Origin of the sequence: Larkinella punicea (assembly GCF_003334855.1) — a bacterium.
Classification (GTDB): domain Bacteria; phylum Bacteroidota; class Bacteroidia; order Cytophagales; family Spirosomataceae; genus Larkinella; species Larkinella punicea.
In genome coordinates this window covers 173014-230684 of the sequence record NZ_QOWE01000012.1, presented here as the reverse complement: position 1 = coordinate 230684, position 57671 = coordinate 173014, and the positions used below count along the sequence as shown (strand labels likewise).

Genomic DNA, 57671 nt, shown 5'->3' with positions numbered 1-57671 from the left:
CTCCTGTTTTCGGTATGGGGAGCCTGGTACGGACAGATGAGCAAGTATCTTTTCACCCAATTGAACGCGACCGGCGATCAGGTCGGCAATGCCTACACGGCTTTTTCACTGGCGATGCTGGTGGCTCCCTTCTTTGTCGGTCTGATTGCCGACCGCTATTTTGCCGCCCAGAAAGTGCTGGGCGTTTTGAATCTGGCGGGCGCGGCCATTCTGTTTTTTCTGATTCAGGAGAAAGACGCTGATGCGTTTTTCTGGCAGATACTGGCCTACTGCCTCACGTTTGCCCCGGCCATGTCGCTGACCACGTCCATTGCCATGCAGCAGATGAAAAATCCGGAGAAGGAATTTCCGGGCATCCGGGTGTTGGGAACCGTGGCCTGGATCGTCGTTACGAATATTGTGGGATTCCTGGGAATAGGCGATCAGGTAGCCATTTTCCAGATCGCTATGTACACTGCGCTGTTTTTTGGTTTGTTTTCCTTCACACTGCCGCATACGCCCCCCAAAGCTACTGCCAGCGCGTCTATTGGCCAGATTCTGGGCGTCGATGCTTTCAAAATGCTGAAAGACCGGTCGTTTGCCATTTTCTTTCTGTCGTCGGTTCTAATCTGTATCCCGCTGTCGTTTTATTACGCGATGGCCAATCCGTCGGTGACCGATGCCTACAAGGCTGCCTTCCCGGGTGCTGATCCGAAAAGTTTTAATGTTGAGAATATCATGTCGCTGGGGCAGGCTTCCGAGTTTTTTTTCATGCTTCTGATTCCCTTGGCGTTCACTCGGCTGGGCGTTAAATACATGTTGGTGGTTGGGTTGGTGGCCTGGATTATTCGATTTCTGTTGTTTGGGTACGGCGACGCTGCTTCGGGCGAGTGGATGTTCTACATTGCCTTCGTTTTGCACGGTGTCTGCTACGATTTCTTCTTTGTAACCGGCCAGATATACACCGACAACAAAGCCGGAGAGCGCATCAAGTCCTCAGCGCAGGGTCTGATCACGCTGGCGACCTACGGAATCGGAATGGGTATCGGTTCCAAACTGGCCGGAATCGTAGCCGATCTGTATACGGTCGATGGCAAAGTAGACTGGACCTCGGTCTGGCTGGTTCCGGCGGGCATTGCTGCGGTGGTGCTGGTGTTGTTTATTCTGATGTTCAACGACCGGAAGAAAACCGTACCGGCTGAAGATGAGCTGGTAACGGGCCCGTTGTAAAGCCTCTCGTGTTAAAATTTTCAAAAGGATGCCGCTCCAACGGTGTCCTTTTTGTGTTATACAGGAAATTGACGTTGTTTGAGGTATGGAAAAGAAGAAACGGATAACGGTTTATAAAGACCTGGATGACCCTCATAGGGAACAGGTGCAGTTATATGCCCGAATGACACCGGAAGAGAGATGGGAGGAGTACATAAAGATGCGCCGGATTTATATTGAACTGGGAGGACTTCAGCCAAAAGCTGGGCAAAGAATTAGCATAAGTAGGCCATCATGGATGTAGAAAACAGTGATTTTCTCCAATTTGTAGCATCTGCCGAAAAACAGCAGTTAGAATATATGTTGGTTGGTGGGCTCGCCCTCTTGTTAAATGGGGCCGTTCGTTTTACCCAGGACGCTGATTTATGGTTACAACCAACTAATGTAAACAAGGAGAAATTATTGAATGTATTGCAGGATCTGGGCTATAGTCAAGAGGATACAGCGACGATTGGGATACTCGATTTTACAAAACCGCAAATTATAAGGATTGATCTAGGCCCAATCGACATAATGACACGCGTTCATTTTCGATTCAATTATGAAGACTGCCGAAGTCGAGCGCAGGAATTCATTACAAAGGCAGGCTATCGAATTCGTTTCATTGGTATCAATGACTTACGTGAAATAAAGATCTTGGCACGACGACCGAAAGATTTAAACGATGTGCTGATGATTGATGAAGTGATAGAGGAAAGGAAAAAACTTGACGAGAATAAGACCGATAATAGCTAGAAAATAACGATGAAGCCGCCCCCATGGATTTAGAGAAGCAATTCTATCTCATTTTCATACTACTTCTGATTAGCCCCTTTTCACAGGCTCAATTTGAGGGTAATGAATGTTTGGACAAGCATTATACGAAAAAAGAAGCGATTGAATGGATGTTAAAAACATACAGCGGGATTTACAATTTTCAGAAGACGGAAAAGATTGCCAGTATTGGGGCGGGTTCGGGCGTTCGGGAAATCATTTACTCGATGATGGCCGATAGTCTGACCATTCATCTTGAGGACATTGACCCGGTGTGCCTTCAGCCCGAAAAGCTTTCGTTGACCATCCGGCAGTTGTACCAAATCAGGGGGCAAACCTGTTCGGCGTTTTTTATTCCGGTACGGGGGAGTGAGCAGGAAACAGGATTGCCCAGCCGGTTTTTCGACAAAATCATCATCGAAAACAGCCTCCATGAGTTTACCCATTCCAATGAAATGCTGGCCAGCATTCGGGGTAATTTGAAAAAAGACGGTTATCTGTTTATTGGAGAGTTGGTCGCCCGTCGAAAAGGCCAAAAACACCAGGGATGCCGTCGACCACTATTCACGGAAGAGGCCTTGTTTCATCTATTGGATTCGAATGGTTTTCGCTTCGTTGAAAAAACGGTTTTGGATCCGAAACATCCCTACGACCGGGTTTATCGGTTTGCGTTGAAGTAGAACCCTATGTTCATTTTTCCACCAGTTTCAGCCATTCTTTGATCACGACCTGCAATGCGGCTGCTTTTGCGTCAATATCTTCCTGCGTCGTAAAAACGGCAATTCGTCGGCCGTCTTCGTATGTGCCTTCGAGTAATGTGGAGGGGTCAGGGATTTTAGCCCCGCTGGGAAAAACCAGCATGATCTTTCCTCTGTGAAGATTGAAAACCGCCAGATCCCGTTTGTATTCCTTCGGATCGAACGGTTTCATGTCGCCCTTGTAATAAAAACTCGGGTTGTTCCACTTAATTCGTTCGCCAATGTCGGGATCGGTGCTCAAAAAGAGCTGCCGGATGGATTCAACGAGCAGACCCAGTTTCGGGGCGAGTTTCTGAATATGTTCCGTTACCTGTTCCGTGCTGCTAGGCTTGTTCATGCGTCGTGTTCAATCCACCAAATGTAGGGCTATTTACCAAAGATTCAACCACCGGGAAAACGGAGGTCAATGGTGAAACCTAAACGTATTTACAACGTGTCCGGATAATTCCCCGCCACCCGGTATTGGAGATGCCGGACTTGCGACTGAAATTCGGCGAGGTGTTGAGAGAGCAAACGAACCGACGCTTTCCGGTGCAGTAGCTGCCGGAATTTCTGACACTGATCCAGCAGCAGAGGCTGGATAACCGACGAGTGGGGGGCTAATACGGTTTCGCGGGACGACGACAGGAGCGTAACTTCCTGCGCCTGCTGCCGGAGTTGTTCGGTCAGGGCCAGCAGCACGGGTTCCGATTCCCCGCTGATCACTGCCAGCCGAAGCCCGTTTACTGAAGAGTCGAGTGAGGTAATGGATTGAAGATGAAGTTGTTGAAACTCCCGGTCGATTCGGTTGGTTTGCATGGGTTCATTCGCCGGAGTGGCCAATCGGGAGAAACGCCAGGCTCCCCATCCGGCCAGACTCATGAGCAAAACTAACCAGAATGCCTGGTTGAGTCGTCGGAGCAGCAGTTCACGCAGAGATTGAGTCACGCAACGGGTTTCGGAATGTTTGCGTAAAGGTGCAACTCGAAAATGACCCCAGCGTAAAGGAAATGTGAACGGTTTGCGAAGTTTTTAGCTAAAAAAACAGTCCGGAAGATGTTGCTTCCGGACTGTTTTTTAGTTACTGAATGGCTACTGCGGTCTTTGCTTTTTTCGTTTTCTGGGCCTTGAGCTTCTTCTTTTCTTCTTTTTTCGTCACTTTGATCAGTTTGGCGGCCAGCTTCTTCGCCGATTGCTGAATCATCTTTTTGACTTTCTTCGATTGTTCACCAATTTCGGCCAGTTTTGATTCGACAGAAGTTGAAATATCGGTAGCCAGTGCCTTCTTTTGGGCCTTCATACAGTGTGTTGGTTTGATGGTATTCCTGGGAATAAAAAAATCTACAAACAAATACAAAAAAATAGCCGGAAACAAAAGCCCAATGTTAAGTTTTTGTTAAGGTTTCGGGCGGTTTTTGCCCGAAACCTCGGCGGTTTCCATCTCTATTTTTCAGAAACCGCTGAGGCTTCGACTACCTTAAAAACCGTGTTGCCGGTGAAGGTCCGACCATAGGCGTCTTTGGCACGAACTTCAACCGTGTGCTCACCAGCGGGCAGGTTACCGCCCAGTTTGGCCTTCCACAAATGCGTCGACAGAATGGGTGCTGAAGGTTTCGTTCCACCCAATGGCTGTTCGGCAGAATCATACCGGTACCGAACGCCGAGTAATCCGGGATCGGCTTCCTCGACCCGAATCATCGGTTTCCACGCACCCTGGCCGATGCGGTATTCCAACGAATCACGCTTGCTGCCCTGGAAGAAGTTGGCATACAGATCATTACGACCCACCTGACCCTTAGCAATCGCTTTCGGTGCATACAAACCAATCTTGTAGGTTTCGGGCTGTCCCGCAATCCGGTAGTCGAACGAATACTGATTGCCGTTGAAAGTCAGGAACATATAGCCTTTGGGCGTTCCATCGCGCATCGTTGAAACCGGTACGCCCAGCGCGTTGTTTTCGCCGGAATACCAATCGCCCGAGGTCGTGCCAACGTTGTATTCGTGGTGCGGATTGACCCGATCCAGCCCGGCCTCCTTGCCGTAAAAAAAGTGTTGCTGAATGTGCGTGTGGGCCGAGAGCGACAACGTGTGCGGAAAGTCTTTGAGCGCATTGAACAACCGCTGGCGGTCGGCTTTCCGAAAGGCTTCCCCCGCGCCTTCGCTGAATAGCGGAATGTGATGGCACAAAACCACCAGATGGTCTTTCGGTACGTGTTTCAAATCGTTTTCAACAAACGCCAGTTGATCGGGGCGCAAACCGCCCTGGTAGCCATTCTGGTCGCGCGGATCGGGGTAGAGAATATCATCCAGAACGATGAAATGGACTTTTCCCTGCGTAAACGCGTAGGTGTTGGGGCCATACATAGCCTCGAAACTTTCGTCCGACAAACTATCCGCTTTCACATCGTAGTTCATGTCGTGATTGCCCATCACCTGAAACCACGGCAGATCGAGTTTGCGAATGACGGTATTATAGTCACCGAATAGCGCCGGATTGTCGCCCACTAGGTCGCCCAGGCTGATCCCGAACCGGAAATTGCCGGTTTTGCCCTGCAGTTCGGAAACCACTCCCCGGTCGAAATGGGCAATCTGCTCCGTGGTGTAGGCCTGCGGATCGCCAAACACCAGAATCTGGTATTGATCCGGCTCGTCTTGTTTGGTGAGCGCAAAGTCGACGGATTTGGGCAAGGGCCCCGTGGGGGCAACGCCCGGAAATTTCAGTTGCGGAGAGCCGTTGGGTTTGTGCCGGTAAAAGAACTGGGGCAAATTCTGGGCGTTGACGGGCAGTTTGTAGCCCGTTGGCTTGATCACAAAAAGAATATGATCAAGCCCGACCGGCAGTTGATACTGACCCTTGGCATCCGTCAGCACCACCTCGCGGCCATTGGAAACCGGAACCTGCGCCAGCCCCGGTTCGGTGCGGTCTTTTTTGCCGTTCTGGTTGCGGTCTTCAAAAACAAAGCCCTGGGCGGTATGTTGGGCGTGAGCCAGCACCGAAAGCGTGAGCAAGGTGCCGGACAGCAGCCCGCGTAATGTAGGAGAGGAAAGCATGTTTGAAAAAGAAAAGAGTATACCGATTTAGTGACTCAATGTAATCATTTTGTGGTAAAAAAGCTGCCATTCCCAGCCGCAGACAGGGTCTTCGACCGCTGTCTGGGCTTTCGGTTGGAGCTTTCCGGGTTGACCGCCCGGTTTAAAGCTGCCAGAAATAGGAAATAGCCCCGCCCGTGCCAGGCCCGGAACTGTTCGCTGGCCTGGGCATCGTAGTGGGGCATAAAATCAAGCAAACGGCTCAGGTCGAAGGTGTTGGAAGCAACGCCAACCCCGGCCCGCTGACCATCCAGCGCATTGCAGGCCTGTTCGAAATGGTTGGGTTGAGGAATCATCAGGACGGGTTTTCCCAGATAAAAAGCTTCGCAAACGGCTTCAAAACCGGCGGTGGTCACCACCGCCCGGCACGCCTGCATGGCCTCCAGAAACCGTTGGCTGTGAATGGCGTGGTAGGTCAGGGTCGCGTCGATCCGCTCTTCTGCCACCGACGCTCCCGCATGAAATAAACGCATCGGCAGATCCGGGTGTTGCTGATGGGCCTTCACCAGTTGGGAAACCAGCCCCGGCTGTGTGGTGTAGGCCAGCAGAAAGTCGCCCGGTGTCGGATTGCGTTCCGTAGCTTCCCGGCGCAGCAGGGGAGGAACCACGCGCACCCGGCTGCCGGGCACGTCGGGCTGCTGATCGAAAGACAAAGCCAGCAGTTCCCGGGCACCCCAGGCCGTCAGCCGGGAGGTGAGTTTAAACAGCATTCGGTCCAGAAGCTGCCCTTTCGGAAAGGAAAACCGGGGGTGAAAAGCCAGATACTGGTGGGCCACGCAGAGCATAGGCACCGTCGGGCGGTAAAAACCGTAGGTCAGTCCACCCAGCAATTCATAAAAATTAATGACCAGATCAGGTTTCAGGGTTTCAATGGCATCCCGAATCTGACGCATGCTGCGCCGGTAGGTTCGGGCGTTTAAAATAGCCTTCAGCGCCGTTCTGGAAGGTTGCAGGGCATTGGTTCGGGTGTGGTAGACCAGTCCGGGACTGGAAAGGGGCGTGATCGGAGCCGGGAATTGCTCGCTGAAAAAAGCGGGGGTTGGGCGGTTTTGGGTAACACCCACCAGCGCACCAACCACCTCATGACCAGCGGTTTCGACCAACTGAGCAAACGAAAGAGCCTGCGTCAGGTGGCCGCGACCTTCTCCCTGTACCAGAAACAATAAGCGCATGAAAGAAATTGTACGGTTTTCGGAAGCGAAGCTACATTGGCAGGGTTACATGAATTTTACGGTCCGGTTATCAATGCGTGCGCATCCGGTGTTTTTTTACGGTTTTCTTAACACTTTCTTAACAGGCCGAAGGGGGCGATGCCGCCCGAAACCCGCTACCTTTCCGCGTTCAATCTACCTTTGTACCGCTTTTGCATCCTTCACCACCATCCTTTTCCCGCCAGGATTTCGGGGCCGATTTTGTCTGGGGAGCCGCCACAGCCGCCTATCAGATCGAAGGCGCTCACCAGACCGACGGACGCGGGCCTTCCATTTGGGACACCTTCACGCACGACAAACGCTGGGGTCGTTTGCGGGATCACGGCGATGTGGCCTGCGAGTTTTACCACCGCTACGAAACCGATCTGGCTTTATTAAAAAGTCTGGGTTTCAAGGCTTTCCGATTTTCGCTTTCGTGGTCGCGCATTATGCCCGACGGAACGGGCCGCGTCAATGAACGGGGGCTGGATTTTTACAACCGCCTGATCGACACCTGTCTGGCGATGGGCATTGAACCCTGGGTCACGCTCTACCACTGGGATTTGCCCCACGCCCTCGAAGCCAAAGGCGGCTGGACCAACCGCGCGGTGATCCGCTGGTTTTCCGAATTTGTCGATTGCTGCACCAAAGCCTTCGGCCACAAGGTCAAAAACTGGATGGTGCTGAACGAGCCGCTGGTGTTTACGGCGGGCGGTTATTTTGCCGGTATTCACGCGCCGGGTCGGCGGGGACTGTGGAATTTTCTGCCGGCGGTTCATCACGCCGTGATCTGTCAGGGCGAAGGCGGACGGATCATCCGCCGGAATGTGCCCAACGCCCGGATTGGTACCACGCTTTTCTGCGCCCCGGTCGAACCCCACACGCAGCAGGTGCGGGATGTTCGGGCAGCCGCCCGGATCGACGCGCTCGGCAACCGGCTGTTCATCGAACCCAGCCTGGGCCTGGGCTATCCGGTTCGGGAAGCGCCCTTGCTGAAACAGATCATGACCAAATACGCCAACCTCGGCGACCTGCAACGGGCGGCTTTCGATTTCGATTTTATCGGCCTGCAAAACTACTTCCGGCTGGTGGTGCGTCACGATTGGTTGACACCGTATTTCTGGGCCAGAGAAGTGAAACCCCACCGGCGGCAGGTGACCGAGACCACCGACATGGCGTGGGAGGTGTATCCGGCAGGGATTTATCAGGTGATCCGGCAGTTTTCGGCCTACGAAAAAGTCAACGAAATTATCATCACCGAGAACGGGGCGGCTTTTCCGGATCGGTTGGAAAACGGCGTGGTGAACGATCCGCAGCGTTTGGCGTTCTACCAGGCCTACCTCAGGGAAGTGTTGCGGGCCAAACAGGAGGGCTTCAAGGTCGGCGGTTATTTTGCGTGGTCGCTGATGGACAATTTTGAGTGGGCCGAAGGCTACCGCCCCCGCTTCGGACTGGTCTACGTCGACTATCCCACCCAGCAGCGAATTGTAAAGCAGTCGGGACACTGGTTTCGGGATTTTTTGACCTCATAAACTTCAACGAAGGGCTTTGATTCGAGTTTTGTGTTTTAGGCGACAAGTTGTTGTTTTAGTGCGGCTTGTGACCTGATGCGCGAGCCGTTTGTGTAAATAAATTCGGATCGTAGTGGAAAATAGAAATTTGGGTAGTAATTTTCCACGTCGTAAAATTTACAATTTAATAGGTCAGGGATTACGCCCTTCAATAAATCTTCAATCATTAATCCAATTTGTTTGTTAGTATAGAAGCCCCTGGTAACTCCCGATCCATCCCGCCTGCATAAAACCAGGCAAGCCGGAGCGGTCGTTCTTCCAAGAACCGGCCTTTGTCTGGCTCGCAGAAAATTTCAGGAAACCGGTCGGCTTGTCAACTGATTTGAATTGATGCAAACACCCGTAAAATTTACCAATACCGGTCGGTCGCAGTTTTTTGCCACCGCTCGTCGCCGAGTTGATACCTATTTCAAGGAAAACGGTATTTCGCCAACCGCCAATTTTGCCATGTGGTTTAAAACCATCTTCTTCCTGGGCGGCTATGGACTCCTATATGGCCTGATCATTTCCAACCTGTTCAGCGCCTGGACCATGCTGGGACTCGCCGTTTTGCTGGGCATTTTTGCCGCTTTTATTGGCTTCAATGTCTCACACGACGCCATGCACGGTGCGTTTTCGTCCCGAAACTGGCTCAATAAAATCCTGAGCAGTAGTTTTTACTTCATCGGGGCAAATCCGTACGTCTGGAAACTCTCCCACAACATCGTTCATCATACCTACACCAACATCTTCGGCCACGACGAAGACATCGATGTCGCGCCGGGTCTGATTCGGCTGGATGACGGCGAACGCTACCGGCCGTGGCAACGCTATCAGCATCTGTACGCCCTGCCGCTGTATTCGCTGACGTCGCTTTCCTGGGTTTTTCGGAAGGATTTTGTGAAATTTTTCCAGAAAAAAATCGGCCAGCACGCCAATCCGCGCCATCCCCGGCATGAATACATTACCTTGTTTGCTACCAAAGCTGCCTACTATTTCTGTTTTTTGGTGCTTCCTTACCTGGTTCTGGATCTGGCCTGGTGGCAGGTTGCGCTGGGTTTTGTCGTCATGCACCTGGTGGAAGGCGCATTGATTGCCATTGTTTTTCAAATGGCGCATCTGGTGGAAGGAACCTCGTTTCCGGTTCCGGTCAATGGCATGAGCATTCAGGAAGCCTGGGCGGTTCATCAATTGCGGACTACTGCTAATTTTGCCCCCCGCAGCAAAACGGCCGCTTTCTTCTGCGGTGGCTTAAACCGCCAGATCGAACACCATTTGTTTCCCAAAGTCTGCCACATTCACTACCCGGCCATCACGGAAATCGTGAAGAAAACCGCCGAAGAATTTGAACTGCCATACCTGGAGAATCCCACATTTTTCTCCGCGCTGCATTCCCACTACCGCATCCTGAAAAGGCAGGGACGGCGGGAACTGGCCGAAGCGGCTTGAAATATCGTTCCGCCTTAACGCAAAAAAATCCGGCCCAAAACCGGATTTTTTTCTTTTAATGCAAGCTATGGGGTTGATGATGAGCGGATCAAGTGCCAGCGGCACGGCATGTTTGTAGCAAGAGTCTAGCCCCGCCAAAAACCGAGTCGCGTAGCGACGAAACATTTTTTATCCAGGCACAGTCAGTTGGTTCGGTCGCTACGCGACCGGGAACCTACTGGGACGATCGGGTAGCGACAAACATCCGTCCGCTACGCGGCCAGGAAACTCATCGTTATTAAGCAGGTCTTCCAAATGCCTGATCACCAGGCGGTTTTTAGAGTTCAAGTTGCGTATACTTAAAAAAATCTCCAGAACGAAAACATTTGGATTCAACACGGTCTTGTATTGTCCACTGTTTTTCAGGCTTTTTTAGCCCGACTTTGGCTCATGACTGATCGCCCTGCTGTCAACATCCTCTGGTTCAAGCGTGATTTGCGCCTGCGCGATCATGCGCCTTTGCAGGCTGCGATGAGCATGAGCAACCGGCCGCTGCTGCTGGTATACTTTTTTGAACCCGAAGTCATCGCCGATCCGAATTATGATCCGCGCCACTGGCGGTTTGTGACCGAGTCGCTGGCTGATCTGAACCAGCAGCTTTTTGAACTGGAAAAAACCGAGCCGGTGGTTTCTAAATTCAATCACGAATGGCTTCCCTTTGTGTTCGACGATGAGTCCGAATCGCTTAATTCCGGGCATTCAACTGGGATACCTCATATCTGGATTTTTCACCGCAGCGTGCTGGAGGTGTTCGACGCTCTTCACCAGATTTTCACGATCGATACCCTTTTTTCCTACGAAGAAACGGGGCTGAAAGTGACCTACGACCGCGATAAAGCCGTGGCCCGGTTTTGTCGTCAGGCCGGTATTACCTGGCGGGAATTTCCGTCCAATGGCGTGATTCGGGGACTTAAAAACCGCGAAACCTGGGCGGACGACTGGCAGCAAACCATGCGGTCGCCCCAGCAACATCCCGACCTCAGCCGCTGGAAACCGGCCGATTTGCCCGCCGACTGGTACCAAACCCAGCGCGGCCCCGACCTTCCCCCGGCGTGGCAGGAACCCAACCCGCTGTTTCAGCCGGGCGGGGAACGGAATGCGTTCCGGTATCTGAACAGTTTTCTGGTCAAGCGAATTTCGCTTTATGCCCGGTCGATCTCCAAACCGCTGGCGAGCCGTCGGGGATGCAGCCGTTTGTCGCCCTACCTGGCCTGGGGCTGTCTGAGCGTCCGGCAGGTTTTTCAGGCGCAACTAGCGGCCAAAAAGAGCATCAATGGCGTGGCGTTTCGCCGGCAATTCGATGCTTTTGCCTCGCGATTGCGCTGGCACTGCCATTTCATTCAGAAATTTGAATCCGAAGACCGGATGGAGTTTCAAAACATCAACCGGGCTTTCGACGGGTTGAAAAAGAACGCAGATCAGGCGCAGTACCGGGCCTGGCGCGACGGCCAAACGGGCTATCCGCTGGTGGATGCCTGCATGCGCTGCCTGAAAGCGACGGGCTATATCAATTTCCGGATGCGAGCCATGTTGATGTCGTTTTTGAGTCATCATCTGTTCCAGCACTGGCAGGAGGGAGCCTGGCACCTGGCCCGACTCTTCACCGATTTTGAACCGGGCATTCACTACGCGCAGGTACAGATGCAAACCGGCATGACCGGGACCAATACCGTCCGGATCTACAATCCCGTCAAGCAGTCGCAGGACCACGATCCGGAAGGTGTCTTTATCCGCCAATGGGTGCCCGAACTGGCCAATTGTCCGCTGGCCTACCTCCACGAACCGTGGCAGATGCCGCCCCTGGAACAGATCATGTGCCATTTTCAAGTTGGGATCGACTACCCGGCTCCGGTTATCGATACCGAAGAAACGGGCCGCCAGGCGCGGTTGCTGCTTTATAAACCGCGTGAAACCGAAACCGGTCGGGCCGAAATCGAGCGGATTTTAACACGGCACACAATTCCCATGCAAGCGAATCCGCAGCCTACGTGAGTGAAAACCGTTATGACAGCGGTTTCATCCTAAAACCGCAGGACGTAATACTGACACAAAAAGGTCTGCCCAAATTCCTCAATGACTTTCTGATAGGTCTGCTCAAAACCGTTGCGTTCATAAAACCGCAAGAGGGGGACGGGTGGCGTTTGGAGAAGCTAGCACCAAATAAACATTTTTTTGCAACCGTAAAAACCGGATCCGCTGTAATGAAAACCGTTCGAATTCGTCTATGCCGGTACCAACGCCAGCTTTCGACCTCATGCAAACCGCCCAACGACTTTCCACCTTTCTGCTGCTCTTTTTAGGCACGCTCTGTTTCGCCCAGCAACATCCGGGCTACCGCGTCATCGGTCACATTCGGGGGCTGCCCGATCAGACGAAAATGTACCTGATCGATGGCGGAAAACGCCAGGTCATCGATTCGGCGGTGGTTCGGCAGGAGCGGTTTGTTTTTGACGGGAGTATGGCGGAGGCTGCCCACACGTATCTGTATGCGGGAAAAGGAAGTGTAAGTTTCAAACTGGCGGACATTCTGCTCGACAACCGAACCGTCGAAGTGGAAGGAACGAAACCGGTTTACGATAGTGTGACGGTAAACGGCTCGGACATCGACCGGCTATGGAAAGAATGGGGGAAGGAAGATCAACAGATTGGCTACCAGCGTTTCCGGATCAAACAGGTTCAGGAGGCACTGGCCGCCCAAAAAGATACGGCCCGTGCGGGAATACTGAAAAAAATCATGGACGAAATGACCGCCAGCCGAATCGAGCTGTTGAAGTCGTACGTTAAGCGTTATCACAGCACCGCCGTGGGGGCGGCACTGCCAACACTTTGTACTTTAGGGAATTACTTAACGAAAGCCGATTACCTGGAGATGTACCGAACGCTGTCGCCCACCTGGCAAAACTCCGGTTTTGGTCGGGAAATATTGGAACAGGCCGGGGCAAAAGGAAACCGGGTTCCGTAGTTTCGATAGCCGGACAATGAAACCGCGTACCAATACCGTCTGATTAGCTAAACAGAATCGTCAGCGCAATGGCTACAAACGTCAGCACCACCAGCCAGTCGGGTCGTTCGGGCCGGGGATTTTTCCGGGCCGGTTTGCCGTATTGGTTGTAATAATTGGCAAAGCGGGTGGAGCGGGTTTGAAGGGGGCGTTGAAAAAATAGTTGAGACATCATGACGCAAGGGTTGTTTCACGATTCAAAATTGCCCGCCGAATCTTAAACGCAACTGAATATCTCCTTAGAATTTCCTTAGAAGCCCTTAAAGTTCATACGTAACGGTTTGATGAAGCACCGTGCCACCCACCGGTTTGAACGATACCTGCATCAACCCTTTTTTGTTGGTTTTGTGGTAGGAGTCGAGTTGCTCTGACGTTTTATACGGAATCGGGTTTGTTTCAAAACCCAGCATCTTCTTTTTCAGCGACCCTTCACCAAACGAAAGCTGGCGAAAACTGGCTTCGGTTAAGGCCGTGTCCACTTCGGTCACGGTGAAAACGGAGTCCTGGGCAGATATGCCCTGAATTTCGACAAGCAGCAAGCCCTCGGCAGTGGTCGGTTTGCCCTCTTCATCCACGAGCGCAACGGAAACGATCAGGCCCTTGGACCCGTCTTTCCGGACTTCTACTTCTTTCAGTAATTTGGGGGAATTCTCGTTTTTGCAGCCTGCCATCAGCAGCAAAGCAAGGAAGAAACCGGCGATTTTCATGGAGTCAGTTCGTTAAGGGATCACTCCCCTTACTAACTGCTTTGGCCGCAAAATGGCTAAAAATTGACGGCATTTCTACTGACAGTCGTATTTGTACACTTTTTGTTTGTTGACAATCGACGGATTTCCGGTTTGCTGCAACAGGAGTGAGGTTTCGGTGGGTAAGTCATTGCTGTACTGGTAGGTGGCGGTGTAGCCGTAGCCGAAATCCTTGTATTGAACCGGATTGTTCACACTGAGGTAGTGGCTTTTGTCGACCAGCGAAGACACCAGCGGAATGAGCTGAAAAGCAGGCTGGTTGAAGAAGGGCGATTTTTTGTCGTCGTACCGGTATTCCGCATAGAGTCTTTCGGCCTCCTGGTTTTTCGCGTAAAACACCTTGGTCACATTCCCGGCGGCATCGTATTCCATGCGTTTGAAATACGTCCGCTGCCCGCTGGGGTCCACCACCGAAATCTTGGTAATGCGGTTTTGCGCGTCGTAGGTGGGCGTTGCCGTCACTGTCTCAGCATTGTCCAGGGCGTTGATGGTCGCAATGCGGCCGCCGGCGTCGTAGGTAACCGTATGCTCTTCGGCCCCGAGGTTCTCGTATTGGGAGATGCCGGCCAGAAACCGGGTCACGCGGCCCGTGGCGTTGTAGGTGAACGAAAACACGTTGAACGACGACTGTTTGATGGCGGCAACGCGTTTGTTGGCGTCGTAGGTAATGGACACCGGGCCGGAGTCAAAATAGAAGTCGGGAACCTCATTGACCAGGCAAGTTTGATTCTGCGGGTCCGGCGGATCTTTTTTGTCACCCCCGCAACCCAGCAGAAAGGCAACCGCGGCACAAACGAGCAAAGTAGTTCTGGCCTTCATACGTTGAATGAGTGGATTCGGAATTGTAAAAATGGGAATTGTACGGGTTATTTCATAACGAAAAATGGGGCATGGTAAGATAGTGAGTTACGGACAATTCGGCTTCTTTTTAACTCCGTTTATTTGTAAAGTGTCAAAATGACAAAATAGAGCCTCTTTTTTATCAAATCTCCGCCAAATTGTCCGAAAAACCCGGCTGGCCTGCTCTTTGATAAATAGATAACAGCAACGAAAACGCAAACCGGACAGGAACTGTTAGTCCGGTAAAGCGTTTAACCCACAACCATGAACTTAACAAATTACACCATCAAAGCGCAGGAGGTCATCCAGCAGGCGGCCCAGATTGCGCAGGGAAATCAACAGCAGTCGGTCGAAACCGGCCACGTGCTGAAAGCGATTATCGACGAAGATCCCAATACGATGGGGTTTCTGTCGAAAAAAACCGGCGTTAATTCCAGCCAACTGACGCTGGCCCTGGACGCCATTGTGAACGGGTACCCGAAAGTGTCGGTCGGCGCGCAGGGAACCCCCAATATTTACCTCGGAAACGACCTGAATTCAGCTTTGCAACGAGCGACCAAACTATTGAAAGAGTTTGGCGATGAGTACGTTAGCATCGAGCTGATTCTGTTGGGACTTTCGGGGGGCAAAGACGCCGTGGCGACGCTTTTGAAAGATGTCGGGTTCACTGAAAAAGTACTGAAAGAAGCCATTAAAGAATTACGCGGAAAAAATAATCCTGTGAAAGATCCCAATGCCGAAGCAAAATACCGCTCCCTGGAACGGTATAGTATCAACCTGAATGAACGGGCTGAAAAGGGGAAAATTGACCCCGTGATTGGCCGTGACGAAGAAATTCGCCGGTTGCTGCAAATCCTGAGCCGCCGGACGAAAAACAACCCAATGCTGATCGGTGAACCGGGCGTCGGAAAAACCGCCATTGTCGAAGGGCTGGCCCAGCGGATTGTGCAGGGCGACGTTCCCGAAAACCTGAAATCAAAAATCATCGTATCGCTCGACATGGGTTTGCTCGTGGCGGGTGCGAAATACAAGGGCGAATTTGAAGAACGGCTGAAGGCGGTTATCAAGGAAGTGACGGATTCCGAGGGCGAAATCGTGCTGTTCATCGACGAGATTCACACCCTGATCGGTGCGGGTGCTGGCGGAGGAGATGGCGCGATGGATGCGGCCAACCTGCTGAAACCGGCCCTGGCGCGGGGCGAATTGCACGCCATCGGCGCTACGACGCTGAAAGAATACCAGAAATACATTGAAAAAGATAAAGCCCTTGAGCGCCGGTTCCAGACGGTTCTGGTGGATGAACCGGATGTGAAGGATGCGATTTCAATTTTGCGCGGAATCAAGGAAAAATACGAATTGCACCACGGTGTTCGGATCAAAGACGACGCGGTGATTGCCGCCGTCGAACTCTCGAACCGCTACATTTCCGACCGGTTTTTGCCCGACAAAGCCATTGACCTGATGGACGAAGCGGCTGCCAAAATGCGGCTGGAAATCGACTCGGTGCCGGAAGAACTGGACGAACTGAACCGCCGGATCATGCAGTTGGAAATTGAACGGGAAGCCATTCGGCGGGAATCCGACCGCGACAAGGAAAGCGTTCTGAACCGGCAAATTGAAGACCTCAACGAGCTGCGGAACAGCATGAAAGCGCGCTGGGAAGTGGAGAAACAATCGGTAAACGAAGTCCGGACGTTGAAAGAACAACTCGATCAACTGAAGTCGGAAGCCGAGCAGGCCGAACGATCGGGTGATTACGGCAAGGTGGCCGAGATTCGCTACGGTCGTCTGCCTGAAATGCAAAACCGCCTGGATGAGCTGGTTAAAACGGAAGGCGACGGCCAGAACCTGTTGCAGGAGGAAGTGACGGCCGACGACATTGCGGAGGTGGTGGCCAAATGGACGGGCATTCCGGTGAGCCGAATGATGGAGTCGGAACGGGAAAAACTGCTGCACCTGGAAGACGAGCTGGCGAAAAGGGTGGCGGGTCAGGAAGAAGCCATTCAGGCGGTGGCCGATGCCGTTCGCCGGAGCCGCGCCGGGATGCAGGACCCCAAACGGCCACTGGGTTCATTCATTTTTCTGGGAACGACTGGCGTCGGGAAAACCGAGCTGGCGAAGGCCCTGGCCGATTATCTGTTCAACGACGAGAACTCGCTGGTGCGGATCGACATGTCGGAGTTTCAGGAACGCCACGCCGTCAGCCGTTTGATTGGCGCACCTCCGGGCTACATCGGCTACGATGAAGGCGGTCAGTTGACCGAAGCCGTCCGCCGGAAACCGTACAGCGTCATTCTGCTGGATGAGATCGAAAAAGCGCACCCCGACGTGTTCAACATCCTGTTGCAGGTGCTGGACGACGGCCGGTTGACCGACAGCAAAGGCCGGGTCGCCAGCTTCAAGAACACGATTGTGATCATGACGTCGAACATCGGGAGCCACATCATCCGCGAGCGGTTTGCGCAAATAGAGGACTGGAACCGGGAGCAGATCATTGAAGATACCAAAGACGAAGTATTTGAATTGCTGAAACAAACGCTGCGCCCCGAGTTTCTGAACCGGATCGACGAACTGGTGATGTTCCAGCCACTGACCAAGCGTGAAACCCGCAAGATTGTGGGCCTGCAATTCAAGCACATTCAGGACCGGCTGGCGGAACAGGGCATTACCATCGAAGCCGATCAGGAAGTGCTCGACAAGCTCGCGGAAGAAGGTTTCGACCCGCAGTTTGGCGCCCGTCCGCTGAAACGCGTGATGCAACGGCGCATCTTGAACGCCCTCTCGAAGGAGATTCTGGCAGGCCGGATTCAGAAAAACGCCGTCGTCGGCATGATGATGAACGAAGGCGAAAACGGCAAAGAAGATATTCTGTTTTACAACCTCGATAAAGTGATTCCGGCGTTGGACTAACGCGCGGGGAATGGATTGGAAACGCCCGGCTGATGAAGTCGGGCGTTTTTTGTTTCAGATTGGTTTGTCAACGTAAATTCAGCAATGATTGATCATAATCCAGTGCCGGTCGCGTTGGCGACGAAATGTTTGTTGATAGCAGCAGGGCAAGTTGGTTCGGTCGCTACGCGACCGGAGATTTCGGGGAGATGGTTCGTTTTCTACAAACATTGGGTCGCTACGCGACCGCGGATATACCGAGATGATCGGGTTGCTACAAACATTGGGTCGCTAACGCGACGGGGGTCGGGGCGTTTGGATGATCGGTCGCGTTAGCGACCCAATGTTTGTAGAAGAAGCCCTGCCCCGCCAGAACTGAGTCGCGTAGCGACGAAACCATTTTTTGCTGATGTGTTGGCCCGATTGGTTCGGTCGCTACGCGACCGGAGATTTCGGGGAGATGGTTTTCTACAAACATTGGGTCGCTACGCGACCGTGGACATGTTGAGACGATCGGGTTGCTACAAACATTTCGTCGCTAACGCGACGGGAAAATTACCATCTCATTAATTTTATTCTACCGCTTTGAAAATATACCGCGCGTCGAAAGGTACATTGAACTTTTGCAGGAAGGTGGTATACTCTTCCAGAAACGTCATCGTACGGTGATGCTCTTCCTGATTTTTAATGTAACGCACCACACGGTCGATTTGAGATTGTCCGTACGAAAAAGCGCCGTAACCCGACTGCCACTCGAAACGGCCTTTCGTTAAACGCTGATCATTCATCCATTTGGAAGAATCCCCTTTCAGGTCTTGCAGGAGCGCCGAAATCGCCTGGTTCGGATTCAGACCCAAAAAAACATGAACGTGATCGGGCATTCCATTGATCGCAAGGATTTTATGCCCCTGATTCTGGACAATCCCGGTCATATAGCGATACAGATCTTCTTTCGATTCGACCCGAATCAGGCCATGACGGTGTTTGACCGCAAAAACCGTCTGGATGTAGAGCTGGGTGTAGGTGTTCGGCATAGCCATCAATAATATTAGGTATTAGACGGCGGCAGAACGCGTATCGTCACCTTGTATGGACTCTTTTTTGCATTTTAAGCATAAAAAATAAAAATCGATTGGGGGATTTTTGGTACTAACTTGTCTTCACTGTACCAGACCCTTTGATCGATGCCAGCCAACGCGTTTCCATTCCGGCCCTCTCCTGACCCAATCCCCGGCGGCCCACCGCCCCTGCTCAGGAGCGATGTCGTACCTCCGGTTCCGGTGAGTGCCGACAGCGAGTTGTTCATCCGCAATGCCTTTGCTACCGACCCGAAACTCGGTTGTGAACTGCTCTTTCGCCAGTATTTCGCGCCCCTGTGCAGCCACGCCATCCGGTTTGTCTACGACCGGCAGGTGGCCGAAGATGTGGTCGCGGATCTGTTCTATACCTTCTACCAGAAAGAACTCTACAAACAGATCAAGGGCTCGTACCGGGCGTATCTCTACCAGGCCGTGCGCAACCGGGCCTACAACAGCCTGCGGTGGGAACTGAGCCGCCAGGAACCCCTTCCCGACGACCTCGACCAGCCCGATCAGGACGCCATGCAGCCCGACCGGTTGTTGCAACAGGACGAACTGTACCGCGCCCTCGAACAGGCCGTTCAGCAACTGTCGCCCCAGCGGCAACGCGTGTTTTTGTTGAGCCGGTTCGAAGGAAAATCCTACAAGGAAATTGCCAGCGAGATGACGCTTTCCCCGAAAACCGTCGAAAACCACTTGCTACAGGCCATTTCAACGGTTCGGCAATTTCTCCGAAACCAGAAACTGATTAGCTATGGGCTGCTTCTGCTGACGGTTTTCGCGTAGCCTCAACGATATACACCTCATCATGGAACCTACCAAAGAATTGTTGTTTACGTACTTTGCCGGTCAGGCCACGTCGGTCCAGCAGAAAGTGATCGGCGAATGGCTGACGCGCCCGACCAGCCGGGAAACGTATTTTCAGTGGCTGGACGAATGGGAGCGGAGCTTTCCGCAGTACGCCCCCGATTTCGCCCATCACCTCGACCAGTTCCGGCAACGGCTCGACAATCCGGACGAAACACCGGCGCGGTTGATCCGACCGCTGCCGCAGGAACCCCGCCCGTTCTGGCATCCGGGCCGCTGGCTGATCGCGGCTTCTCTCACGTTCATCCTGCTGGCTGGTGGCTGGTTTTTTCGGGAACCTCTTTTCTACCAGACCATTACGACCAACGCCTACCAACTCCGTTCGCTGAGCCTGCCCGATGGCTCCACGGTGGCCCTCAACAGCAACTCGTCCCTGCAACTGCCCCGGATGGGCTACGGCTGGTTTTCCCGGCGGGTAGCCCTGAAAGGCGATGCGGTTTTTGACGTAAAGCACCTTTCCACGCACCAACCCTTTGTCGTTCAGGCAACTGATGGCCTGGAGGTAGAGGTGTTGGGGACGGAGTTTTCGGTACGAAGCCGGGCCGCCCACGCCGAAGTGGTGTTAAAGCGGGGGAAAGTCAACCTCCACTATAAAACCGCCAATCAACCGGCGCAAAACCTGCTGATGAAACCCGGCGACTGGGCGCGGCTCGACGAAAAAGGGGCCTTAAGCTTGCAGCAGCAGGCCGACACCAACCGCTTTGCCCATTGGCGCTACCGGTTGTTTAGTTTCAACAATACCTCCCTGCGCGAGGTGGTGCGCCAGATTCGGGCGGTTTTTGGTGTCAATGCGCAGCTTGCCGATCCGGCCCTCGCCCGCCGAACGCTGACGGGAACGATCCGCGCCGGTTCCTCCGACGAACTGGCCGAGGCACTTGCCGAATTGCTGGACCTGAAACTCAGCCACCGCGACCAGAATCTCATTTTTTCAACCCCTACCGAAATCCCAATTACCCAATGAGAAAAGCAATACCGCTTGCACTGGCCACTGGCTGGTTGCTCAGTGTCGGTTATGGCCACGCCGTAGCGCAGACGCTGGCTTTCGTTCGAACATCCCAGCAGACCGACCACGCCCAGTCCGGGAAAACCACGCCCACAATTGGGGTGAGCCAGCCGCTGAAAAACACTCTGTTGCAATTGAAGGACTATTACGGCGTCGATATTTTATTCGAAGAATCGGTCGTGGCGCGTCACCTGAGCCCGGCTGAACCGCTCAACCTCAATGCCCGACTGGAAACCAATCTCAATCTTTTGTTGAAGAAATACGGGATGCGGTTTAAAAAACTGCGCTCCGGGGCGTATCTGATTATGCCGCCCAAAAACGAGCGGTCAACGATCAGTGTACCCGTTGCCGCCACATCCGCTACCGCCGGAACCGGCCCCGTTTCGCTGGATGGCCTGATGAGTCTGTCGACCATTCAACCGATTGAAACGACTCGGGCCGATGTGCGGATAACCGGACGGGTCACGAGCGAAACCGGCGAAGGGCTGCCCGGCGTCAGTGTGGTGGTGAAAGGTACCTCACGCGGAACGACGACCGATGTTCAGGGTCGTTATCAACTGAGCATTCCCGACGACGCTACCGCGCTGGTTTACAGCTTTGTGGGTTACGTGAGTCAGGAGCAGTTGGTGCAAAACCGCTCCGTGATCGATATTCAACTGGTGCCGGATACGAAATCGCTGAATGAGGTGGTGGTGGTCGGCTACGGTCAGGTCAGGAAGAGCGATCTGACGGGGGCCGTGGCAACGGTTCCGGTGGAAGAAATTCGCAAAGTGGCCGTCACGTCGCTCGATCAGGCGTTGCAGGGCCGGGCGGCTGGCGTCCAGATTACCCAGAACTCGGGCGCACCGGGCGGCTCGACCAGCATCCGCATCCGGGGTGGCAACTCGATTCAGGGCGACAACGAGCCGCTGTATGTCATCGACGGTATTCCCTTCAAAAACGATGGAGCCAATTCCGGGTCGAGTTTCAACGTGCTCAGTACGCTCAACCCCAGCGACATCGAGTCGATTTCGGTGCTGAAAGATGCGTCTTCCACGGCCATTTACGGGTCGCGGGGCGCGAACGGTGTGGTGATCATCACGACGAAACGGGGAAAGGCCGGCAAATCGACCATCACCTTCGATACCTATTACGGAATTCAGAATGTACGCCGGAAATACCCGGTTATGAACGGGCGGGAATACGCCCAGTTTGTCAACGACGCCAACACGAACGAAGGCCGTCCGGCGGTGTATACCCCCGCGCAGGTCGACGCGTTTGGCGAAGGCACCGACTGGCAGGATGAGATTTTCCGGCAGGCCCCGATTGCCAACTACCAGCTTTCGATCAGCGGAGGAGATGAAAAAACGCAGTATGCCATTGCGGGCGGTTATTTCAAACAAAATGGCGTGATTGTCAATTCGGATTTCGACCGGTATTCGTTTCGGGTCAATCTGGACCGCAAGCTGACCAATAAAATCAAAATCGGCAACAGTCTGACCGTCAACCGCACCGTGACCAACCAGGCCCGCTCGGACGGCGATTTGGGCAGTGCCGGTCTGGTGACGATGGCCGCCCTCCAGTTTCCGCCCATTCTGCCAGTCCGGAACGCCGACGGTTCCTATCTGCTGACGAATCCGGCACTGGTTTTTACTGCCGACAACCCGGTTGCACTGGCCCGTGACAACAAAAACCGCAATACTGCCTACCGCGTTTTTGGGAGTGTTTTCGGTGATTACCAGATCATTGACGGACTGAGCCTGCGCGTGTCGCTGGGGATTGACGGGATTTTGCAAAAACAGGATTCGTATCTGCCCCGCTCGGTTTCGAGTGGTCTGGCTCAGGGTGGCTCGGCTGCGATCTTTAACTCACAGGCCATTACGTGGCTCAACGAAAACCTGCTGACCTACACCCGCACTTTCAACAACGACCACAACGTAACGGCCCTGATCGGCTATACGCAGCAGGCCAGCCGGACGGAAGCCAACCGGGCGCAGGCGCGTAATTTTGTGAACGACAACCTGGGTTCGAGTAACCTGGCCTCCGGTTCCGTGCCGTTGACGCCCGAATCGAGCATCGGCACCTGGGGGTTGCAATCCTACCTGGCGCGGTTGAATTACGGCTACAAAGACAAATACCTGCTGACGGCTTCGTTCCGGACCGACGGTTCTTCCCGGTTTGGCGCGAACAACCGATTTGGCTATTTCCCCTCGGCGGCCCTGGCCTGGCGGGTTTCGGAGGAAGCCTTTCTGAAGAACAATGCGGTGGTCAGTGATCTGAAGCTTCGAATGACCTACGGTACAACCGGCAACCAGGACGGGATTGGCAACTATCCGTCGTATTCGCTGCTGGGAACCCAGAACTACGTGCTCGGGAATACGGTTTCGACGGGACTGGGACCGAACCAGATTGCCAACCCGGATCTGTCGTGGGAAACCACGTCGCAGGCTGATGTGGGCGTAGACGTCGGTTTGCTGAATGACCGCATTACCCTGACCGCCGATGCCTACCTGAAACGGACAAAAGACCTGTTGCTGAATGTAACGGTTCCGAGTACGTCGGGTTTTTCGAGTGCCATTAAAAACCTCGGGAAAGTAGAGAACAAGGGGATCGAACTCAGTATCTCGTCGCGCAATCTGGTGGGGGCCTTCAAATGGAATACCGATTTTAACTTTGCCCTCAACCGCAACAAGGTGCTCGACATTGGCGGGGCACCCCAGATTTTTGCCGGGAGTGTCGCCAACATTGGCCAGGGCCTGAATTCCGGGATCATTCGGGTGGGCGAACCCCTGGGATCTTTCTTCGGCTACGTGACCAACGGCCTGTACCAAACCACGGATGAACTGACCGCCCTGGCCGATCCGCAGGCCCGAAAACCGGGTGATCGCAAATACCTGGATCTGAACGGCGATAAAAAAATCGACGACAACGACCGGACGATCATTGGCCGGGCGCAGCCCAAGTTTATCGGCGGAATCAGCAACACGTTCTCGTACAAGGGCTTGGAACTGACGGCCTTCTTTCAGGGCGTTTACGGAAACAGCATTTTGAATGCCAACCGCTATGAACTGGAATACCTGAACGCCACCAGCAACCAGAGCCGGGATATGCTGAACCGCTGGACGCCCACCAACACCAATACCGACATCCCACGGGCTTCGACCACCCGACCCGCCAACCGCGTGTCGACCCGGCAAATTGAAGATGGGTCGTACCTGCGGCTGAAGAATATTCAACTGGCGTACAATTTACCGGCATCGGTGCTCAAGGGGCTGAAAATCCAGTCGGTACGGGTGTATGCAACGGCGCAGAACTACCTGACCTGGACCAACTATTCGGGGTATGATCCGGAAGTAAACCGATTTGGTCAGGACAGCCGGAGCCAGGGCTTCGACTACGCCAGCTACCCCGCAGCCAAAACCCTTCTATTCGGACTTAACGTAGGATTTTAACACTATGAAAAAACACCTAATCCTTCTCTGCCTGATCGGCCTGATGACGTCCTGTGAAGTGCTGGACCAGAAGCCCGAATCGAATTTTACGCCCGCGAATTTTTATAAAAACGCCGACGATGCCAAAGCCGCCGTCAGTGCGGTGTATGACCCGCTGAATACCCAGAACCTGTATGCTCAGGTGATGTGGATTTTGCAGGATCAGGCCACCGACGATGCCGAGTGGGGCAATGGCCGCTCCACCGCAAACCAGCCGAAAAACGACCTCGACAAATACACGTTTACCCCGGCCACCAACACGTTTCAGGCGATTTGGTCGACGGTCTATTCCGCCATCAACCGGGCCAACGCGGTCATCATCCGCCTACCGGCCATTCCGATGGATGAAGCCCTGAAAGCCCGCTACATGGCCGAAGCGAAGTTTATGCGCGGTTTTTATTACTTCACGCTGGTCCGGCTGTTCGGGGGCGTGCCGATCATGACCACTGAAACCACCTCGCTGAATGACCTGAGCGTGGCGCGGGCGTCGGTAGATGAGGTCTATACGCTGATCGTTCAGGATTTTACGGAAGCCGAAACCGTATTGCCGGCATCCTACACCGGAGCAGATCGGGGCCGGGCGACGAAAGGAGCCGCAACCGCCTTTCTGGCGAAAGTGTATCTGACCCGTCAGGACTGGGCGAAGGCTGCCGCCAAGGCGAAAGAGGTAATCGATTCGGGTCAATACGATTTGTGGGCCAACTTTGCCGAGGCCTTTCTGATCGCCAACAAAAACGGCAAAGAAGCCGTCTTCGAAGTGCAGGCCCTGAGTGGTGGTTTTGGAGAAGGCAGTTGGATGCAGGGCTACATGCGCCCCAATTTTGACCGCGTCAACGGCGTAGCTGGTTTTGGCGATGACCCCGCCACCGAAAATCTGTACAAAGCCTACCGCGACGATGACAAACGCCGGAATGTTACCCTGAGACTTTATTCGGCCACCAGCACCCCGGCGGCCCCGGCCAGCGTCCTGTTTCCGTGTTACGTCTACAAATACCTGGACCCGGCTGCCACCAGCAACTCGGATGGCGGGAATAATTATCCGATCATTCGTTACCCGGATGTGCTGCTGATGTATGCCGAAGCACTGAACGAGCTGGGTGCCAACAACGCCGAGGCTTATGCCGCCATCAACCGCATTCGCAACCGGGCCGGTTTACCCAATCTGACCCCGAACCTGACGCAGGCCCAGTTTCGGGACAGTGTGTTGCTGGAGCGACGGCTGGAACTGGCGTTTGAAGGCCACCGCTGGTATGACCTGTCCCGGACGAAACGCCTGATCAGTGCCATGAAAGCCCAGAACCCGACGATTACCGTGGCCGAACACCATTATCTGTTCCCCATTCCCCAAACGGAACGCGATGTTAACCCCCGGCTGGAGCAGAATCCGGGGTATTGATTTTACGGTTTACGGTATACGGTTTTCGGTTTACAGTTGAAAATCAATAGTTAATAATGTAGGACTTACGTCTGATAATTCATTGCACTTTCGCTTTTTGCCCCTAAATCCCCTAAAGGGGACTTGGACACAGCCTAATCCGGATGCTAAAAGTCCCCTTTAGGGGATTTAGGGGCAAAAAGCGAAAGTGCTATAATGAAGAGGGGGATGAAAAAAAACGCGTCAGCCACCGTAAACTGAAAACCGTAAACTTCTAAATCATGCAGCGTCGAACGTTTTTGCAAAGTACCCTGGTCGTGGCCCCTTTTCTCGGCAAGTCATTGTCTGACAGCAGTGCGTCAAAAACCGCTGAATCCAATCCGGTGGTGATCAACGCGGGGGTTGGCGGGAATAATACCGTCGATTTGCTGGCCCGGATCGAGAAGGATTGCCTGGCGCAGCGGCCCGAGCTGACCATTCTGATGGCCGGAACCAACGACGTGAACAGCAAAAAGTTCCTTCCATTGCCCACTTATGAGCAAAACATGCGGACGATCTGTTCCAAATTGCTCGCAATCCGGAGTCAGGTCGCGCTCATGACGATTCTGCCGGTGTATGAACCGTACCTGATGACCCGTCATGATCCGGCATTTTACCAGCCCCAGGGACATACTGCGCGAAAAAAGGCGATGAATGACGTCATTCGGAAAGTAGCTTCGGACAACAAACTGCCTTTGCTGGATATGCACCATATTTTTGAAACCGTAGGGAACATTGGTCTGGAAGCGAACAGCTTGCTGAAAAACGAAGCCAACAGCAACAAAACCGATGGTATTCATCCCACTGCGGAGGGTTATCGGACGATGGCCGTGGCCCTTTACACGTTTCTGGTGCAGCGTCAATTGGTGAAAAACCGCATCGTCTGCTTCGGTGACAGCATTACCCACGGCGATGGCGACGGTAAAAACTATCCGGCTTATCTTCAAAAACTAGTGGCAGCCTGAGTGCTGCCTTTCCTGAATCACTATGACTTTGTACAACCCGTTCGCTTCTGAATTCTTAAAAAAAGGGTCGGTCACCGGCCTTGTGTTGGGTTTGCTCCTGATGCTGCCCGGTTATCGAACGTCCACCATTGAACCGGCCGCAACCCGAAAAGCGGTGGTGCGGCAGGCCGATGTGATCATTTATGGCGGCACGTCGGCGGCCGTCACGGCGGCTGTGCAGGTCAAAAAGATGGGCAAATCGGTCATCATCGTGTCGCCGGACAAACACCTGGGCGGTTTGTCGTCGGGGGGGCTGGGCTTCACCGATACGGGCAACAAGGAGGTTATCGGCGGACTCTCCCGCGAGTTCTACCAGCGGCTTTATCAGCACTACCAGAAAGACGCTTCGTGGACCTGGCAGAAACGGTCGGAATACGGCAACAAAGGACAGGGGACGCCCGCGCTCGACGGCACCAACCGCACCATGTGGATTTTTGAACCGCACGCAGCCGAGCAGGTTTTTGAGGACTTTGTCAGGGAAAATAAACTGACGGTGTACCGCAACGAATGGCTGGACCGGTCGGCGAAAGGCGTTCAGAAGCAGGCGGGGGCCATCACCTCGTTTAAAACGCTGAGCGGTACGGTTTATCAGGGAAAAGTGTTCATCGATGCCACCTACGAAGGCGATTTGATGGCGGCAGCGGGCGTGAAATACCACGTCGGCCGGGAAGCGAACAGTGTCTACAACGAAACGCACAACGGCGTGCAGGTCGGCGTTTTTCAGCACGGCCACTATTTTAAGAAAAATGTGAGTCCCTACAAGGTTGAAGGTGACCCTAAAAGCGGTTTATTGCCCGAAATATCGGCGGAAGAACCAGGCGCAAACGGCACCGGCGACCACAAAATTCAGGCGTATTGTTTCCGGATGTGCCTGAGCAATCACCCCGAAAACCGCATTCCGTTCCCAAAACCCGCGGGCTACGATCCCAGTCGCTACGAACTTCTGGCCCGCGTGTTTGCCACGGGCTGGCGCGAAACATTTGATAAATACGACCCCATTCCGAACCGCAAAACCGATACCAACAACCACGGGCCGTTCAGCACCGACTACATCGGAAAAAACTACGACTATCCCGAAGCCACCTACGAACGGCGCAAAGAGATTATCCGCGACCACGAACTGTACCAGAAAGGATTGCTGTATTACATGCAGAACGACCCGAAAATTCCGGCGGATGTTCACCAGGCCATGCAGCAGTGGGGTTTGCCCAAAGATGAATTCAAGGACAACGGGAACTGGCCGCACCAGTTGTATATCCGGGAAGCCCGGCGGATGCTGGGCGAATTTGTCATGAAGGAGGTCGACGCGCTGGGCAAAACCGTCGTGCCGAATCCGGTGGGCATGGGTTCCTACGCGCTGGACGCCCACAATTCGCAGCGGTTTGTCAAAAAAGACGGTTTTGTTCAGAACGAAGGCGACATCGGCGTTCATCCGGACAAACCGTATTCGATTGCCTACGGGTCGATTGTGCCGAAAGAAGACGAATGCAAAAATCTGCTGGTGCCGGTTTGCGTATCGAGTTCACACATTGCCTACGGTTCCATCCGGATGGAACCGGTCTTCATGATTCTGGGACAATCGGCTGCCACGGCCGCCGTGCTGGCCATCGATGGCAAGACAACCGTTCAGAAAGTGCCGTATGCGAAACTGAAAGAGGTGTTGCTCAAGGACAAACAGCGGCTGACGTTGTAGGGGGAAGGGAATTTTAAATTTCAAATGTAAAATGATGAATGATAAATGTAAAAGTGCCGGACTGGCATCCCCTTTTACATTTACCATTCATCATTTTAGGATTTTCGCTTTCTGCCCCTAAATCCCCTAAAGGGGACTTGGACGCGGCTTAGTCCGGATGCTAAAAGTCCCCTTTAGGGGATTTAGGGCAGAAAGCGAAATAGTGATAGAATTATCAGACGTAAGTCCTACATTTTACAATTAACATTCTTTACAGTAAAAACCAACGTAGCTAAGTGGTTTTACATCAGCACGATACCTTGCTATTCTCCAAATCCTCTTTATCTTTGAAAGACCCGCGAGATTCACCCTGACTCTGTTGCCTATGACCCCCATACGTCTACTCTTAACGGATGATCACGAAATTATTTTAGACAGTCTCTCCCTGCTGCTGACCCGCATCGAAGGGGTGGAAGTGGTTGGTACCCTGAACGACAGCCGGGATGTAATGGGTTTTCTGGGGGATCATGAGGTCGATATTGTGTTATCGGACATGAACATGCCGCACCTCGACGGGATTAATCTGACGCTGAAAATCCGCCAGCAGTTTCCCCGGATTAAAGTGCTGATGCTGACGGTTTCGGAAGATGCCGACAGCATTCGGGAAGCCTTCCGGGCCGGTATATCGGGCTACGTGATGAAAAAAGCCGGGAAAGCCGAACTGGAGAAAGCCGTGAAAACCGTGGCCCGTGGGGAGAAATATTTCTCGGAATCGGTCATGACCCAGTTGGTGGCGTTGCCGGTCAGCCCGGTTCGTGTGCTGGACGAAGCCCCCGCGCCCCTGTCGCCCCTGACCGACCGCGAACTTGAGGTCATCCGACTGGTGGCACAGGAGCTTTCCACCAACGCCATCGCCGAAAAGCTGTTCATCAGCCCCGGAACGGTCGAGACGCACCGCCACAACATTCTCAGGAAACTGGCCGTCAAAAATTCAATTGGCATCATCAAATACGCCGTCCGGCACGGGTTGCTGTAACGCCAGGGCGGGTTTAGCTGGCCATCGGAACCTGCACATTCACACAGGTGCCACCCGGTTCGGGACTTGAAATGTAGAAACTACCGCCCAGCCGTTCCAGCCGCGCCTGAATATTCCGCATGCCGATCCCGTCCGAAACCGTATTCTCGTCGATTCCCGCACCGTCATCCTGAATGGTTAGTTTCAGAAAACCGTTCTGGCGGTGGAGGGCAATTCCGGCACTGCGGGCGTTGGCGTGTTTGAGAATGTTGTTGACCAGTTCGAGCGAAATGGCGTAGAGTTCGTAGGCAGTTTTTCCCCGCACGTCCGCGCCCGAGTCGTCCACTTCCAGCATAAACCGGGTGCGGTTCTGCACGTTTAAGGTGTCCGTCAGTTTAATCAAAGCCGCCTGTAAGCCCTGTTTTTCGAGGATTTCGGGCATCAGGTTGTGCGAAATCGCCCGGATGTCGTCGTAGACTTCGCCCATGTGATCCAGCAGGCGCGTGTGTTCCCGCTGCTGGCCGTCGTCAAACTGCGAGGTGTCCATGGCTTCGAACCGCCACTTCAGGGCCGACACCTTGGCTGCCACGCTGTCGTGCAGTTCACTGGCCACCCGCTTCCGTTCCATCGTCTGACCACGGTAGAGCGCGGCTTCAATCTCAGCATTTTTTCGGGAAAGCTCTTCGTTTTTGATTCGCAGCCGCCGGTTGCTCCAGACCACGTAGCCGAGGGTTCCGCCACTGAGCACCAGCATCGCAATCAGGAAGTTGCGCGACTGGGTCAGTTGATCTTTTTCCAGCGTCGTAATGCGGTTTTGTTGCTGGGCCTGCTGGAGCCGGGTCACCTGCTGTTTTTTCTCAAAGTCGTAGGTCATGCCCGCAATCGTTACCTTTTGCAGGGACTCTTCGTTCAGGATGGTGTCCGCTTCGGCCTTATACCATTTATAATAGCGAAGGGCCTTGGCTGGCTGGTTCAGGTTGTCGTAGGCGATGGCCAACTGCCGTAAATATTTGGTTCGTTCGGGTCGCATTTCACGGGCGTCTTCGGTCCACGCCAGCCCCGTCAACGCATACGGGATGGCTCGGGCATACTGTTTGCGTGCGATGTAAATTTCGCCAAAATTATGCTGAGCGCTGTGTTCCAGGGCTTCCTGGGTATCCTCGACGGTTTCCCGGTAGGTTTTCTGCGAGAGCCGGGAGTAGGTGAGGGCTTTGTCGTATTGCTTCAGGGCAATGTATACCCGGCCAGCGGCTCCGTATGCCCGTGCCAGGCTACTCGGCTGGTAGGGGTTCTGGTAGGCTTTGATCTGCTCCAGATAAAGTGTCAGGGCCTGGTCGTAGCGGCCCTTTTTTTCGTGAATTTCGGCCTGTCGGCCAATCAGGAAAACTTTGACCATGCCGTCGTTGAGCCGGTTGGCAATTTTTTCACCTTCGGTAAAATACTTCATGGCGTCATCATACCGGTTCATTTGCAGGTAAGCCGCACCCAGATTCGGCAGCGTAGCCCGCAGGCTTTTCCAGTCGTTTGCGTTTTCCTGAATTTTCCGGGCTTTGAGCCACAAATTAATGGCTTCCACCGATTGCCCTTCTCCCATTTTCATGATGGCCATTTCATTATAGGTCTGGGCTTCCCAACGCTGGTCACGAGCTTCCAGAAACTTTGCCAGTGCTTTCTGCAACGATGCTCTTGATTCGGGGAGTTTGGTCAGGATGTGGGAGTATAACTGCCCCCGCCGGAGAAAAACCTGCCCCTGCAACGACAGATCACGGATGGATACAGCCTGGTTGTAGGCTGTATCCAGTTGAGCATGAGCGGATTTGGTGTCGGATAGATAATCGGCTTCGATGCGGGCCAGGGCCAGCCGGGCGCGGATTTCACCCGTCGGGTAGTTTGCTTTTTGGGCCACGCGCATACCCGCACGAAGCGTCTGGATGGCGAGTGAATCATAGCCGTTCCACCAGTAGTTGGTGGCCAGTTCGTGTAAGGTCATGACGCGAAAACTATCGGCCTGAGGCTGTTTCAGCCGGTTTTGCAACGAATCAATCACCGGATTCTGGGCAAGGGCGAACGTACTGGAAAGAAGCAGGAGCAGAAGGTTACGCATGGCCTGAAAAGAGAAAGGAGACACCGAAAGTACGGATATAAAACCTTCAAGTACAACGGACTACTGCAAAATATAGGTTTTCCTATAGACGCAAAATACAGGTTTCCCGGAGTCGAAAATCAGGGCTTTTCCCGATTTCCTCCCGCGGGCCGATTCCCCACCTTTGTATTGTCCAAACGGCAAAAAAAATCCAACCCTATAACGTATTAACTCCTGTCACTCATGGCCACTCCAATAGAACGGTTTGTCATTCGTCATCTTACCGGCACCAAAGCCAACCAGGTCGAAGAATTCGACTACAAAAAGTACACCGAACTGACGTTCGGGCGGGGCATCGCCAACGACCTGCGGTTCGATCCCGAACTGGACTCGACGGTTTCCCGCGAACACGGCAAACTCGTGAAAGAAGAAGGCCCGCTGCCGGTTTTCAAGGTGGTCGATAACAACTCCCGGAACGGTATTTTCGTCAACAAAACCCGCATTGTTGGCTCGGCGGTTCTGCAACCGGGCGACGAAGTGCAGCTTGGCCAGGGCGGCCCGGTTTTCCAGTTCGACCTCAACCCCCGCCCCGTCGAATGGATGCAGAGCACGCGGGTGGTCGACATGCCGGCGCCCTACAACCCAACCAGTGAATTCAAAATGCCGGCTCCGGTTTCCGACGCCGATGCGTTTTCCGGTGCGCCGGCCAAAGTGGGCCTGGGCAAGCAAACCGTCGAACGGATGATGGTGACCGAACGCAGGAAAACAACGCGCTCGGTGCTGGTGGGAGCCGCCCTGGTGCTGGCCATTCTTTCGGGCATTGCCTTCGCGTTTAAGGACAAGTTCCGCACCAATACTACGGTGGTTGTCAACCGCCCGGTTGTGTTACCGGCTTCCAAACCGGATCATTCCCTGACGACCGAGCAAATTGCCACCGCCAACACCAGCAAAGTGGTTTTCATCGAATTTGGCTACAAACTGATCTACACCCCGACCGGCGACGATATTTACCACCAGTATATGCCGGTCAAACAATGGGACGGCACCACGAAAAATATTCCGATGTACATTGAAGTCGAACCCGGCCAAGTCGAACCGCTGCTGGGACTGAAAAAAGACGTGGCCGTTGGCGAACCCATTGCCATGCACGGGGCCAGCGGATCGGGTTTTGTGGTTTCGCCCCAGGGCCACATTCTGACCAACCGCCACGTGGCTGCCGCCTGGAATTCCTACTACAGTTTTCCGCCCGATGCGTTTCCCGGCCTGTTGCTGGTGCAGGGCGCCAAGGGTTGGGAAATCAGCCCGGAGCGGGTGCAGCCGTTCCGCTGGGTGCCGGGAGAAACACGGTTTTTTGGCAAAAAACCGATGTCGGGAAAAGTCATCGAAGGCGTCAATACGTACCTCGATGTCACTTTTAACAAAAACGAGCAGCGTTTTCCGGCCAGTGGCAAACCCATCATCTCGCCGAAACACGATGTGGCCATGATTAAAATCGACCTGGCCGAAACGCTGTCACCCGTTCAGATGCGCAATGCGGAAAAGGACATTGCCTCGGGCCAATTGGTCACCGTGATGGGCTATCCCGGTATTTCGCCGGATGTGTTTGTGGGGGAGAATTCGTCGGATTTTGCAAACCGCAATCCCCAGTTTGTCAAGGTGCCGGACGTGACCGTCACCCCCGGCAACGTCGGCAAGATCATCAAAGGCCAGAGCAGTGGCAAGTCGTCCAGCTATTACAGCGAGTTCGGAGATTATTACCAGCTCACGGTCAACGCCACCGGCGCGGGCAACAGCGGAGGGCCGGTTTTCGATCGGGAGGGCAACGTCATCGGCATCTTCACCGCCAGCAATACCACGCAGGATGCCACCCGCATCACCTTCGCCGTGCCTATCTCGTACGGCCTGGAGCTGATGGGCCGTCGTCAGGTCGTCGACTGATTCAAACCCTGAAAAGATGCTTTAACGAACTGATAGAGAGCATGTTCATGAAAAATATAGTCCAGTATCTTTTCGGGAAAAAATCGTCGCCCATCTTACCGGAAACCGTTGAAGAGAGCGTGCCGATGGAACGCGGGGGGGGAGAACCGGCCACACCGCCCGTCGTTTCCAGCGACCTCAACGCCATCGTCGTTTCGGACATCGGGAATGTCCGGAAAAACAATGAAGACACCGGTTTGTTCGTCCGGCTGGCCGATGAAGGCATCCGCCGGGTTAAAGGGTATCTGTTGCTGGTGGCGGATGGCATGGGCGGGCATCTGGCCGGGGAAATTGCCAGTCAGATGGCCGCCGAGACGGTCAGCCGGGAATATTTTCAATTCCGCGATACCACCGAAAATAGCCTGATGCGCGCTTTTCAGATTGCCAACCGGCAAATTTTTGACGAGTCGCTTCAGCACGAAACCTTCCGGGGTATGGGGACCACCTGCACCGCCGTGGTGGTTCAGAACGAGCAACTGTATTTCGCGCATGTGGGCGACAGCCGGGCGTATCTGTACAAAAATGGCCAGCTCGTCCAGTTAACCGAAGACCATACGTATGTCCAGCAATTGCTGAAAATGGGGGAAATCTCGGAGGAAAAAGCCGCCCGCCATCCCGAACGCAACGTCCTGACGCAGGCAATGGGGACGAAAGCGGACATTCGGGTGGATTTGGGTCGCTGCGTTCTGCCTTTCGACACCGGTGACCGGCTGCTGCTTTGCTCCGACGGTCTGTACGAATACTGCCGGGAGGAGGATTTGCTGCGGCTGCTGGCACAGGAGACCTTGCCCCAGGTCGCTTCCGAACTCGTTCAACTGGCCAAAAACCGGGGTGGTCACGACAACATCACCGTGGTGCTGGCCGAGCGAACCGTCACCAGAACGCTACCCGCCCCGCGCGAAACCCGCGAAATTGACGTACCCTTTACGCGTGATAGCGAACGTGCTCATGAATAACCAGAAGCCCACCCTAAAAGGCCGTCTCATCCAGCACTACCGCATCGAATCGCTCCTGGGCGAAGGCGGTATGGGGACGGTTTATCAGGCAACCGACACGCTGCTGCAACGACTGGTTGCCGTGAAAATGCTCCACCCGCACCTCGTTTCCCAGACGTCTTTCATGGAGCGGTTTCGGAACGAAGCCCTGATTCTGGCCCGGCTGAACCACCCCAATATTGCGGTTGTCTACAATTTTTTGCAGGATAATGCCGACTATTTCATGGCAATGGAATACGTCGAAGGCGATAGTCTGGAAGCCCTGATTCGGAAAGCCGGGGCTTTGTCACCCGCCATTGCTGCGGAGGTGGTCAGACAGGGGCTCGAAGGCATGGCGCACGCGCACCGGAAGGGGGTTCTGCACCGCGATATCAAACCCGCCAACCTAATGCTGACGCCGGAAGGTACCATCAAACTCATGGATTTTGGCATTGCCCGCGTGAGTGGGGAGCAGCGACTGACGCAGGCCAACCGCATTGTCGGAACGCTCGAGTACATGGCTCCGGAACTCATTGAAGGACAGGAGCCTTCGCCCGCTTCGGATCTGTATGCCATGGGCGTTTTGCTGTACGAACTGCTGTCGGGAAAACTGCCTTTTGCCAGCCGGACGGATTACGAACTGATGCAGGCCATTGTGCGGGAAAAACCGATTCCGCTGCGAAAACTGGATGGCCAGATCCCGAAAGAACTGGAAGCGGTGGTGCAAAAAGCACTGGATAAAAATCCGGCCAAACGGTTTGCCGACGCCAAAGCCTTTCAAAAAGCCCTGCAACCGTTTTATGCCTCGGCCCCGGTTCTGGATCCCGCCCAAATCATGCCTCCGTTGCCGGTCACGGATGTGGTGGATATGCAGCCCAATCGAAAGCTGGCGGGAGCAAAAAAGTCAGAATCCTACTTTTCAGGACGGTTTTTAGCCCAACATACGCCGGACTGGTTTCGTACGAACTGGGAATTCCTGCTGGCAGGAACCTTCACGCTGGTCGCGGTGCTGTTTCTGGGGATGCTGCTGCTGGATCGCAAACCGCAGCCCAAACCCACGACAAAAATCGGTGATAGCGGCAAGAAGCCGTCGGTACAGGTAAAGCCCGTTGTTTCGCAAGTAACCTCGCCGACGCTGGTTTATGCTGAACCCCGCGAAAACCGGGTTACGATTCCGGAACCAACGCCCGATCCGGTTGAAAACAAACCCAAAACGAGCCTGCCGAAAAAACCGGATGTAACAAAACCCAAAACCGTGCCGCCCAAATCGGTTGAGGAAACACCGGTGACTCCGCCCAAAGCAGAACCCATTGCGCCGACGACCACCGAACCGGTACCGGAACCCGTGAAACGTCCGGTGACCCGCAAGTCGGTTGCAGTCAGGCGTTTGCCGGTGAAACTGGCGTTGAGCAACGATCTGTCGTCGTCCCGCGCTCAGGAGGGCGAGACGGTTCGGTTCCGGGTGATCGACGCGGTGGTGAGCGAGGGCGAAGTGGTGATTCAGGCGGGTGCGACGGCTTTTGGAGAAGTGACCCGGATCAGGCAGGCGGGCAACGATCTATTCCGGAAAAAGGACTTGCTCGAATTTCGGATTTATGCCGTTGAAGCCGCCAACGGCCAGCGGCTTGCGCTGCGGTCGGCCACCATCAGCGAAGAAGTCAAAGGAAAACCGGTGGTTTTTCCGGCCGGCCAAACCTTCGAAGTCCGCACCGGCGACACGGTTCTTACCTTTTAATCCATTACCCATCAGTCGATTTTTCGTACTTAAACGCGTCTTTCAATCATGCGACTTTCCTCGATATTCCTGTTGTTTTTGCTGGCTGGTTTAGTCGGTTCGGCCCCCGCTTTCTCGCAAACCATCCGTCAAAAATCGACGACAGAAGGGCTTAGCCTGGGTTTGCAGGGCCATATGCTCGGCTGGTCGTCGGACTATTTTCAGTTTCTGGACGAAAATTCCGGCAACGGCATCGGTTTGGGTGGTCGCGTCGGGTTTGGTCTGACGCAGCGGTTTGAGGTGTTTGCGCAGTATGACCGGACGAAAATGAACCTGAAAAATATTGACGCCGAATCTTTTCAATTTACGAACCTGACGGGCGGAGTACGCTTTAATTTTTCAGCAACCACCCACGCCCTGCGCCCTTTTGCGGAACTGGGGTATGTTCACCGGGCCGGGAAAGTCGATCAGGTAATCAACAACAATGCATACGACAACATTTTGTTCAAGGGGGGAGCCGCCCACATCGGCGCGGGACTCCATTACTTTTTGTCGTTGCCCGTTGCCCTGACCCTGAACGGTTCTTTTCAGGCGGGTGGCAAATCGGCCATCGATCTGAACGGCGAACGGACGACGGACAAAGCCGATGTCAGCACCTTCCGGATTTCGGCAGGGATTGTGCTGTATTTTAGTGAGTTGTGAAGTTCGAAACCCTGACAGCGGTCGAAGACCCTGTCAGCGGTTTCGAATCGCTAAATTTAAATAGTGGGATTTTTTGAAACCGCTGACAGGGTCTTCGACCGCTGTCAGGGTTTCGGAAAATTGGGTTACGCCAAGGCTTCCGTGAAGGTTTCTTTCGCTTTGGCGACCACTTCTTTGGCCGTACTGACGGCGTCCTTAATGCTGTTCAAGCCGCTGAGCAGGCTGTCTTTTACATCGCCATACACGTCATCGGCACCGGATTTGATTTTACCCGCTTTGTACCGATACCGGACTTTGTCGTATTCGCTGCTATTGGCATACACCAGGGCAATGGCTGCTCCGGCCAGCACCACAGCCGCCAGACCGATTCCCCAGGTCAGAGCGGCTTTGTTGCCTTTTTCGTCCGCCGTTTGGGCTTCCACCTTCGGTTCCATATTTTTTCGCATCATGCCAGCCATGGTTTCCTGAGGAGCCACATACGACATCACTTCGTAGGCTTTGTTGACCAAACCGCCCGGAATCACTTTGGGCGCGCCTTTCATCAAGGCGTTGTAGGCATCTTTGGCAACGTTAGCCGGATTGTCCAGATTCTCCGTAACCTTCGTGTTCGATGCACCGGCTTTGTTGAAGAAGTCGGTATCGGTGGCGTTGGGCAGCAAAGCCGTTACACTGACGTTGGTGTCCTTCAATTCGTTGATTAGCGACTGCGTAAAATTATAGATATACGCCTTCGTGGCGGCATACACCGCCATCAGCGGCATGGGTGTGATTGATACCAGCGACGCCAGATTCAGGATTTTTCCTTCGTTCCGCTCCACCATTTCTTTCAGAAAGAGCTTGGTCATCTGCGTGGTGGTCAGGACGTTCAGGTGGATCAGCGACTTTTCCCGTTCCCAGTCGGTTTCGGTGGCAAAAAGCCCGTAGAGGCCAACACCGGCATCGTTGACCAGGACATCGACCGATAGATTTTTTGCTTTGACCTGGTTGTAAACGTCCTGAGCGGCATCTTCTTCCGATAAATCTTTCGTAATGACCGTCGTTTCAACCCCGTATTCGTCCCAAAACCGGCCGCCGAGTTCGTTTAGAACGTCGGTGCTCCGGGCAACGAGTACCAGATTGTAACCATCTTTTGCAAACAGTTTTGCCAGTTCCTGGCCGATTCCGCTGGAGGCTCCCGTGATCAGTGCTGTTTTGCTTTCCTTTGTCGTCATGATGTGCGTTGGTTGATTCGTCTCAATCTAACTGCCTAGGTGGTCAGATGGTTGGAAATATTTTAGGCTTCATTCAAAAAAGCACTCAGTGGCTTGAAAAACCGCTCCGGTTCCGGTCTTCTCCCTGCTTTGTGGCGGGTAGATTGAGCCGGAAATTTTCTTCATTCGTTGATGACGACATCCTAAATCCTCCTGAAATGAAACCGACACGAACGATTTTACGCTTCCTGCTTGGCGGGCTGTTTCTTATGTCCACAACAGCCTGGGTTTTTACCTCCACCGAAAAAACCAGTAATTCTTTATTGAAACCCGCGCCGAAAGTGCAGCGGTATCTCTACGTCGTAACGCCGGGTGTGCGGAATTACCTGGGCTACGGCGGCCACGGGATTCAGGTTTTCGACATCGATAACAACCACCGGTTTGTGAAATTTATCCCGACGAAGGGTTTTCAGAAGAACGGAAAACCGTCGAATGTGAAGGGCGTCGATGTCAGTCTGGCCACCAACTGTTTGTACATCAGCACGCTGGAAGCGTTGCAATGCCTTGACCTGACGACCGAGAAAGTGTTGTGGGAAAAGGAATACGAAGGGGGTGTCGACCGGATTTCGATTTCGCCGGACGGAAAGACGATTTACATGCCTTCGCTGGAGAAGGAATTCTGGACGGTGGTAGATGCCAAAACCGGCGATGTCATGACCAAAATCGTGACCAATTCGGGTTCACACAACACCATTTATGGCCCGGATGGAAATTTTGTGTACCTGGCCGGGTTGAAATCGACGATGCTGAACGTCGCTGACGCGAAAACACACACGATTACCAAAAAAGTAGGGCCGTTTGGGGCCGACATTCGCCCGTTTACCATTAACGGTTCGCAGACCCTGGTATACGTAAACATCAATGGATTGCTGGGCTTCGAGGTGGGCAATCTGGTGAGCGGCCAGTTTCTGCACCGCGTGGTGGTAGAAGGCTTCAACATCGGCGAAGTGAAACGCCACGGCTGTCCGAGCCACGGGATTGGCATGACGCCGGATGAAAAGGAAATCTGGCTGTGCGACGGTGCCAATAACCGGGTGCACATTTTTGACAATACCGTGATGCCGCCGGTCCAGAAAACCTCGATTCTGGTGCGCGACATGCCGGGCTGGATCACGTTCAGTGTGGACGGAAAATACGCCTATCCGTCTACCGGGGATGTTATCGATGTGAAAACGCGTAAAATCGTCACCAGCCTGGAAGATCCGAATTACAACTGGGTGCAGAGCGAGAAGATGGTTGAAATCCATTTCAGTGGCGGAAAAGCCGTTGCTGCGGGCGATCAGTTTGGCATCGGGCAACTGAAAAAGGCACCGAAAAAAGCCTGAAAAACGCCGGATTGCAGGGCGCTTCGGAATCTCATCCGGTTTATCGACCATTCGACCCGGTATTTTTGCCGACAAAGTACTATGCATAGCAAGGTACCTTATGAAAATACTACCTTTGAATCATCAAAACGGCCGATTCTGGCAGTAAACAACAAGAAATCAGAACATCCTTAAACAACAAATCTCATGAAAACGCTATTCGCTTCCGCATTACTGGCTTTAACTTTTGCTGTTTCAAACACTTTTGCTGCCGATAACCACGAAAAGGCCAAACCGAAATCCACGTTTCAATCGGCTGTTTATCCAATCATTAACAGCATGAAGGTGAGTGTGAACGTTCAGAAAGAAACCGACAGCAAAATCAATATTCGGCTGATCAACAGTGAAGGCCGGACGCTGGCTACCAAGCGATTGGGCGAAGGCCATGAGATCACGACCATCCGGTTTGATCTGAATCAACTGGAAGACGGCGTCTACAAAGTCGAAATCACCGACGGCGCCAATACGGAGGTCAAAACCGTAAAACTGCAAACCAGCACACCTGTGGTTGAATCGCTGCGTCTGGTGAGCATGAACTAATCGATTTGTAATCGAATTATTGAACAGGAAATCTGGTGTAAAAAACCGGGTTTCCTATTTTTTTGATTGCTTGAACTGTCTGATAAATGGATTGGTTTATTGGAGGAAGATTTCGTTTATTCCTTCGGACAGCCGACGGATCATCTGAAAAGACCGGCGTAATTCATACCTTTACGGGGCCGTCCACGGCATAATTGTTGCTTTAATTTGTTTAATATGTCACCAATTTGGTAACATATTGGTAGGTTATGAGTCAATCCAAGAGACATGTTGCGCTTAGCCCCAGGGTGAAACCGGAGTGGGGAGACGTTTCGTTGTCGATTAATTGATCCGTGAAAGCCTGATTCAAAGCAACAGAAGGCTTTATTTACCGGAAGTCCTTAACATAGGAATAGGTGCCGATTCGTTTATATTTGTTAACCTGTATATGTCCCCAATAGAGCACCTCGAACGCCAACTGGCTCTTGAAAGAGAAACCCGCAGGCAGACGGAGGCTATTCTGGAAGAAAAAAAACATCAGCTTTCCCAGGCTTATGAAGAGCTACTTCTGTATAAAGAACTGAAAAAAAGTGAACGACACTACCGTCACGTGGTGGAGTCGGTGCCGGATATTATTTTCAAAACGTCGATCGACGGCTATTTTACGTTCGTCAATTCGGTTGTCGAACAGAGTCTGGGCTACACCAAAGATGAAATAATCGGATTGAGTTTCATGACGCTGGTAGCTCCTTCCTGGCGGACGTCTGTGGCAGAGTTTTACCAGAAGATGTTGCAGGAGAAGCAGCGGAGTTCCTTCATGGAGTTTCCGGTGGTGGCCAAAGACGGCCGCACGGTCTGGATTGGTCAGACGTTGCGGGTGGTTGAAGGGGAGAACGACCGGCCGGAACTGGTGGCCGTGGCCCGCGACATTACCAATCGAATCATCAACGAAGACGAATTCCGGACTACACAAGCCCGGCTGACCTCGCTCATTACCAACCTGCAAACCGGGGTACTGGTTGAAGATGAAAACCGTACCATTATTGTTGTCAATCAGTTATACTGCGATCTGTTTGGGATTTCCAGGTCGGTCGCCGAGCTGATCGGGACCGGGTTTGAGCAGTGGGCTCATCCGAACGACACCTTGTTTGCCAATCCGGATTTGTTCCGTCAACAGATGGAAGAGGCTATCCGTCGGCAGCATACCGTGGTCAATGCCTCTGTTAGCCTGCTGGACGGGCGCGTTCTGGACTGGAGTTATATCCCCATTTTTCAGGAGGGCCAGTACCGGGGCCACCTGTGGCAATTTACCGACATTACGGAAAAATACCGCTATGATGAACGGATTCGGCGGAGTGAAGAGAAATACCGGGGGATCATGAACCGGATGGAACTCGGATTGCTCGAAGTCGATGCCAACCAAGTGATCCGGCAGGCCTACGACCGGTTTTGTCAGATGGTGGGTTATACGGAAAAAGAACTGATTGGGCAGCGGGCCGACGAATTGCTGGTGCCGAAAGAATTTACGGATTTTTTGGCGAAGCAGCAGAAATTTCGGGGGGCGGGCGGTGCCAATTCATACGAAATGCAACTGATCCGGAAAGACGGCGAACGCATCTGGGTCATCATCAGTGGGGCACCCATCATCGACGAACGCGGGAACGTGATCGGATCGATGGGTATTCACTACGACATTACGCAACGGAAACGGCTCGAACAGCAACTGGCCCAGGCTACGCAGGTTGCCGAGGATGCCCGGCATACCGAGAAGCAGTTTCTGGCCAACATGAGCCACGAAATCCGTACGCCCCTCAATGCCATTCTGGGGTTTTCCAACCTGCTGGAATCGACGGCTTTGAATCGGGAGCAGAAGGACTTTGTGGACTACATCCGAACGGCCGGCAAAAACCTGCTGACGATCGTCAACGACATTCTTGATATTTCCAAAATCGAAGCGGGCATGTTGCCGCTGGAAAGCATTCCATTCAGCATCAGTTCTCTGGTGGATTCGATCCGGACGATGCTCGATGCCTCGGCAACCGATAAAAATCTACGGCTGACGGTCACGGTAGATCCCGATCTGCCGGCGGTTGTTCTGGGCGATCCCACCCGGCTTACGCAAATCCTGCTGAATCTGCTCAGCAATGCCATCAAGTTTACCCGACAGGGCGGGGTTTCCGTACACATCGAAAAGAAAGAGGAAACCCCGGAGAGTGTTCGGGTTCGGTTCAGGGTGGAAGATACGGGAATTGGCATGGAAACGGCCATTCTGCCGCATATCTTTGAACGGTTCCGGCAGGCCAGTGATTTCACCACGCGGTATTACGGCGGCACGGGGCTGGGGCTGAACATTGTCAAGTCGTTGACCGAGATGCAGGGCGGCTGGATCAAGGTGGAAAGCATAATGGGCGAAGGCTCCACGTTTACGGTGGAAATTCCGTATAAAATAGCACCCCACCAAACCGAGCATGAGGCCGATCTGAATACGGAGACGTCCGGGCTGGGGGGGCGTGAGGTGACCATTCTGGTGGTAGAAGACAACGTGATGAACCAGCGGCTGGCCCTTCAGGTGCTCAACCGGCTGGGCTACTGGGCGCAGGTAGCCGAGAATGGTCAGGAAGCCCTTTCTATTCTGGAAAAAGAGGAGGTCGACCTGGTATTAATGGACATTCAGATGCCGGTGATGGACGGGTATACCACCACCACCCGGATCCGAACGACGCTGAAAAGCCCGGTGCCGATTATTGCCATGACGGCCCATGCGCTGGCCAACGAGCGGGAACAGTGTTTGCAGGCCGGTATGAATGATTTTATACCCAAACCGTTTCAAATTGAAGAGTTACAACGAATTATGCGTAAATACCTGCCGATCGCACCGGCTAAAGTTCAAACCCAAAAAGTGTATATGACGCCGAAACCCAGTTTCTCGGTGGAACCGCTCCTGGAAGCCGTTGGGCATGACATGGATTTTGCGGTTGAAATGATGACGTTGTTTCTGAACCAGACGCCGGTCGAGATTCAACAATTACGACAGTCGCTGGAAGAAGGCGACATAACCGCTATCAAACGGCTGATTCACACCCAGAAAGCCGTGATTCAGACCTTTGGCCTGAACGAAGCCGCCCGACTCATTACGGCCACGGAAGCCCTGATTGCCGACAAAAAGGCCCTGTCTGAAATCGCCCCGCTGATCAGTCAGTATCTGCTGGTGCTGGAATCCGAACTGCCGGTGATCCAGGCCGTTCGGGAGGCTAATTCGGAAGGGGGAGAAGCGGGCGAGGGGTAACGGACTTCTTTCGATTCGCCTGGAATTTGTTGGTCAGACGCCGGGCGCTCAGGCTTCGATTCGTTTGAGTTTGATGTTTTCGACGGGGCGAATGACCAGCGGCACTTTCTCGATCTTGACCGAACTGCTGTCGAGGCCAAACCAGCGGTCTTCTGCGGTCGTAAACCGTTTGATGAAAAAATACAGGTTCATGATCAGCCGCTCCATCCAGGGCAGGTCGTTCTCGAAGGAGAGAAATTTCTCCAGCACCACAAACCGAAAATCACCAATCACATGCTGACGACTGAGGGATTCGTACCGGCTGGTGATGTCCACTTCCTTGTTTTTGACCAGATCTTCGATCACCTTCCGGAAAAACAGGTTGATGCGCTGCTCCACCCGAAAGCCCAGCCGGAATGTGATTTTATACACATCGTCGGTCGCAATCGTGTTGACTTTGTATTCCATCGTATACGGATCATCCGTCGTGTCCACATGCACAAACCAGAAGATATCGGCCCGTTTGGGGCGCTTCTGAAAGATGGAATAAATGACCTTCGATTCGATTTCGGATTGGCGGGCGGCATTGCTCATAAACACCAGGTGCGTGGCATATTTGGGAATGCTAATATCCCGGCTTAGTTCGATGAGCGGTTTCAGGTAATGGTCGATTCGAACGTATTCCGTCAACCGGAGTTTGATGTAAAACGCCCGGAGCCAGGTATACATCACCACCGCAATGGCGGAACCAATAAAGAGCGATACCCAACCGCCGTGGGGAAACTTGATGAGATTGGCGACCAGAAAAGCGCCTTCCAGCAGGACATAAACGACCAGAAACAGCACGACGCCCCAGGCTTTATAGCGGTGGCTGTATAAATAATACGTCATCAGGATGGTGGTCATCAGCATCGTCAGGGTGATGGCCAAGCCGTAGGCAGCTTCCATGTTGGCCGACTCCCGAAAGTAAAGCACAACCCCCACGCAACCGAGCCACAGCAAAAGGTTGATGCTGGGCACGTAGAGTTGCCCTTTTTTGACGGATGGATAGCGCAGGATCACTTTGGGCCACAGGTTTAGCCGGATCGCTTCACTGATCAGCGTGAACGAGCCAGTAATCAAGGCCTGGCTGGCAATAACCGTTGCGGCCGTCGCAATGCCGATGCCGGCGAAGAGAAACCAGTCGGGCATGAGCGCATAGAACGGTTTATGCTCTCCCAGGGCCTGGCCTTCCATCGTGAGCAGCCAGGCGCCCTGGCCGAAGTAATTCAACAGCAGGCAGGTCTTTACAAAAATCCAGCTTATGCGGATGTTGCCCCTTCCGCAGTGGCCCAGATCGGAATACAAGGCTTCTGCACCGGTCGTACAGAGAAAAACCGAGCCTAAAAGCCAGAAACCACCCGGATATTCCGCCAGCAGCCACCAGGCATAATAGGGATTGACGGCACTCAAAATGCCGGGTGAATCCGCGATGTGGATCAATCCCAGGGTTCCCAGCATGATAAACCAAAGCAGCATGACGGGGCCAAAGGCGGTTCCGACGACGCTGGTGCCCAGAGCCTGAATCAAAAACAGAACCGTCAGAATACCAATGACAATGGGAACCGTGGGAATGTCTGGATACAGAAGTTCCAGCCCCTCGACGGCGGATGAAACCGAAACCGGCGGGGTAATGATGCCATCCGCCAGCAGGGCACTGCCGCCGATCACGGCGGGAATGGTGAGCCATTTGGCGTGTCTGCGCACCAGCGCGTAGAGGGCAAAGATCCCGCCTTCGCCCTTGTTGTCGGCCCGCAGGATCAGGATGACGTACTTGACGGTGGTTTGCAGGGTTAGGGTCCAGAAAATGCAGGAGATGGCTCCCCGAACAACATCCGCCCGGATCGGCTGGGTGGGCCCCATGATGGCCGAGAGAACATACAAAGGAGACGTGCCAATATCTCCGAAAATAATACCCATGGCTACCAGTAAACCGGCCGCCGTTACTTTATCCAGTTGTTGTTTGTGTTCCATGAAGGACCTCTTGTCTGCCAGTGCAGCGGGGAAATCAGGTGATTAAAAAAGATCCTCTCCAATTGTGTGCCATAACCGTAATTATTTTCTATTTGATTGAAAATAAGATTGATAAAAATTGGAGGCCGAAATTATTTCCCGTCCACTTTTTCATTTTGGGGTGGTCGTTTTTCATTTTGGTAATCCTTACCGAACGCCGTGTATCCGGCTCCTGATCTCTTTGCCCCGTCCATATGGCATTGCCTTTCGAACACTAGGGGGTGAACGGTGTTTTAGGAGTATTCAAACCCATTCAAGCGATGATCACTCATATCTATCAATCCAGTATCCATGAAAACTGGTACCTGGTTCTTCCGGTTCAAAAAGAAGACGACTTTTCCGATGTTCCGGCGGAGGTATTTACCGAATTCGGTGAGCCCTTAAAAATGGAATCACCCGATTCGGGCCCGGGGTCACTGGGTATTGATCTCTTTCAGGTCAGAAGTGATTTTGACACCCAGTCTTATCATGTGGCGAAAGTCGTGGCCCCCGCAGCGCCTTGAGACAGGTCATTTGCGGAGTCCGTGCCCGGAATCCGGTTTTCCGCTGTACTTTCGCAAAAAGACAAGCGCATGAGGACCGAGAAATTTACCGTCGCCGACATTAAGCCTATTGCCAAAACGGTGCGGTTGGCTTTTGACAAGGCCCTGAATGAATGGGGCCACCCCCTGGACGAATCCGACGATTCGGAGTATGTGTTGTTTTGCAAACCCACCACACGGGCGGTTCATTTCGATCTGAATTTTGCCAAAGGAAACTCCGAAGTCGCGCGCCGGATGCACCAGTATTGTGAACAAAACCGGCTCGAAGTGATCGGCTATTTTTCCCAATTCGAACTCCGTGAAATGGACAGTGTGGATATTGCCGATAAAATCATCGACCATCTGTACGAGGACTGACGGGTTCTTTTTAGAGCCGGAGCGATTTCAATCCGACCCGCGTATATTTGTCATAACAACCCTTCACTATGCCTGACTATACCGCCCGAAAAATTACGGAAACCCTGGAAATCAATGGTGATCTGACCAAACCCGCCTGGCAGTCGGCCACCTGGAGCCCCCGCTTTGTGGACATGGCAACCGCCGGTCCGGGGCTTTATGATACGAAAACCGCCCTGTGCTGGAATGATCACTTTCTCTACATCGCCTTCGTAGCCGAAGAGCCCTTTCTGGAAGCCCACCTGACCGAACGGGATTCGATTATTTTTCAGGAAAACGACCTGGAAGTACTCATCGACGGGGACGATTGTTATTATGAACTGGAGGTGAACGCCCGCAATACCGTGTATGAAGTGTTTTTTATCTGGCGTGATGCTTACGCGAAAGGGGGCCGGTTCGATGTGCCGCTTTTTGATGTTCATCATCCAAAGGCCATGACGTTTGGCGGCAACTTCGACCGGGATGAGGCCACGTTCTGGTACGGAAATCACCCGCGCGGGCTCCGTTGGGCTTTTCTGAACTACGACCTGCCTGGTTTGCAAACCGCCGTCCGGCTCGACGGCAGCCTGAACGATAACCGGGATATCGACCGGGGCTGGAGTCTGGAAATTGCCATTCCGTGGCAGAGCCTGACGTGGCTGGCCAACGGCCGTTCGCTGCCTCCCCAAAACGGCGACCGCTGGCGGATGTTTCTGGGCCGCTTTCAGAAAGTGCCGCTTTCGGGTTCACAGGGGCAGCAAGCGATGGTGCTCACCCCGCACGGTGTCAATGACACGCACCAACCCGAACGCTGGAGCGAAATTGAGTTTCAGGACTAAACCGCAACCTGGGTCCGACGAAACGGAAAAAGTCGCTTCATCAGCGGCTTTTTCCGTTTCATCCCATTCCGCATTTTACAAAAACGGGTGCCTGTTCAATTTTGGGACGTAAACAACCAGATACCCATGAACAGGCTATTCATCTACTTCCTGAGCCTTGCACTCACGGCAGTGTCCTGCAAGCACGATACCGACAAAATCAGGCCAGATGGGCCGGGCAATACCCAGCCTGAACCGCCACCGTCCATCCCGCTTGAAGAGGCCGTTACCCCGGTGGGAACACCCGAGGGGAACATCATCACGGCCACCATTGGCCCGGCAGGGGGCACCGTTGCCTCGGAAGACCAACGCATCCGGGTCGTCATTCCCGCCGGGGCGCTGAGCAGCCCGCAAACGATTTCCGTACAACCCCTGACCAATACCTGTCCCTCGGGAACCGGACAGGCCTTTCGGCTGACACCCCACGGCCTGACGTTTGCAAAACCGGCAACCATTGCGTTCCACTACGACGAAAACGATCTTCAGGGAACCGCTCAGGAAGCCCTTCGCATTGCCTATCAAGCCGACAACGGAAGCTGGAAATCTCCCGGTCGGCGATCCCTGGATACCACCGCCCGGTTGCTGTCCGTCCAGACGACGCATTTCAGCGACTGGACGTTCTTCAAGAACATTACCATGGAACCGGTTTCGGCGGTTGTAGAACCGGGCGGGACCATTGATCTGAAAGTCTATCAGCATGTTGAAGAACCGGAAACGGGGGGGGACGATGAGCTGACCGTTCCTAAAGTTCCTGCGCTGATCAAGGCGAAATACATTAAAAAGTGGGCCGTTTCGAGCGAGGGAACCCTGGCCCATGAACAAGTGCGGGCTAGCTACTATGCACCATCTAAAATACCGGCTAAAAATCCGGTTACGGTAACGGTGTTTCTGAACCTGAAGGTCACCATCGACGGCCTGGTATACAACGATCTTCGGCTGGTCTCCAGCATTCTGGTGGCGCCGGAGGGTATTTCGGTGCAGATCGATGGGGGAGAGTGGAAAACATATACCGGAGGCATCGGCGTTGATCCCGGAACCAGCATCATGCTTGGGAACAACGGCGACGAAAAATGTGGGTTGGCTTTTCCGGGTACGAAGCCCGGAACGTTCCGGTGGACACTGGGTACGGAAGTCGTTTTCAACCTGCATAAAGGGTACATTATTTACCAGCATGTCTACGCCGAAGATAAAAAGCCAGTGGTCAGCGGTGGTTCGCTGAAGGTCATCAGCATTGATGCCAACTGGGTGACCGGCACCTTCGATGTAAATCCTTCCGGTTGGATACAGCCCAACAATCCGTACAATCCGATCGGTAGGGCTTCGATCAAAGGCGTTTTCCGGCTACGGCGCGTCAACTGATCAACCTGGCAAACAATGTCACGGCAAAGCGGTTTTACCGGGTAGGAATCCTATCCGGTAAACACTCTTTATGGCAGTAATTGGCGAATTCATCCGCAAAGCGATTGATGTATACGGTTTTATCACGTCGGAACCCGATCCGGCCAAGGCGCAGCGCACGGTTTTGCAAAACCTGCTGGAAAAGGCCCGATTGACCGCGTTTGGTAAAAAATATAACTTCAGCGAAATCCTCCAGAGTGACGATGTCATCGGAGCGTTCCAGCGGGAAGTGCCCGTCCACGATTACGATAAACTATACGACGACTGGTGGCATTATTTGCTGGAAGGCCATCAGAATGTGACCTGGCCGGGTGGGCAGCACTATTTTGCCCTGAGCAGCGGCACCACCAGCAACAGCAAATCCATTCCGGTGACGGACGACATGCTGGATGCCATCCGGAAGTCGGGCATGCAGCAGGTAATGAGCCTGAAAAATTTCGATCTGCCGGCCGATTTCTTCGAGAAACAGATCATGATGTTGGGGAGCAGTGTCAGCCTGATCGAAAAGGACGACCACCAGGAAGGAGAAATCAGCGGCATCAGTGCTGCCAATATACCAGCCTGGTTCAGAGCGTTCTATAAACCGGGTGCCGAAATTGCGTCGATCACCGACTGGGACGAAAAAGTACGCCGGATTGCCGAAGAAGCGCCCACCTGGGACATCGGCAGCCTGAGCGGTATTCCGTCGTGGGTCGAAATGATGCTGAAAGAAGTGATTTCGCACAACCGCCTGAACACGATTCACGACATCTGGCCTAATCTGCAGGTCTACACCACGGGCGGGGTGGCTTTTGAACCCTACCGAAAAAGTTTCGAAAAGCTGCTGGCAAAACCGTTGATTTATATCGATACCTATCTGACGTCGGAAGGTTACCTGGCGACCCAGAAAAGACCGGATACGACGTCACTGGCCCTGATTCTGGACAATGGGATTTTCTTCGAGTTCGTGCCGTTTTCGAACGAAAATATGGACGAAGACGGCCGGGTGAAACCGGATGCGAAAGTTTTGACGCTGGAACAGGCCCAGGAAAATACCGACTATGTGTTGCTGATTTCGACGGTTTCGGGAACCTGGCGCTACATGATTGGCGATACGGTGATGATTACGGACAAGCAACGGTCGGAAATCAAAATTACCGGACGCACGAAGCACTTCCTGAACGTGGTGGGCGAGCAATTATCGGTTTTTCAGATGAACCAGGCGATGCAGAATTTGCAGAGCCAGTATGATCTGGAAATCAAGGAGTTTGTGGTGGCAGCCGTTCGGAAAGACGGGGAGTATATCAACAAATGGTTTGTTGGTTCTAACCGGACGGTTGATAATCAGGCGTTTGCGGTCTCGCTGGATCAGGAACTGTGTGAAGCCAACAAGAATTACAAAGTAGCTCGGAGCAAGTCGCTGAAAGGGGTGGAAGCGGAGGTGATCCCGGTCGAGCAATTCTACCGCTGGAGTGAGGACTATAAAAAGCTGGGGGGCCAGACCAAAATTCCCCGGGTGATGAAAGAAGAGGACTTTCTGGACTTTGAACAGTACATCAGGAGCCTGTCATAGGGCCTTTTTCTGCTCGTCCAGCTTCTGCTCTTCCAGTTTTTTTACCTGGTCGACAATCTCTTCCGGAGAAACATACAGCCGGGCTATCTTGTCTTTATAGGCCTGCGGCAGTTCCGCGTGATTCAGGATAAACTGTTTGGTTTCAATCAGATACCGCCCGAGTCCGTGACTCACTGCGTAGGCGTCGGCAATCCGTTCGACTTTTCGGACGTAGGCGGGTGAAAAAACGTAGGAGAGTCCAAAACCCACCAGACCGAGGTTGCTGCGGTTTTCGTAGTCCATGATATGGCCGAGTTCGTGGCCGATCCAGCCGATCAGAATGGCATCGGGAACCTGGTGAATCGGAATGGCGGTATGCGTCAGTTTGAACATCGCACTGATGTTGATCTGGTAGGAGCGGTTTTTCCGGCGGTTGAGCAGGGTGCGGAAAACCGGCTGGGCCTGCATGACCGACGACTTGATGCGTTGCTTGAAGACAAACCGGATGGCGGTATTTTTCAGTTCAGGATAGAACGACAAGGCCACCAGGACGTTTTTTTCGATCACCGCCGGAATGATCTTACGGGTTCCAAACTCGGCGAGTGCGGGTGTGATTTCCCGGTTTTGATGACTGATCTTGGAGGGCAGCATAGGTTACTAAACAAAGATCCACGGGAGCGCGGGTACCACAATAACCCATTTGTGAACGATTGGTTATTGAAAATCTGGCCGGCGTTTCACCGATTGACCGAGGCAAAATTGCCCGAAAAACAGGTTTGGGAAAAGAGATAGATGAAAAAATGCTTGTATTGGGGGCCATACAATCGGAATTTGCCCTTTTTATTTGTTAAAAATACATTCTGTTGACTTATTCGATATTCTTTTCTTTGCCTTTGCGCTGCGTATTTGCTTTATGAACTCTACTGGTATGAATAAACCCGTGCCTGCTCCGGACTTCCCGGCTGGAGGGGGTGAGATGGGGAACCGCATTCGTTCTTTTGACTGGTCTGAAACGGTTTTGGGGCCGATCAAGCACTGGTCACTCGGTCTGCAAACCACCCTGAACCTGATTCTGTCGTCCCGGTTTCCGATGTTTCTGTTCTGGGGAGACGACCTCCTTTTTTTTTACAATGATGCGTTTCGCGCCAGCTTCGGGGCGGAAGGAAAGCACCCCGGTGCTCTGGGCCGGAAGGGCGAAACCGTGTGGCCGGAGAGTTGGTCCATCATCAGCCCCCTGATTGATCAGGTACGGTCAACGGGTGAAGCAACCTGGAGCGAAGACCTGCTCATCCCCCTTTTCCGCAACAATCGGCTGGATGCTATTTACTGGACAATCAGTTGCAGTCCTGCCTATGACGATAACGGACAAATCAGTGGGGTATTCGTTACCTGTATTGAAAGAACGGCTTCGGTAGCCGGACGAGAAAAAGAGGAAGCGAATGAGAATTATTTCCGCCAGCTTGTCGAAACGATGCCGGCCATTCTCTGGATCACCGAACCCGACGGCTATTGTTCCTACCTGAACAGACAGTGGTATGACCATACCGGCCAGACCGATAAAGAAGCGGAAGGATTTGGCTGGCTCACTATGACGCACCCTGATGACCAGGAAGAGGCTGGAAAGCAATTTATTGAAGCCAATGAAAAGCAGGTGCCTTTTACGGCTCTGTACCGCTTACGCAACAAAACCGGTCACTATCGCTGGGCCATTGACAGTGGCAATCCCCGGTTTAGTGCCGAGGGGCGTTATAAAGGAATGATTGGAACGGTGGTGGACGTACACGATCAGAAACTGGCCGAAGAGTCCCTGCGGGAAAGTGATGCCCGTTTTCGGAGTCTGATTGCGGAGGCCCCGGTGGCGATGGCTGTGTATGCAGGCCTGAATTTTGTCATCGAAATGGCCAACGACGCCATGATCCACCTCTGGGGGAAAACTCCCGCCGTGATTGGAATGGAACTGGCGGAAGCCTTGCCGGAGCTGGAAGGCCAGCCTTTTATTGGCTTGCTGGAAGACGTATTTACGACCGGCGTGGCCTACCAAACAACGGAACAGCAGGCCGATCTGGTGGTGGACGGCCGTTTGCAAAGCTTCTGGTTTACGTTTACCTACCAGCCGCTGACCAACGAACAGGGCCAGGTATACGCCATCCTGAACGTGGCGCTGGATGTAACCCACCAATGGCGGGCCCGCCAGAAAATTGAAGAAGCCGAGAGTGCGCTGCGGGATGCCGTCGAACTGGCCGAACTCAGCACCTGGGGCATGGAGGTGGAAACCGGCGTATTCACCTATTCGGAACGGTTTATGCACTGGTTGGGCTTTTCAGAAAATACCAAAAACATGGATGAAGCCTACAATCCGCTGCCGGATGAATACCGGCAGTCGGTTGCCGATGCCATTACGGCCGCAATCCAGCCGGGTTCGTCAGGTCTCTACGACAATGAACATCCGATCATCAACCGGCTGACGGGGCAGGTGCGAATCATTCACGCCCAGGCCCGGCTCTTTTTCAATGCGGAGGGAAAACCGCTCAGGCTGGTTGGCACGGCACAGGATATTACGGAACAGCGCAAACGACAGCTTGCCCTGGAGCATCAGGTGCAGGAACGAACGGAAGAACTGGAGGCAACCAACGAAGAACTGGCGTCGACCAATGAAGAACTGGCCGCAACCATCGAAGAACTGGCGACCACCAACGAAGAACTTTCCGAATCCAACCAACTCCTGATGCGTTCCAATGAAAACCTGGAGCAGTTTGCCTACATTGCCAGCCACGACTTGCAGGAACCGTTGCGAAAGGTGCAACAGTTTGGTGACTTGCTGAAAAACCAGTACAACACGCAGTTGGGCGATGGTATCAATTACCTGGAGCGGATGCAACTGGCGGCCGGCCGGATGTCGGCCCTCATCAAAGACCTGCTGACGTTTTCGCGCATCTCCACACAACAGGACACGGTTGAACCGGTGTCCCTCGCGGTTGTGGTCAAAACCGTCCTGAATGATCTGGAACTGGTGATTCAGGAGTCGAAAGCCGTGGTGACGGTCGATCCGCTGCCGACGGTGCCGGGCGATTCGTCGCAACTCGAACAACTCTTTCAAAACCTGCTCAGCAATGCCCTCAAGTTTCGCCGGAGAGGAGCCAATGGGGCTCTGGTAATCCCCGAGATTCAGGTTACGGCCCAAATCGTGAGCAGCATCGCGTTGCCGACAACCGTAAAACCGGCTCGGGCCGCCGGTGCTTACCACTGCATCGAGGTAAAAGACAACGGCATCGGCTTCGACCAGAAGTATGTGGATCGCATTTTTCAGGTATTTCAACGGCTGCATGGCAAGGCCGAATTTGCCGGAACCGGCATCGGTTTAGCGATCTGTGAGAAAGTTGCCTCCAACCACGGTGGAGCCATCACGGCCACGAGTCAATCCGGTTTGGGAGCCACGTTCAGCGTCTATCTCCCTGTGGCAGAATCCCTGCGGAAAGAACGCGGTACTCATCTTTGACCGGTTTCAACCAGCACAAAAAGTCTGCCGCCTGCCTAACCGATCGAGGGGCTAATTTGTCGTAAAAGGGTATTTCATAATGCTCAGCAGCGGTTTTCCGGTTGAGTCGGCAAATGACCGGAAGTACTCCGAGTCGGAGAGGTCGAGCATGTCGGGCCGAATGCTGAGCATGGGATGATCGATGACGAACGGTTTTTCGAGCCACAACTCTCCGTTGATCGCCATCAGCATTCCACTGGCGGCATTGGCCACAAAACGGCTTCCGTCGCCATTACCGGCGATCTGAAAAGACCAGGTGCCATCGGGCTGGATAATGAAAGTTTCTTCGGGGCCGGCATTGGGACCATACACGGTTTGGTAGCGAAGGCGGGCGGGTCGGAACACCAGGGGCCTGGGTGCTTCGCCGTAAACCACCCGTTCGATGCGACCCGGTTTGCCGAAGGCTGGTGTGCTGAAATGCGTCAGGGTCGAATCGATCTCATTCCATTTGGCTTCAAAACAGGCAATAAACTGGTCGAATTCGGCCCGGCTGAAGGCTTTGGGTGACATATAAACCGTCCAGGGCGTCTGGTCGGGGCTGGAAAGCTCCAGGTCGTAGTTGCGAATGACCCAGTTTGGATACTGCTCCGGCAGCAACGGGAACCCGGCATTATAGTCACACACGGTTTTCCCGTCAAATACCAACACCGCCTGGTGGTTTCGCTCGCCGATGCTCCGAACGGTGGTGTGGTCGATTAGTTGCAACGTGTGACCATTGTAGGTGCTGACCACCAGCGCATGGTCTTCCGGCTCACAGCCGCAAAACAGATACGGGGTCGCTGCAAGAAGAAAAAAAAGAATGGGTTTCATAACATCAGTCAGGGCGGTATGGCGTGATCCCCCTAAAATAGACTGATGCCCGGCAGCAAGCCAGTTCCACTTGATATTGGGCTGTTCTGGGTAAATAAGTGGCGGGAAGTAGGTTACAACCCGTTTTTCCAAATCTTTTGGAAAATTCGATGGCGTTTGAATGATGGCTTTATAGAAAAGCAGGCAGAAAAATCGACTATCGGCCTGCTCCGGAAAGTAAAAATACTTATACGTTTAACGGTGGTTTTTTCGAGAATGGGTAGGTTGTTCTGCGGAAGCCCGCAGCCGTCGGAGAAGGCGATTTGAAAAATTGCGTCATCATTTTCCGGCTTTTGCCAGTTGCCAGACAGAAATGGTAAAATAGTATCAGTTCGCAGCAACCCGGTACGGGAGCGACTATTAGTTATTTATGACTAGGCGGGATAAATTGTTTTCAAATCTTCTTGCTTTCTACTTCTCCAGCCTGACCAGCGCCCGCAGGTCTTCGTTGCTGAGGTCACCGAGCCAGGTTTCGCCGGTCGATACGCTGAGGTCGGCCAATTCACGCTTGGAGCGGATCATGGCATCGATTTTTTCCTCCATTGTTCCCTGGTTGATGAGCCGGTAGACCATCACGTTGCGGGTTTGCCCAATCCGGAAGGCGCGGTCGGTCGCCTGGCTTTCGACGGCGGGGTTCCACCATAGATCGTAGTGAATGACGTGGTTGGCGGCTGTCAGGTTCAGGCCGGTTCCGCCCGCCTTGAGCGACAGGATGAAGGTGTTGGCATGCCGGTCGGTCTGAAAGCGATCCACCAGCGCATCGCGTTGCTTGCGGTCGGTGCCGCCGTGTAGAAACAGCGGTTTCGTGCCATATTCGGTTTCGATGAATCCGGCCAGTAATTCGCCCATTTCGCGGTATTGTGTGAAAATCAGGACTTTTTCGCTGGCATCATACATCGTGGGCAGCAGTTCGAACAACTGCGCCATTTTGCCCGACAGCTCGGGTTTGGCCTGGCCCTTTTTGGTATACTGCGTGGGATGATTGCCGATTTGCTTCAGGGCCGTCATGAGCTTCAGCACCAGTCCCTGCCGCGCAATACCGTCTTCGTTGTTGATGGCATTCAGGCTTTCGCGAACCACCCCTTCGTAGAGCGCGGCCTGTTGGCTGGTGAGCGAACAATACTGGTTGTTTTCGATTTTATCGGGCAGATCCGTGATGATGCTTTTGTCGATTTTGAGTCGGCGCAACAGAAATGGCGCGGTTATTTTGCGAAACACCTCAAGTTGAGCCTGATTGCGTTCCATCTGAATCGGTTTGGCAAATTCGTTGATAAACTTCGGCAGGGTGTTCAGGTAGCCCTTGTTGGTAAAATCGAGCACCGACCAGAACTCCGACAGGCGGTTTTCAACGGGCGTTCCGCTCATGGCGATTTTTACATCGGCCTTCAGGGCTTTTACGGCTTTGGTTTGTTCCACCCCCGGATTTTTGATATTCTGCGCTTCGTCGATCACCATCGTGTGCCAGGCCTGCTTTTTCAACACATCGAGGTCGCTCCGTACCAGTCCGTAGGTGGTCAGCAGCACATCGCAATCGTCCAGATCGAGCTGGCGTTTGGTGCCGTGGTAGATCGAAGCCCGTAAACCGGGGGCAAACCGGGCGATTTCTTTCTGCCAGTTGGTCAGCAGGGTGGTCGGCACCACCACCAGACCGCGTTTTTTCTCAAACCGGCCTTCTTCTTTAAATTTCAGCAACAGGGCAATGACCTGGAGCGTTTTCCCCAGCCCCATATCATCCGCGATGAGACTGCCGTAGCCCAATCGCGTGTTTTTCACCATCCATTCGTAACCGCGCAGTTGGTAGGGGCGAAGGTCGGCCCGCAGGCCTTTCGGTAAAGGTACTGGCGCGGGTTGGGTCAGTTCGCGCAACAGGGCAATGACGTCGGGCGACAATCCAACGTGGTTTCCCATATACTCTTCGGCCAGCGCCACTTTCAGTAAATCGTTGCCCGTCAGTTTGGGCGGATTTTCGAGTTTTTTGTAGAGTTTATCCAGTTCTTCCTGTTGAATGAGCACGTATTGATCCCGGATTTTGACCAGACCGGATGCGCCTTTCACCAGCTTTTTGAATTCCTCGGGCGACAGCCGTTCGTCGCCCAGTGCCACCTGCCAGTCGAACGACAGCATGGTATCGAGGTCCAGAAAGGAACCGGCTTTGTCGGTAGCGGTTTTCTTGATTTGCCCCGACACCTGCGGCCGAATCCACTCCCGCAACGATTTGGGCCACAGAATCGAGATGCCCAGCAGTTGCATCACCGGCAAAGTTTCGAGCAGGATTTCAACGAACGTCCTGGCGTCAAAAACCGCCTTTTTCTGCCCCTGCGACCGCACAACGGCGTTTAGTTGCGGAAAATGATTGACCAGCAACATCAAATCCTGCAAAAAATCGAACTTGACCGGGTCAAACTGCTTTTGGGTCAGAAAGGGATGAAGTTCAACCGGCGGTTGCAGGGGCTGGCTGCGGTCTTCGGCCAGCACGTCCACCGTGAACTGTTCACCCAGGTCGGTGTCGGCCACACGCAGCAGCGGCACCCATTGTTTGTGCGTAATGTAAAACGGATTGAGCCAAAGCTGAATGGTCGCCGGGAAATCGCCCATGCCCTTGCCGTCGAACGAAACCGGGCGGTGCTGAAAAAACAGTTCGTCGGGCCATTCGAAGGAGTGCAGGTAGCTTTTGGATCTATAGTCGTAATAAGACATTCCCATTGGCAATGTAAAAGCCCGCATGTACTCACTCAAAAACAACGAACAGAGTGAAAACAACTGCTCGGTTGGAGACTGAAAACCGTTTTTTTTGTCATCCGAATGTACCTGAACCACGTTGGCGGGCGTGATGGACAGCAACTGGTCAAACAGCGTTTTAACGGTGATTTCGTTGGTAGCCGGAAGCCAGCGGACGGCAAACTTATTCTTTTCGACTTGCAGCAATTGTGGCAGAACAGCCCCGTTTTCGAGCAGTTTCAGGCAAAATTGCTGAATCCAGTACAAGGCCCGGACCGAGTCCGACGCCTGTTCCACCGCCCGGAGGTCGTCGGTCAGCAGGGTGTTGCCGAAGCGTTGGCTCAGGTTGTCGGACGGGCTGGTCGATGCGGTTTGCTCGTATTCATCGCGAAACGAAAGATGTTGCAGGCGAAATGAAGCGTCGAAATGCAGGGTCAGGTCGTGGTGCCACGCAAAGGATTCAAGCTTTCGGGTGTCCTCTGGTGCAACTTTAGCCGCTCCTTTTGCCGCGAGTTTATAGGCTTTTTCGAGGGTATTTTTAAAATTCTTTTCCCAGAAAATCGGGTTGTCGGGCAACAGTTTCAGCAACTTGTTACCCAATGGACTCATCCGGCTCAAGTCGAGGGTCGACCAGGTGCTTTCGTCGGGCGTGATCGGGTCGAACGGCTCCGGCTTCGCCAACTCCGCAGCCGTCGGAATCGACACGGCGGTGCCTTTTTTGACGTCGAGGTTCCGGTTTTTGAGCGCCTGCAACAAATCCAGACCGTGAAGCTGAAAGACCACAAATGGATTTCGGTCTATTTCGTTGGCAATCAGATAGACCACGGCGGCCAGGTGTTTGCAGGGCACCGCAAAATCGGGGCAGGAGCAGCTCATTGGAAAATCGGCC

Annotated in this window: 43 protein-coding genes (2 of these 43 only partly in view); 28 read left to right on the top strand and 15 right to left on the bottom strand. The window is 53.4% G+C overall.

Annotation, left to right across the window (positions count from 1 at the left end):
• The 3 genes from DUE52_RS16325 to DUE52_RS16310 form a co-directional block, all read left to right on the top strand.
• Positions 1–1209: the 3' portion of an MFS transporter gene (locus DUE52_RS16325; RefSeq protein ID WP_114407090.1), read on the top strand. Its footprint begins 42 nt before the window's first position; the window shows 1209 of its 1251 coding nt (coding positions 43–1251); the start codon falls outside the window, past its left edge; it ends in the stop codon at positions 1207–1209.
• Between the two features lie 273 nt (positions 1210–1482).
• Positions 1483–1983 (top strand): DUF6036 family nucleotidyltransferase, encoded by a 501-nt coding sequence (locus DUE52_RS16315; protein WP_114407088.1) that lies wholly within the window; start codon positions 1483–1485, stop codon positions 1981–1983.
• 149 nt (positions 1984–2132) lie between these two features.
• Positions 2133–2681 carry a class I SAM-dependent methyltransferase gene (locus DUE52_RS16310; RefSeq protein WP_133299858.1) on the top strand — a complete coding sequence of 183 codons (549 nt, stop codon included), beginning with the start codon at positions 2133–2135 and terminating at the stop codon, positions 2679–2681.
• A gap of 10 nt (positions 2682–2691) precedes the next feature.
• Here DUE52_RS16310 and DUE52_RS16305 read toward each other — a convergent pair whose 3' ends face one another.
• From DUE52_RS16305 to DUE52_RS16285, 5 genes are all read right to left on the bottom strand, one after another.
• The gene (locus DUE52_RS16305) at positions 2692–3096 is read right to left on the bottom strand and encodes a DUF1801 domain-containing protein (protein WP_114407086.1); all 405 of its coding nucleotides are present in this window, start codon (positions 3094–3096) and stop codon (positions 2692–2694) included.
• Between the two features lie 89 nt (positions 3097–3185).
• Complete coding sequence (locus tag DUE52_RS16300; RefSeq protein ID WP_133299857.1) at positions 3186–3686, bottom strand: hypothetical protein; 501 nt, start codon at positions 3684–3686, stop codon at positions 3186–3188.
• A 133-nt stretch (positions 3687–3819) separates the two neighbouring features.
• Positions 3820–4038: a hypothetical protein gene (locus tag DUE52_RS16295; RefSeq protein WP_133299856.1), complete on the bottom strand. Its 219-nt coding sequence runs from the start codon at positions 4036–4038 to the stop codon at positions 3820–3822.
• A 143-nt stretch (positions 4039–4181) separates the two neighbouring features.
• Positions 4182–5789 (bottom strand): calcineurin-like phosphoesterase C-terminal domain-containing protein, encoded by a 1608-nt coding sequence (locus DUE52_RS16290; protein WP_114407083.1) that lies wholly within the window; start codon positions 5787–5789, stop codon positions 4182–4184.
• 44 nt (positions 5790–5833) lie between these two features.
• Entirely contained in the window at positions 5834–7000 is a 1167-nt protein-coding gene (locus DUE52_RS16285) for a glycosyltransferase family protein (protein ID WP_114407082.1), read from the bottom strand.
• 191 nt (positions 7001–7191) lie between these two features.
• Here DUE52_RS16285 and DUE52_RS16280 point away from each other — a divergent pair, with 191 nt between their 5' ends.
• The 4 genes from DUE52_RS16280 (at position 7192) to DUE52_RS16260 (ending at position 13018) form a co-directional block, all read left to right on the top strand.
• The gene (locus DUE52_RS16280; protein WP_114407081.1) at positions 7192–8550 is read left to right on the top strand and encodes a GH1 family beta-glucosidase; all 1359 of its coding nucleotides are present in this window, start codon (positions 7192–7194) and stop codon (positions 8548–8550) included.
• Positions 8551–8919: 369 nt separating this feature from the next.
• On the top strand, positions 8920–10017 hold the full coding sequence (locus DUE52_RS16275) for a fatty acid desaturase family protein (RefSeq protein ID WP_114407080.1): 1098 nt from the start codon (positions 8920–8922) through the stop codon (positions 10015–10017).
• A 429-nt stretch (positions 10018–10446) separates the two neighbouring features.
• Positions 10447–12048: a cryptochrome/deoxyribodipyrimidine photo-lyase family protein gene (locus DUE52_RS16270; protein ID WP_114407104.1), complete on the top strand. Its 1602-nt coding sequence runs from the start codon at positions 10447–10449 to the stop codon at positions 12046–12048.
• A gap of 232 nt (positions 12049–12280) precedes the next feature.
• Complete coding sequence (locus DUE52_RS16260) at positions 12281–13018, top strand: DUF4369 domain-containing protein (protein ID WP_114407079.1); 738 nt, start codon at positions 12281–12283, stop codon at positions 13016–13018.
• A gap of 43 nt (positions 13019–13061) precedes the next feature.
• Here the strand turns inward: DUE52_RS16260 and DUE52_RS32445 are convergent, their stop codons facing one another.
• The 3 genes from DUE52_RS32445 to DUE52_RS16250 form a co-directional block, all read right to left on the bottom strand.
• Entirely contained in the window at positions 13062–13232 is a 171-nt protein-coding gene (locus DUE52_RS32445; protein WP_165840955.1) for a hypothetical protein, read from the bottom strand.
• Between the two features lie 85 nt (positions 13233–13317).
• Entirely contained in the window at positions 13318–13764 is a 447-nt protein-coding gene (locus DUE52_RS16255; RefSeq protein ID WP_114407078.1) for a hypothetical protein, read from the bottom strand.
• 75 nt (positions 13765–13839) lie between these two features.
• A complete protein-coding gene (locus DUE52_RS16250) occupies positions 13840–14622 on the bottom strand; it encodes an RHS repeat domain-containing protein (RefSeq protein ID WP_114407077.1) in 783 nt (260 codons plus the stop codon).
• Between the two features lie 285 nt (positions 14623–14907).
• Here DUE52_RS16250 and clpB point away from each other — a divergent pair, with 285 nt between their 5' ends.
• On the top strand, positions 14908–17553 hold the full coding sequence (gene clpB / locus DUE52_RS16245; RefSeq protein ID WP_114407076.1) for an ATP-dependent chaperone ClpB: 2646 nt from the start codon (positions 14908–14910) through the stop codon (positions 17551–17553).
• A gap of 551 nt (positions 17554–18104) precedes the next feature.
• On the opposite strand, the gene tnpA is transcribed toward clpB, so the two are convergent.
• Positions 18105–18566, bottom strand: a complete 462-nt coding sequence (tnpA, locus tag DUE52_RS16240; protein WP_114407075.1) for an IS200/IS605 family transposase — start codon at positions 18564–18566, stop codon at positions 18105–18107.
• Between the two features lie 150 nt (positions 18567–18716).
• On the opposite strand from tnpA, the gene DUE52_RS16235 reads away from it, so the two are divergent.
• The 7 genes from DUE52_RS16235 (at position 18717) to DUE52_RS16205 (ending at position 29077) form a co-directional block, all read left to right on the top strand.
• Complete coding sequence (locus DUE52_RS16235; protein ID WP_114407074.1) at positions 18717–19397, top strand: RNA polymerase sigma-70 factor; 681 nt, start codon at positions 18717–18719, stop codon at positions 19395–19397.
• A 22-nt stretch (positions 19398–19419) separates the two neighbouring features.
• A complete protein-coding gene (locus DUE52_RS16230) occupies positions 19420–20439 on the top strand; it encodes a FecR family protein (protein WP_114407073.1) in 1020 nt (339 codons plus the stop codon).
• Complete coding sequence (locus DUE52_RS16225) at positions 20436–23912, top strand: SusC/RagA family TonB-linked outer membrane protein (RefSeq protein ID WP_114407072.1); 3477 nt, start codon at positions 20436–20438, stop codon at positions 23910–23912. Before DUE52_RS16230 ends, DUE52_RS16225 begins: the two co-directional genes overlap by 4 nt.
• Positions 23913–23916: 4 nt before the next feature.
• Positions 23917–25347 (top strand): RagB/SusD family nutrient uptake outer membrane protein, encoded by a 1431-nt coding sequence (locus DUE52_RS16220; protein WP_114407071.1) that lies wholly within the window; start codon positions 23917–23919, stop codon positions 25345–25347.
• Between the two features lie 260 nt (positions 25348–25607).
• Positions 25608–26330 carry an SGNH/GDSL hydrolase family protein gene (locus tag DUE52_RS16215; RefSeq protein WP_114407070.1) on the top strand — a complete coding sequence of 241 codons (723 nt, stop codon included), beginning with the start codon at positions 25608–25610 and terminating at the stop codon, positions 26328–26330.
• 100 nt (positions 26331–26430) lie between these two features.
• Positions 26431–28062, top strand: a complete 1632-nt coding sequence (locus tag DUE52_RS16210; protein WP_114407103.1) for an FAD-dependent oxidoreductase — start codon at positions 26431–26433, stop codon at positions 28060–28062.
• 364 nt (positions 28063–28426) lie between these two features.
• Positions 28427–29077: a response regulator gene (locus tag DUE52_RS16205; RefSeq protein WP_114407069.1), complete on the top strand. Its 651-nt coding sequence runs from the start codon at positions 28427–28429 to the stop codon at positions 29075–29077.
• 13 nt (positions 29078–29090) lie between these two features.
• Here DUE52_RS16205 and DUE52_RS16200 read toward each other — a convergent pair whose 3' ends face one another.
• Positions 29091–31160, bottom strand: coding sequence for a tetratricopeptide repeat-containing sensor histidine kinase (locus DUE52_RS16200; RefSeq protein ID WP_114407068.1), 2070 nt, complete (start codon positions 31158–31160; stop codon positions 29091–29093).
• A 222-nt stretch (positions 31161–31382) separates the two neighbouring features.
• On the opposite strand from DUE52_RS16200, the gene DUE52_RS16195 reads away from it, so the two are divergent.
• Genes DUE52_RS16195 through DUE52_RS16180 form a run of 4 tightly spaced genes read left to right on the top strand, consistent with a single transcriptional unit; the run spans position 31383 to position 36506 of the window.
• Positions 31383–33077: a trypsin-like peptidase domain-containing protein gene (locus DUE52_RS16195; protein WP_114407067.1), complete on the top strand. Its 1695-nt coding sequence runs from the start codon at positions 31383–31385 to the stop codon at positions 33075–33077.
• A 47-nt stretch (positions 33078–33124) separates the two neighbouring features.
• On the top strand, positions 33125–34072 hold the full coding sequence (locus DUE52_RS16190; protein ID WP_165840954.1) for a Stp1/IreP family PP2C-type Ser/Thr phosphatase: 948 nt from the start codon (positions 33125–33127) through the stop codon (positions 34070–34072).
• Entirely contained in the window at positions 34065–35825 is a 1761-nt protein-coding gene (locus tag DUE52_RS16185; RefSeq protein WP_114407065.1) for a serine/threonine-protein kinase, read from the top strand. Before DUE52_RS16190 ends, DUE52_RS16185 begins: the two co-directional genes overlap by 8 nt.
• A gap of 48 nt (positions 35826–35873) precedes the next feature.
• A complete protein-coding gene (locus DUE52_RS16180; RefSeq protein ID WP_114407064.1) occupies positions 35874–36506 on the top strand; it encodes an outer membrane beta-barrel protein in 633 nt (210 codons plus the stop codon).
• A 125-nt stretch (positions 36507–36631) separates the two neighbouring features.
• Here the strand turns inward: DUE52_RS16180 and DUE52_RS16175 are convergent, their stop codons facing one another.
• Positions 36632–37717: an SDR family NAD(P)-dependent oxidoreductase gene (locus DUE52_RS16175; RefSeq protein WP_114407063.1), complete on the bottom strand. Its 1086-nt coding sequence runs from the start codon at positions 37715–37717 to the stop codon at positions 36632–36634.
• A 197-nt stretch (positions 37718–37914) separates the two neighbouring features.
• Here DUE52_RS16175 and DUE52_RS16170 point away from each other — a divergent pair, with 197 nt between their 5' ends.
• The 3 genes from DUE52_RS16170 to DUE52_RS16160 all read left to right on the top strand — a co-directional run bounded on the left by DUE52_RS16170 (position 37915) and on the right by DUE52_RS16160 (position 42925).
• Positions 37915–39081: a beta-propeller fold lactonase family protein gene (locus DUE52_RS16170; protein ID WP_114407062.1), complete on the top strand. Its 1167-nt coding sequence runs from the start codon at positions 37915–37917 to the stop codon at positions 39079–39081.
• A 186-nt stretch (positions 39082–39267) separates the two neighbouring features.
• On the top strand, positions 39268–39660 hold the full coding sequence (locus DUE52_RS16165) for a T9SS type A sorting domain-containing protein (RefSeq protein ID WP_114407061.1): 393 nt from the start codon (positions 39268–39270) through the stop codon (positions 39658–39660).
• Positions 39661–40087: 427 nt separating this feature from the next.
• The gene (locus tag DUE52_RS16160; RefSeq protein ID WP_114407060.1) at positions 40088–42925 is read left to right on the top strand and encodes a PAS domain S-box protein; all 2838 of its coding nucleotides are present in this window, start codon (positions 40088–40090) and stop codon (positions 42923–42925) included.
• A 48-nt stretch (positions 42926–42973) separates the two neighbouring features.
• Here the strand turns inward: DUE52_RS16160 and DUE52_RS16155 are convergent, their stop codons facing one another.
• Positions 42974–44917: a KUP/HAK/KT family potassium transporter gene (locus tag DUE52_RS16155; protein WP_114407059.1), complete on the bottom strand. Its 1944-nt coding sequence runs from the start codon at positions 44915–44917 to the stop codon at positions 42974–42976.
• Positions 44918–45216: 299 nt separating this feature from the next.
• On the opposite strand from DUE52_RS16155, the gene DUE52_RS16150 reads away from it, so the two are divergent.
• From DUE52_RS16150 to DUE52_RS16130, 5 genes are all read left to right on the top strand, one after another.
• On the top strand, positions 45217–45459 hold the full coding sequence (locus DUE52_RS16150) for a YcgL domain-containing protein (RefSeq protein ID WP_114407058.1): 243 nt from the start codon (positions 45217–45219) through the stop codon (positions 45457–45459).
• 69 nt (positions 45460–45528) lie between these two features.
• Positions 45529–45855, top strand: coding sequence for a hypothetical protein (locus tag DUE52_RS16145; RefSeq protein ID WP_114407057.1), 327 nt, complete (start codon positions 45529–45531; stop codon positions 45853–45855).
• Between the two features lie 68 nt (positions 45856–45923).
• Positions 45924–46712 (top strand): carbohydrate-binding family 9-like protein, encoded by a 789-nt coding sequence (locus tag DUE52_RS16140; RefSeq protein WP_114407056.1) that lies wholly within the window; start codon positions 45924–45926, stop codon positions 46710–46712.
• Positions 46713–46838: 126 nt separating this feature from the next.
• Positions 46839–48110 carry a hypothetical protein gene (locus DUE52_RS16135; protein WP_114407055.1) on the top strand — a complete coding sequence of 424 codons (1272 nt, stop codon included), beginning with the start codon at positions 46839–46841 and terminating at the stop codon, positions 48108–48110.
• Between the two features lie 70 nt (positions 48111–48180).
• Entirely contained in the window at positions 48181–49701 is a 1521-nt protein-coding gene (locus tag DUE52_RS16130; protein ID WP_114407054.1) for a GH3 family acyl-acid amido synthetase, read from the top strand.
• Here the strand turns inward: DUE52_RS16130 and DUE52_RS16125 are convergent.
• On the bottom strand, positions 49696–50331 hold the full coding sequence (locus tag DUE52_RS16125) for a hypothetical protein (RefSeq protein ID WP_114407053.1): 636 nt from the start codon (positions 50329–50331) through the stop codon (positions 49696–49698). The genes DUE52_RS16130 and DUE52_RS16125 overlap by 6 nt on opposite strands.
• A gap of 277 nt (positions 50332–50608) precedes the next feature.
• On the opposite strand from DUE52_RS16125, the gene DUE52_RS16120 reads away from it, so the two are divergent.
• The gene (locus DUE52_RS16120) at positions 50609–53176 is read left to right on the top strand and encodes a PAS domain-containing sensor histidine kinase (RefSeq protein WP_114407052.1); all 2568 of its coding nucleotides are present in this window, start codon (positions 50609–50611) and stop codon (positions 53174–53176) included.
• A 51-nt stretch (positions 53177–53227) separates the two neighbouring features.
• Here DUE52_RS16120 and DUE52_RS16115 read toward each other — a convergent pair whose 3' ends face one another.
• Together DUE52_RS16115 and DUE52_RS16105 are read right to left on the bottom strand one after the other, a co-directional pair.
• Positions 53228–54025 (bottom strand): hypothetical protein, encoded by a 798-nt coding sequence (locus tag DUE52_RS16115; RefSeq protein WP_114407051.1) that lies wholly within the window; start codon positions 54023–54025, stop codon positions 53228–53230.
• Between the two features lie 450 nt (positions 54026–54475).
• Positions 54476–57671, bottom strand: the 3' portion of a protein-coding gene (locus tag DUE52_RS16105; RefSeq protein WP_114407049.1) for an SNF2-related protein. 380 nt of this gene lie beyond the right edge of the window; 3196 of the gene's 3576 nt are visible here — the last part of the coding sequence; the start codon falls outside the window, past its right edge; its stop codon occupies positions 54476–54478.

What these genes read in the sequence shown, in the direction of transcription:
- DUE52_RS16315 (WP_114407088.1), top strand. Translation starts at nt 1,483, where the DNA reads ATGGATGTAGAAAACAGTGATTTTCTCCAATTTGTAGCATCTGCCGAA.
- DUE52_RS16310 (WP_133299858.1), top strand. Translation starts at nt 2,133, where the DNA reads ATGTTAAAAACATACAGCGGGATTTACAATTTTCAGAAGACGGAAAAG.
- DUE52_RS16305 (WP_114407086.1), bottom strand. Translation starts at nt 3,096, where the DNA reads ATGAACAAGCCTAGCAGCACGGAACAGGTAACGGAACATATTCAGAAA.
- DUE52_RS16295 (WP_133299856.1), bottom strand. Translation starts at nt 4,038, where the DNA reads ATGAAGGCCCAAAAGAAGGCACTGGCTACCGATATTTCAACTTCTGTC.
- DUE52_RS16290 (WP_114407083.1), bottom strand. Translation starts at nt 5,789, where the DNA reads ATGCTTTCCTCTCCTACATTACGCGGGCTGCTGTCCGGCACCTTGCTC.
- DUE52_RS16285 (WP_114407082.1), bottom strand. Translation starts at nt 7,000, where the DNA reads ATGCGCTTATTGTTTCTGGTACAGGGAGAAGGTCGCGGCCACCTGACG.
- DUE52_RS16275 (WP_114407080.1), top strand. Translation starts at nt 8,920, where the DNA reads ATGCAAACACCCGTAAAATTTACCAATACCGGTCGGTCGCAGTTTTTT.
- DUE52_RS16270 (WP_114407104.1), top strand. Translation starts at nt 10,447, where the DNA reads ATGACTGATCGCCCTGCTGTCAACATCCTCTGGTTCAAGCGTGATTTG.
- DUE52_RS16260 (WP_114407079.1), top strand. Translation starts at nt 12,281, where the DNA reads ATGCCGGTACCAACGCCAGCTTTCGACCTCATGCAAACCGCCCAACGA.
- DUE52_RS32445 (WP_165840955.1), bottom strand. Translation starts at nt 13,232, where the DNA reads ATGATGTCTCAACTATTTTTTCAACGCCCCCTTCAAACCCGCTCCACC.
- DUE52_RS16255 (WP_114407078.1), bottom strand. Translation starts at nt 13,764, where the DNA reads ATGAAAATCGCCGGTTTCTTCCTTGCTTTGCTGCTGATGGCAGGCTGC.
- DUE52_RS16250 (WP_114407077.1), bottom strand. Translation starts at nt 14,622, where the DNA reads ATGAAGGCCAGAACTACTTTGCTCGTTTGTGCCGCGGTTGCCTTTCTG.
- clpB (WP_114407076.1), top strand. Translation starts at nt 14,908, where the DNA reads ATGAACTTAACAAATTACACCATCAAAGCGCAGGAGGTCATCCAGCAG.
- tnpA (WP_114407075.1), bottom strand. Translation starts at nt 18,566, where the DNA reads ATGCCGAACACCTACACCCAGCTCTACATCCAGACGGTTTTTGCGGTC.
- DUE52_RS16235 (WP_114407074.1), top strand. Translation starts at nt 18,717, where the DNA reads ATGCCAGCCAACGCGTTTCCATTCCGGCCCTCTCCTGACCCAATCCCC.
- DUE52_RS16230 (WP_114407073.1), top strand. Translation starts at nt 19,420, where the DNA reads ATGGAACCTACCAAAGAATTGTTGTTTACGTACTTTGCCGGTCAGGCC.
- DUE52_RS16225 (WP_114407072.1), top strand. Translation starts at nt 20,436, where the DNA reads ATGAGAAAAGCAATACCGCTTGCACTGGCCACTGGCTGGTTGCTCAGT.
- DUE52_RS16220 (WP_114407071.1), top strand. Translation starts at nt 23,917, where the DNA reads ATGAAAAAACACCTAATCCTTCTCTGCCTGATCGGCCTGATGACGTCC.
- DUE52_RS16215 (WP_114407070.1), top strand. Translation starts at nt 25,608, where the DNA reads ATGCAGCGTCGAACGTTTTTGCAAAGTACCCTGGTCGTGGCCCCTTTT.
- DUE52_RS16210 (WP_114407103.1), top strand. Translation starts at nt 26,431, where the DNA reads ATGCTGCCCGGTTATCGAACGTCCACCATTGAACCGGCCGCAACCCGA.
- DUE52_RS16205 (WP_114407069.1), top strand. Translation starts at nt 28,427, where the DNA reads ATGACCCCCATACGTCTACTCTTAACGGATGATCACGAAATTATTTTA.
- DUE52_RS16200 (WP_114407068.1), bottom strand. Translation starts at nt 31,160, where the DNA reads ATGCGTAACCTTCTGCTCCTGCTTCTTTCCAGTACGTTCGCCCTTGCC.
- DUE52_RS16195 (WP_114407067.1), top strand. Translation starts at nt 31,383, where the DNA reads ATGGCCACTCCAATAGAACGGTTTGTCATTCGTCATCTTACCGGCACC.
- DUE52_RS16190 (WP_165840954.1), top strand. Translation starts at nt 33,125, where the DNA reads ATGAAAAATATAGTCCAGTATCTTTTCGGGAAAAAATCGTCGCCCATC.
- DUE52_RS16185 (WP_114407065.1), top strand. Translation starts at nt 34,065, where the DNA reads ATGAATAACCAGAAGCCCACCCTAAAAGGCCGTCTCATCCAGCACTAC.
- DUE52_RS16180 (WP_114407064.1), top strand. Translation starts at nt 35,874, where the DNA reads ATGCGACTTTCCTCGATATTCCTGTTGTTTTTGCTGGCTGGTTTAGTC.
- DUE52_RS16175 (WP_114407063.1), bottom strand. Translation starts at nt 37,717, where the DNA reads ATGACGACAAAGGAAAGCAAAACAGCACTGATCACGGGAGCCTCCAGC.
- DUE52_RS16170 (WP_114407062.1), top strand. Translation starts at nt 37,915, where the DNA reads ATGAAACCGACACGAACGATTTTACGCTTCCTGCTTGGCGGGCTGTTT.
- DUE52_RS16165 (WP_114407061.1), top strand. Translation starts at nt 39,268, where the DNA reads ATGAAAACGCTATTCGCTTCCGCATTACTGGCTTTAACTTTTGCTGTT.
- DUE52_RS16160 (WP_114407060.1), top strand. Translation starts at nt 40,088, where the DNA reads ATGTCCCCAATAGAGCACCTCGAACGCCAACTGGCTCTTGAAAGAGAA.
- DUE52_RS16155 (WP_114407059.1), bottom strand. Translation starts at nt 44,917, where the DNA reads ATGGAACACAAACAACAACTGGATAAAGTAACGGCGGCCGGTTTACTG.
- DUE52_RS16150 (WP_114407058.1), top strand. Translation starts at nt 45,217, where the DNA reads ATGATCACTCATATCTATCAATCCAGTATCCATGAAAACTGGTACCTG.
- DUE52_RS16145 (WP_114407057.1), top strand. Translation starts at nt 45,529, where the DNA reads ATGAGGACCGAGAAATTTACCGTCGCCGACATTAAGCCTATTGCCAAA.
- DUE52_RS16140 (WP_114407056.1), top strand. Translation starts at nt 45,924, where the DNA reads ATGCCTGACTATACCGCCCGAAAAATTACGGAAACCCTGGAAATCAAT.
- DUE52_RS16135 (WP_114407055.1), top strand. Translation starts at nt 46,839, where the DNA reads ATGAACAGGCTATTCATCTACTTCCTGAGCCTTGCACTCACGGCAGTG.
- DUE52_RS16130 (WP_114407054.1), top strand. Translation starts at nt 48,181, where the DNA reads ATGGCAGTAATTGGCGAATTCATCCGCAAAGCGATTGATGTATACGGT.
- DUE52_RS16125 (WP_114407053.1), bottom strand. Translation starts at nt 50,331, where the DNA reads ATGCTGCCCTCCAAGATCAGTCATCAAAACCGGGAAATCACACCCGCA.
- DUE52_RS16120 (WP_114407052.1), top strand. Translation starts at nt 50,609, where the DNA reads ATGAATAAACCCGTGCCTGCTCCGGACTTCCCGGCTGGAGGGGGTGAG.
- DUE52_RS16115 (WP_114407051.1), bottom strand. Translation starts at nt 54,025, where the DNA reads ATGAAACCCATTCTTTTTTTTCTTCTTGCAGCGACCCCGTATCTGTTT.